Annotated in this window: 49 protein-coding genes (1 of these 49 cut by a window edge); 27 read left to right on the forward strand and 22 right to left on the reverse strand. The window is 69.4% G+C overall.

The features are described from left to right. Nucleotides 1-345: 345 nt before the first annotated feature. Nucleotides 346-1,272 (reverse strand): 16S rRNA (cytidine(1402)-2'-O)-methyltransferase, encoded by a 927-nt coding sequence (gene rsmI / locus AVS7_RS13245; RefSeq protein ID WP_024001546.1) that lies wholly within the window; start codon nt 1,270-1,272, stop codon nt 346-348. Between rsmI and AVS7_RS13250 the strand changes: the two genes are divergently transcribed. The 3 genes from AVS7_RS13250 (at nt 1,272) to AVS7_RS13260 (ending at nt 2,978) form a co-directional block, all read left to right on the forward strand. After that, nucleotides 1,272-1,679 (forward strand): YraN family protein, encoded by a 408-nt coding sequence (locus AVS7_RS13250; RefSeq protein ID WP_020228888.1) that lies wholly within the window; start codon nt 1,272-1,274, stop codon nt 1,677-1,679. The two genes, rsmI and AVS7_RS13250, sit on opposite strands and share 1 nt — an antisense overlap. Before the next feature lie 61 nt (nt 1,680-1,740). Further along, nucleotides 1,741-2,325 carry an SIS domain-containing protein gene (locus AVS7_RS13255; protein ID WP_020228889.1) on the forward strand — a complete coding sequence of 195 codons (585 nt, stop codon included), beginning with the start codon at nt 1,741-1,743 and terminating at the stop codon, nt 2,323-2,325. Further along, nucleotides 2,322-2,978: a BON domain-containing protein gene (locus tag AVS7_RS13260; protein WP_020228890.1), complete on the forward strand. Its 657-nt coding sequence runs from the start codon at nt 2,322-2,324 to the stop codon at nt 2,976-2,978. The genes AVS7_RS13255 and AVS7_RS13260 overlap by 4 nt, the downstream gene beginning before the upstream one ends. A gap of 64 nt (nt 2,979-3,042) precedes the next feature. Here the strand turns inward: AVS7_RS13260 and AVS7_RS13265 are convergent, their stop codons facing one another. From AVS7_RS13265 to AVS7_RS13280, 4 genes are all read right to left on the reverse strand, one after another. Further along, on the reverse strand, nt 3,043-3,972 hold the full coding sequence (locus AVS7_RS13265; protein WP_020228891.1) for an NAD(P)-dependent oxidoreductase: 930 nt from the start codon (nt 3,970-3,972) through the stop codon (nt 3,043-3,045). Nucleotides 3,973-4,048: 76 nt separating this feature from the next. Then, the gene (locus AVS7_RS13270; RefSeq protein WP_020228892.1) at nt 4,049-5,185 is read right to left on the reverse strand and encodes a PilT/PilU family type 4a pilus ATPase; all 1,137 of its coding nucleotides are present in this window, start codon (nt 5,183-5,185) and stop codon (nt 4,049-4,051) included. A 43-nt stretch (nt 5,186-5,228) separates the two neighbouring features. Further along, on the reverse strand, nt 5,229-5,858 hold the full coding sequence (locus AVS7_RS13275; RefSeq protein WP_020228893.1) for a cyclic nucleotide-binding domain-containing protein: 630 nt from the start codon (nt 5,856-5,858) through the stop codon (nt 5,229-5,231). Between the two features lie 79 nt (nt 5,859-5,937). Continuing rightward, a complete protein-coding gene (locus AVS7_RS13280) occupies nt 5,938-6,981 on the reverse strand; it encodes a type IV pilus twitching motility protein PilT (RefSeq protein ID WP_020228894.1) in 1,044 nt (347 codons plus the stop codon). A gap of 41 nt (nt 6,982-7,022) precedes the next feature. Here AVS7_RS13280 and AVS7_RS13285 point away from each other — a divergent pair, with 41 nt between their 5' ends. Continuing rightward, nucleotides 7,023-7,745 carry a YggS family pyridoxal phosphate-dependent enzyme gene (locus AVS7_RS13285; protein ID WP_020228895.1) on the forward strand — a complete coding sequence of 241 codons (723 nt, stop codon included), beginning with the start codon at nt 7,023-7,025 and terminating at the stop codon, nt 7,743-7,745. Between the two features lie 12 nt (nt 7,746-7,757). Here AVS7_RS13285 and ltaE read toward each other — a convergent pair whose 3' ends face one another. Beyond that, complete coding sequence (ltaE, locus tag AVS7_RS13290) at nt 7,758-8,825, reverse strand: low-specificity L-threonine aldolase (protein WP_020228896.1); 1,068 nt, start codon at nt 8,823-8,825, stop codon at nt 7,758-7,760. An 85-nt stretch (nt 8,826-8,910) separates the two neighbouring features. On the opposite strand from ltaE, the gene AVS7_RS13295 reads away from it, so the two are divergent. Continuing rightward, nucleotides 8,911-9,774 carry a LysR substrate-binding domain-containing protein gene (locus AVS7_RS13295; RefSeq protein ID WP_049696924.1) on the forward strand — a complete coding sequence of 288 codons (864 nt, stop codon included), beginning with the start codon at nt 8,911-8,913 and terminating at the stop codon, nt 9,772-9,774. A gap of 54 nt (nt 9,775-9,828) precedes the next feature. On the opposite strand, the gene AVS7_RS13300 is transcribed toward AVS7_RS13295, so the two are convergent. The 3 genes from AVS7_RS13300 to AVS7_RS13310 all read right to left on the reverse strand — a co-directional run bounded on the left by AVS7_RS13300 (nt 9,829) and on the right by AVS7_RS13310 (nt 14,544). Next, nucleotides 9,829-11,214, reverse strand: coding sequence for an efflux transporter outer membrane subunit (locus tag AVS7_RS13300; protein WP_034690920.1), 1,386 nt, complete (start codon nt 11,212-11,214; stop codon nt 9,829-9,831). 89 nt (nt 11,215-11,303) lie between these two features. Then, complete coding sequence (locus AVS7_RS13305; RefSeq protein WP_020228899.1) at nt 11,304-13,319, reverse strand: MacB family efflux pump subunit; 2,016 nt, start codon at nt 13,317-13,319, stop codon at nt 11,304-11,306. Nucleotides 13,320-13,329: 10 nt separating this feature from the next. Next, on the reverse strand, nt 13,330-14,544 hold the full coding sequence (locus tag AVS7_RS13310; RefSeq protein WP_020228900.1) for an efflux RND transporter periplasmic adaptor subunit: 1,215 nt from the start codon (nt 14,542-14,544) through the stop codon (nt 13,330-13,332). A gap of 105 nt (nt 14,545-14,649) precedes the next feature. On the opposite strand from AVS7_RS13310, the gene AVS7_RS13315 reads away from it, so the two are divergent. Beyond that, nucleotides 14,650-15,789, forward strand: coding sequence for an aminotransferase class V-fold PLP-dependent enzyme (locus AVS7_RS13315; protein ID WP_024001549.1), 1,140 nt, complete (start codon nt 14,650-14,652; stop codon nt 15,787-15,789). Between the two features lie 3 nt (nt 15,790-15,792). On the opposite strand, the gene AVS7_RS13320 is transcribed toward AVS7_RS13315, so the two are convergent. Further along, nucleotides 15,793-16,740: an NAD-dependent epimerase/dehydratase family protein gene (locus AVS7_RS13320; protein WP_024001550.1), complete on the reverse strand. Its 948-nt coding sequence runs from the start codon at nt 16,738-16,740 to the stop codon at nt 15,793-15,795. A gap of 76 nt (nt 16,741-16,816) precedes the next feature. Then, complete coding sequence (locus AVS7_RS13325) at nt 16,817-17,245, reverse strand: hypothetical protein (RefSeq protein WP_034690921.1); 429 nt, start codon at nt 17,243-17,245, stop codon at nt 16,817-16,819. A 132-nt stretch (nt 17,246-17,377) separates the two neighbouring features. Between AVS7_RS13325 and AVS7_RS24460 the strand changes: the two genes are divergently transcribed. After that, nucleotides 17,378-17,575 (forward strand): hypothetical protein, encoded by a 198-nt coding sequence (locus AVS7_RS24460; protein ID WP_024001551.1) that lies wholly within the window; start codon nt 17,378-17,380, stop codon nt 17,573-17,575. 74 nt (nt 17,576-17,649) lie between these two features. Next, nucleotides 17,650-18,972, forward strand: a complete 1,323-nt coding sequence (locus AVS7_RS13330; protein WP_020228905.1) for a DUF445 domain-containing protein — start codon at nt 17,650-17,652, stop codon at nt 18,970-18,972. A 46-nt stretch (nt 18,973-19,018) separates the two neighbouring features. On the opposite strand, the gene AVS7_RS13335 is transcribed toward AVS7_RS13330, so the two are convergent. From AVS7_RS13335 to purU, 3 genes are all read right to left on the reverse strand, one after another. Further along, a complete protein-coding gene (locus tag AVS7_RS13335) occupies nt 19,019-20,503 on the reverse strand; it encodes an FAD-linked oxidase C-terminal domain-containing protein (RefSeq protein WP_020228906.1) in 1,485 nt (494 codons plus the stop codon). 141 nt (nt 20,504-20,644) lie between these two features. Continuing rightward, complete coding sequence (locus tag AVS7_RS13340; RefSeq protein ID WP_020228907.1) at nt 20,645-21,541, reverse strand: LysR substrate-binding domain-containing protein; 897 nt, start codon at nt 21,539-21,541, stop codon at nt 20,645-20,647. A gap of 7 nt (nt 21,542-21,548) precedes the next feature. After that, on the reverse strand, nt 21,549-22,406 hold the full coding sequence (gene purU, locus AVS7_RS13345; RefSeq protein ID WP_020228908.1) for a formyltetrahydrofolate deformylase: 858 nt from the start codon (nt 22,404-22,406) through the stop codon (nt 21,549-21,551). Nucleotides 22,407-22,441: 35 nt separating this feature from the next. Between purU and AVS7_RS13350 the strand changes: the two genes are divergently transcribed. Then, nucleotides 22,442-25,108 (forward strand): EAL domain-containing protein, encoded by a 2,667-nt coding sequence (locus AVS7_RS13350; RefSeq protein WP_024001552.1) that lies wholly within the window; start codon nt 22,442-22,444, stop codon nt 25,106-25,108. Here AVS7_RS13350 and AVS7_RS13355 read toward each other — a convergent pair whose 3' ends face one another. Continuing rightward, nucleotides 25,109-25,939 carry a ChaN family lipoprotein gene (locus tag AVS7_RS13355; RefSeq protein ID WP_049696922.1) on the reverse strand — a complete coding sequence of 277 codons (831 nt, stop codon included), beginning with the start codon at nt 25,937-25,939 and terminating at the stop codon, nt 25,109-25,111. It lies immediately after the preceding gene. 263 nt (nt 25,940-26,202) lie between these two features. Here AVS7_RS13355 and AVS7_RS13360 point away from each other — a divergent pair, with 263 nt between their 5' ends. The 16 genes from AVS7_RS13360 to AVS7_RS13435 all read left to right on the forward strand — a co-directional run bounded on the left by AVS7_RS13360 (nt 26,203) and on the right by AVS7_RS13435 (nt 47,726). Beyond that, nucleotides 26,203-28,632, forward strand: coding sequence for an adenosylcobalamin-dependent ribonucleoside-diphosphate reductase (locus tag AVS7_RS13360; RefSeq protein WP_020228911.1), 2,430 nt, complete (start codon nt 26,203-26,205; stop codon nt 28,630-28,632). A gap of 131 nt (nt 28,633-28,763) precedes the next feature. Continuing rightward, complete coding sequence (locus AVS7_RS13365; RefSeq protein WP_020228912.1) at nt 28,764-30,692, forward strand: type IV pili methyl-accepting chemotaxis transducer N-terminal domain-containing protein; 1,929 nt, start codon at nt 28,764-28,766, stop codon at nt 30,690-30,692. Continuing rightward, entirely contained in the window at nt 30,689-31,351 is a 663-nt protein-coding gene (locus AVS7_RS13370) for a response regulator (RefSeq protein ID WP_020228913.1), read from the forward strand. Before AVS7_RS13365 ends, AVS7_RS13370 begins: the two co-directional genes overlap by 4 nt. Before the next feature lie 200 nt (nt 31,352-31,551). Further along, on the forward strand, nt 31,552-32,814 hold the full coding sequence (locus tag AVS7_RS13375) for a nitrate/nitrite transporter (protein WP_034690922.1): 1,263 nt from the start codon (nt 31,552-31,554) through the stop codon (nt 32,812-32,814). 22 nt (nt 32,815-32,836) lie between these two features. After that, nucleotides 32,837-34,282, forward strand: coding sequence for a NarK family nitrate/nitrite MFS transporter (locus AVS7_RS13380; RefSeq protein WP_020228915.1), 1,446 nt, complete (start codon nt 32,837-32,839; stop codon nt 34,280-34,282). A 40-nt stretch (nt 34,283-34,322) separates the two neighbouring features. After that, nucleotides 34,323-38,114, forward strand: coding sequence for a nitrate reductase subunit alpha (locus AVS7_RS13385; protein WP_020228916.1), 3,792 nt, complete (start codon nt 34,323-34,325; stop codon nt 38,112-38,114). Between the two features lie 18 nt (nt 38,115-38,132). After that, the gene (gene narH, locus AVS7_RS13390) at nt 38,133-39,656 is read left to right on the forward strand and encodes a nitrate reductase subunit beta (protein WP_024001553.1); all 1,524 of its coding nucleotides are present in this window, start codon (nt 38,133-38,135) and stop codon (nt 39,654-39,656) included. 11 nt (nt 39,657-39,667) lie between these two features. Next, nucleotides 39,668-40,363, forward strand: a complete 696-nt coding sequence (narJ, locus tag AVS7_RS13395) for a nitrate reductase molybdenum cofactor assembly chaperone (protein ID WP_020228918.1) — start codon at nt 39,668-39,670, stop codon at nt 40,361-40,363. Next, nucleotides 40,360-41,091, forward strand: a complete 732-nt coding sequence (narI, locus tag AVS7_RS13400; protein WP_020228919.1) for a respiratory nitrate reductase subunit gamma — start codon at nt 40,360-40,362, stop codon at nt 41,089-41,091. The genes narJ and narI overlap by 4 nt, the downstream gene beginning before the upstream one ends. A 70-nt stretch (nt 41,092-41,161) precedes the next feature. Beyond that, nucleotides 41,162-41,971 carry a peptidylprolyl isomerase gene (locus AVS7_RS13405; protein ID WP_020228920.1) on the forward strand — a complete coding sequence of 270 codons (810 nt, stop codon included), beginning with the start codon at nt 41,162-41,164 and terminating at the stop codon, nt 41,969-41,971. A gap of 9 nt (nt 41,972-41,980) precedes the next feature. After that, nucleotides 41,981-42,658 (forward strand): carbonic anhydrase, encoded by a 678-nt coding sequence (locus tag AVS7_RS13410; protein ID WP_020228921.1) that lies wholly within the window; start codon nt 41,981-41,983, stop codon nt 42,656-42,658. 1 nt (nt 42,659) lies between these two features. After that, on the forward strand, nt 42,660-43,280 hold the full coding sequence (locus tag AVS7_RS13415; RefSeq protein ID WP_024001555.1) for a nitroreductase family protein: 621 nt from the start codon (nt 42,660-42,662) through the stop codon (nt 43,278-43,280). Nucleotides 43,281-43,293: 13 nt separating this feature from the next. Continuing rightward, complete coding sequence (locus AVS7_RS13420) at nt 43,294-43,731, forward strand: hypothetical protein (RefSeq protein ID WP_020228923.1); 438 nt, start codon at nt 43,294-43,296, stop codon at nt 43,729-43,731. Continuing rightward, complete coding sequence (locus AVS7_RS13425) at nt 43,728-44,279, forward strand: hemerythrin domain-containing protein (RefSeq protein ID WP_020228924.1); 552 nt, start codon at nt 43,728-43,730, stop codon at nt 44,277-44,279. The genes AVS7_RS13420 and AVS7_RS13425 overlap by 4 nt, the downstream gene beginning before the upstream one ends. A 148-nt stretch (nt 44,280-44,427) precedes the next feature. Further along, nucleotides 44,428-46,623, forward strand: coding sequence for a tetratricopeptide repeat protein (locus tag AVS7_RS13430; RefSeq protein ID WP_020228925.1), 2,196 nt, complete (start codon nt 44,428-44,430; stop codon nt 46,621-46,623). A gap of 23 nt (nt 46,624-46,646) precedes the next feature. Further along, complete coding sequence (locus AVS7_RS13435; RefSeq protein WP_020228926.1) at nt 46,647-47,726, forward strand: AbrB family transcriptional regulator; 1,080 nt, start codon at nt 46,647-46,649, stop codon at nt 47,724-47,726. A gap of 4 nt (nt 47,727-47,730) precedes the next feature. Here the strand turns inward: AVS7_RS13435 and AVS7_RS13440 are convergent, their stop codons facing one another. The 3 genes from AVS7_RS13440 to AVS7_RS13450 form a co-directional block, all read right to left on the reverse strand. After that, nucleotides 47,731-48,021, reverse strand: a complete 291-nt coding sequence (locus AVS7_RS13440; protein WP_024001556.1) for a DUF3567 domain-containing protein — start codon at nt 48,019-48,021, stop codon at nt 47,731-47,733. Nucleotides 48,022-48,096: 75 nt separating this feature from the next. Continuing rightward, nucleotides 48,097-49,242 carry a DUF3108 domain-containing protein gene (locus AVS7_RS13445; RefSeq protein ID WP_020228928.1) on the reverse strand — a complete coding sequence of 382 codons (1,146 nt, stop codon included), beginning with the start codon at nt 49,240-49,242 and terminating at the stop codon, nt 48,097-48,099. A gap of 47 nt (nt 49,243-49,289) precedes the next feature. After that, the gene (locus tag AVS7_RS13450) at nt 49,290-50,078 is read right to left on the reverse strand and encodes an IclR family transcriptional regulator (RefSeq protein ID WP_020228929.1); all 789 of its coding nucleotides are present in this window, start codon (nt 50,076-50,078) and stop codon (nt 49,290-49,292) included. Nucleotides 50,079-50,147: 69 nt separating this feature from the next. Here AVS7_RS13450 and AVS7_RS13455 point away from each other — a divergent pair, with 69 nt between their 5' ends. Further along, nucleotides 50,148-51,131 carry a fumarylacetoacetate hydrolase family protein gene (locus tag AVS7_RS13455; protein ID WP_020228930.1) on the forward strand — a complete coding sequence of 328 codons (984 nt, stop codon included), beginning with the start codon at nt 50,148-50,150 and terminating at the stop codon, nt 51,129-51,131. Nucleotides 51,132-51,208: 77 nt separating this feature from the next. Beyond that, nucleotides 51,209-52,177: a tripartite tricarboxylate transporter substrate binding protein gene (locus AVS7_RS13460; protein ID WP_020228931.1), complete on the forward strand. Its 969-nt coding sequence runs from the start codon at nt 51,209-51,211 to the stop codon at nt 52,175-52,177. Nucleotides 52,178-52,184: 7 nt separating this feature from the next. Here AVS7_RS13460 and AVS7_RS13465 read toward each other — a convergent pair whose 3' ends face one another. From AVS7_RS13465 to AVS7_RS13480, 4 genes are all read right to left on the reverse strand, one after another. Next, complete coding sequence (locus tag AVS7_RS13465) at nt 52,185-53,156, reverse strand: tripartite tricarboxylate transporter substrate binding protein (RefSeq protein ID WP_020228932.1); 972 nt, start codon at nt 53,154-53,156, stop codon at nt 52,185-52,187. Nucleotides 53,157-53,296: 140 nt separating this feature from the next. Further along, nucleotides 53,297-54,241 carry a LysR substrate-binding domain-containing protein gene (locus AVS7_RS13470; RefSeq protein WP_020228933.1) on the reverse strand — a complete coding sequence of 315 codons (945 nt, stop codon included), beginning with the start codon at nt 54,239-54,241 and terminating at the stop codon, nt 53,297-53,299. A 57-nt stretch (nt 54,242-54,298) separates the two neighbouring features. Then, nucleotides 54,299-55,522 carry a CaiB/BaiF CoA-transferase family protein gene (locus AVS7_RS13475; RefSeq protein WP_020228934.1) on the reverse strand — a complete coding sequence of 408 codons (1,224 nt, stop codon included), beginning with the start codon at nt 55,520-55,522 and terminating at the stop codon, nt 54,299-54,301. A gap of 28 nt (nt 55,523-55,550) precedes the next feature. Then, a protein-coding gene (locus AVS7_RS13480; RefSeq protein ID WP_049696925.1) for an enoyl-CoA hydratase/isomerase family protein crosses the window boundary here: on the reverse strand, nt 55,551-56,272 show its 3' portion. It continues 79 nt past the right edge of the window; only the last 722 of its 801 coding nucleotides appear in the window; its start codon lies beyond the right edge, outside the window; the stop codon is at nt 55,551-55,553.

Genomic DNA, 56,272 nt, shown 5'->3' on the forward strand with positions numbered 1-56,272 from the left:
CAGGCTCATTTGCTTCATGTCGGCAATGTCTCACATCACGCGGGTGGCGGCAGGGTTGTGCAGACCTTCCCTAATGGTCACTTTCGCCGAAAGTGCAGATGCAAAGAAGTCTTGGAAAACCGGTAAAAATGTGCGAAATCGGCCTTGATTGTTGATGGTTGATCAACCTTCTGCACATCGAAAAATGTTGTAAATCAACATGTTACGTTGATTAAATAACGAATAAAACCAAAAAACACCTAGCCTGTTTATTTGGCTCATAACCGTCGTGGCTTTTTTTTGTCTTGTTCGCTTGCACTTTGGTCGAAGTGCCTGTCCATGGCCCGGGAGCAGGCTTCTTGGCAGCTATTGCGAAGTTGTCTGCTTCAGGGCCAGTGCTTGCTGGTACAGCGCATTCCTGGGCTCTTGGGTGATGTCTGCTGCGAGGCGCACGGCAGTCTTCACGGGCAAGGCCTCCAGCAACAGCCGAAGCACTCGCAGTCCTTCGCCATCCATGGCGGGAGTGGCATGTGCGAGTGGATGCACGATCACCACGAATTCTCCGCGGGCGCGTTGCGCACCTGTCGCCAGCCATGCGGCTAGTGCGTCTGCACGGCACGTAGCGATTTCTTCGTATTGCTTGGTGAGTTCCCGTGCCAGGGTGACTTGGCGTGCACCCAGCGCGGCCAGGTCGGATGCCAGGCTGGCAATGCGATGCGGGGCTTCCAGCAGGACGGCACTCCGTGGTTCGCTGGCCAGCTGTTGCAGGGCGGCGGCGCGCTCGCTGCCTTTGGCGGGCAGGAATCCGGCAAATACGAAACCATTGTCGTGGGAGGCGCCGGCGATGGCTCCGGCAACACTCATGGCGCACGTCACACTGCTGGCGCCCGGAAGCGGAATGCAGCGCATGCCGGCGGCGTGTACTGCTGCCACCAGGCGGGCTCCGGGGTCGCTGATGCCCGGGGTGCCGGCATCGCTTGCATAGGCGATCCTCTCTCCGCGTCCCAGACGTTCAATCACCTTTTGTGCTGCCTGCGCTTCGTTGTGCTGGTGCACGGAGATCAACTGTTCCGGGCTCTTGTCTACGCCGTACGCGCGCAACAGGGCCTGTGTATGGCGGGTGTCCTCGCATGCGATGGCATCTACAAGCTGCAGGACATGCAGTGCCCGCAGAGTGATGTCGGCCAAGTTGCCGATTGGCGTGGCCACGACATACAGTGCTCCCTGCGGATAATGCTGGGATGCTGCCGCTTCACGTGCGGCACTCAGGGCGGAGGAAAAGGAGGCGGACAATGGGTTTCCTCGGCAAAAAAACCAATACGGGCGGTGTGAGGCGCAAAGCGGGCACCACGCTGCAGCGGGGCCAGCACGCAGAGGACGAAGCGCTCGCGTACCTGATCAGCGCCGGCATGCTGCTGGTCGAACGCAATTATCGGACGCCTGGCCGGGGGGGAGGGGAAATTGACCTTGTCATGCGCGAACGGGACGGCACATTGGTCTTCGTCGAGGTGCGCAGCCGTGCGACGGCCGCCTTTGGCGGTGCGGCAGGGAGCGTGGGACGGGTCAAGCAGCAGAGGCTCGTGCGGGCGGCGCAGTACTTTCTGATGCGTTGGTCCTCCCCGCCAGCGTGCCGCTTCGACGTGATCTCCATCGAGGATGGTTCCTTGCAATGGCTGCGCGCCGCTTTCGACGCAGGGTAGTGCCTGTACGCCTACCGTTTGCTACAGAAGGCAGGGTGCCCGCAGGTATCATCCACGGCTCATGCTTGAGCAACGTGTCCAACAGCATTTCATCGACAGTGCCGACCTGAAGTACCAGGCGGCGCAGGTTCTTAGCCAACCGATCGAGGCCGCGGTGCAGGCCATTCTGGCCTGCGTGACCAATGGAGCGAAGGTCCTGGCATGCGGCTGCGGCCTCTCGGCCCCGCAGGCGCAGCAATTCGCCGCCCTGTGCGTATCCGGCTTCGAGCGGGACCGGCCGGAACTGGCCGCCCTGGCACTTACGCACGAGGCGATATGGATGGCAGGCACCGATAGCGCTGCCCTGGCACGGCAGGTCCGCGCCTTGGGCCAGGCGGGTGACCTGCTGCTGGCCATTACCGCCGATGGCAATGAGCCTGCCGTCCTGGATGCCGTGCAGGCTGCCCACGAGCGCGACATGACGGTCGTCGCCCTGTGCGGCCGCGATAGCGGGGGCTTGGCTTCCTTGCTGCACGAAACCGATGTGCAGATCTGCGTGCCGCATGACCGCGCCGCGCGGGTGCGGGAGGTGCACAGCCTGGTATTGCATTGCCTGTGCGATGGGGTGGATGCCCAATTACTTGGAGAACAGGAGATTCCTCTATGACATTCCAGATCGTGCGCACTCCATGCGCGTTGCTGGCCGCGGTGACGTTGGCGGGCGGCTTGGCGGCATGCGCCCCGCTCGTCATCGGGGGCGGCGCCGTCATGGGCACTCTGGTCGCCACCGACCGGCGCACCGCAGGCTCGCAGGTGGAGGACGAGGGGATCGAGTTCCGCACGGCCAGCCGCATCCGCGAGATCCTGGGCGACAACGTGCATGTGAACGTCACGAGCTACAACCGCCAGGTGCTGCTGACGGGCGAAGTGCCGGCCGCCGCCGATGGGCAGAAGGTGGAGCAGATCGCGCTGGGCGTGGAGAACGTGCGCTCGGTGGTCAATGACCTGGGCGTGATGCCCAACTCCACGCTGAGCCAGCGCTCCAACGACACCTTCATCACCGGTAAGGTGCGTGCCAGCCTCGTGGATGCCAAGGACCTGTCTGCCAACGCGTTCAAGGTGGTGACCGAGCGGAACGTGGTCTACCTGATGGGGCGTGTGACCGAGCGCGAGGCCAAGCGGGCGACAGAGATCGCACGGGGCGTGAACGGCGTGCGCAAGGTGGTCCGTGTCTTTGAAACGATTTCCGAGGAAGAGCTCAGCCGGGCAGCCGTGCGGCAGCCGGCGCCCGTCTCCCAGGATCCTGCTGCTCAGCAGTAGCAGAGCGGGCAATAGGCAGGCTGCGCGTGAGCGCGCCTGCCACACCGTGCCCTTGCAATGGAGGTCAGGCCTTCTTGGTCACGAGGCGGGTGATGAGGCTCGAGGTATCCCACCGGTTGCCGCCCGCACGCTGCACGTCGGCGTAGAACTGGTCCACCAGCGCCGTCACCGGCAGGCGGGCGCCGTTGCGCTTGGCTTCGTCGAGCACCAGGCCCAGATCCTTGCGCATCCAGTCCACGGCAAACCCGAAGTCGAAGCGTCCTTCGACCATGGTCTTGCCCCGGTTCTCCATCTGCCAGCTTTGGGCGGCGCCCTTGCTGATCACGTCGAGCACCAGGGGCATGTCAAGGCCGGCGTGCTGGCCGAACGCAATGGCTTCCGACAGGCCCTGCACCAGTCCGGCGATGCAGATCTGGTTCACCATCTTGGCCAGCTGGCCGGCCCCACTGTCGCCGATGCGGGTGAAGGCGCGGGAGAAGGCCAGTGCAGTGGGGCGCACCGCGTCGAAGGCCGGCTGGCTGCCTCCGCACATCACCGTCAACTGTCCGTTTTGGGCGCCGGCCTGCCCGCCGGAGACCGGGGCATCGATGAACTGCAGGCCCAGGGCCTTCGCTGCCGTATCGAGTTCGCGTGCCACGGCGGCGGAGGCCGTGGTGTGGTCCACGAAGATGGCGCCGGGCTGCATGCCGGCAAAGGCGCCGTCGGCGCCCAGCACCACGGAGCGCAGATCGTCGTCGTTGCCCACGCAGCAGAAGACGATGTCCGCGCCCTGCGCCGCCTCGCGAGGCGTGTTCGCGTGCTGCACCTTGCCGGTTTCCGCGAACTCGGCGCACCATGCTTCCGACTTGGCGGCCGTGCGGTTGTAGACGGTCACGGCATGGCCTGCGCGCGCCAGATGGCCTGCCATGGGATAGCCCATGACGCCCAGGCCCAGGAAGGCCACGCGGCGCGCGGGAGCCGGCTCGTAGGTGCGGGGATTGATGCTGCTGGTCATGTCTAGTGGGTCTCCAATAAAAAACGACCCGCCGCTGTGGGCGGGCTGGGGGCTGCAACCGTGCGCCGGCGTACGGTCACACGATGGCGAAGTGTTCGGTGCCGGAGGCGAGATCCGTGGTCTTGGCGCGTTGGCTGCTCAGCTTGATCTGCAGGCGCAGATCGTTCACCGAGTCCGCGTTGCGCAAGGCATCCTCGTAGGTGACCACATTCGCCTCGAACAGATCGAACAGTGCCTGGTCGAAAGTCTGCATGCCGAGGTTGCGGCTCTTCTTCATGATCTCCTTGATCTCGGCCACCTCGCCCTTGAAGATCAGGTCGGCGATCAGCGGCGTGTTGAGCATCACCTCGACCGCTGCGGCCCGGCCCTTGCCGTCCTGCTTGGGAAGGAGGCGCTGCGAGACCATGGCGCGCAGGTTCAGCGACAGGTCCATGAGCAGTTGCGCGCGGCGTTCCTCGGGAAAGAAGTTGATGATCCGGTCCAGCGCCTGGTTGGCACTGTTGGCGTGCAGCGTGGCCAGGCACAGGTGGCCGGTTTCGGCGAAGGCCACGGCGTGCTCCATGGTTTCGCGGTCGCGGATCTCGCCCATCAGGATCACGTCGGGCGCCTGGCGCAGTGTGTTCTTCAACGCGGCTTCCCAGCTGTCGGTATCCAGGCCCACCTCGCGCTGCGTGACGACGCAGTTCTTGTGCGGATGCACGAACTCGATGGGGTCCTCCACCGTGATGATGTGGCCGAACGAGTGCTCGTTGCGCCAGTCCACCATGGCGGCCAGGGAGGTCGACTTGCCCGAGCCTGTGGCGCCGACCAAGATGCACAGGCCGCGCTTGGTCATGGTGATTTCCTTGAGCACCTGCGGCAAGCCCAGGCCATCGATGGTCGGCAGGGTGAGCGGAATGGTCCGCAGCACCATGCCCACGCGGCCTTGCTGGATGAAGGCGTTGACGCGGAAGCGTCCGACGCCAGCGGGCGCGATGGCGAAATTGCATTCCTTGGTGCGCTCGAAATCCGCCACCTGCTTGTCGCTCATGATCGAGCGTGCCAGCGTCAGGGTGTGCGTGGGGGTGAGCGGCTGTGGCGACACCTTGGTGACCTTGCCGTCCACCTTGATGGCCGGAGGGAAGTCCGCCGTGATGAACAGGTCGCTCCCTCCCCGGCTGACCATCAGCTTGAGCAGGTCGTTGATGAATTTACTGGCCTGATCGCGTTCCATCCCTGTACCTCCCGTGGACTCGCCTTGTGTATGGGACCGCTGTTCAGCGTTGATTCTCGCTCAGCCGCGCACTCACCACGCGCAGCCGCAGGGAGAGCTTGCGTGCCAGCAATGCGACCAGGCTGGCGGCCAGCTGGGGGTCCTGGGACATCATCTCGTCCATGGCCTCGGCGCTCAGCACGGCGACTTCGCAGTCGGTGAGCGTGGTGCATGCGGAGAACCGGATGCCGCTGTCGAGCAGCGACATCTCGCCCAGGATGTCGCCGGGGCGGGTCTCGGCCAGCCGCAGCTGCTCGCCCCAGGGCTGCACGCGGTCCACGGCGATGGTGCCGGTGAGCAGCACCACCATGAAGTTGCCGTATTCGTCCTGGCGGATGACGTCGCGGTTGGGTGGAATGGCGGCGAACTCGAAAAAGCGCTCCATGCGTTCCACGGCATCCTGATCCAGGTGCGCCATGTACTTGTCCTTGCCCCACAGCGACTGCAGCAGCTTGCCGCCGCGGCTCTTGGGCAGGCGCTTGGCGCCGACCTCCACCGCGCGCGCTTCCCAGGGCACGAGCAGGGATTCGTCCACGCCCTGGCCGGCGAAGGCCGTGGTGAAGAACACCGAGTCGTGGCTCTCTTCGCTGGGCTTGCGGGCCTTGGTCTTGAGCAGGCTGAGGATGCCTTTCATGGGAATGCTCCGATCGCTGGGCCACTGCGAGGCCAGTGGCTTCTAGGATGACGTGGTGCCCGGCCGCACCCGCAAGCGGCTAGCCGGGGAAGTTCTCCGGAATCTTAGCCTTGCTGCGCGCTTCGGCGGGACTGATGATGTTGCGACGCACCAATTCGGTGAGATTCTGGTCCAGCGTCTGCATGCCCGCGCTGTTGCCCGTCTGGATGGTGGAATACATCTGCGCCACCTTGGCCTCGCGGATCAGGTTGCGGATGGCGCTGGTGCCCAGCATGATCTCGTGCGCCGCCACGCGGCCGGAACCGTCCTTGAGCTTGCACAGCGTCTGCGAGATCACGGCCTGCAGCGACTCCGACAGCATCGCCCGTACCATCTCCTTTTCCTCGGCGGGGAACACGTCGATGATCCGGTCGATGGTCTTGGCGGCGCTCGACGTGTGCAGCGTGCCGAACACCAGGTGGCCCGTCTCGGCCGCCGTCATGGCCAGGCGGATGGTCTCCAGGTCGCGCATTTCGCCGACGAGGATGGCATCCGGGTCTTCGCGCAGCGCGGACTTGAGCGCCGCGGCGAACGACAGCGTCATCGGCCCCACCTCGCGCTGGTTCACCAGGCACTTCTTGGACTCGTGCACGAACTCGATCGGGTCCTCGATGGTGAGGATGTGGCCGTACTCCGTCTCGTTGAGGTGGTTGATCATCGCTGCCAGCGTAGTGGACTTGCCCGAACCCGTCGGGCCGGTCACCAGCACCAGGCCGCGCGGCTTGAGGGACAGGTCGGCGAAGATCTTGGGCGCGTTGAGCTGCTCCAGCGTGAGGATCTTGCTCGGGATGGTCCGGAACACGGCGGCCGCACCGCGGTTCTGGTTGAACGCGTTGACGCGAAAGCGCGCCAGGCCGTCGATCTCGAACGAGAAATCGACTTCCAGGAACTCCTCGTAGGCCTTGCGCTGCGCATCGCTCATGATGTCGTACACCATGGCGTGGACGGTCTTGTGGTCCAGCGCATCCACATTGATGCGGCGTACATCCCCGTGGACCCGGATCATCGGCGGCAGGCCTGCGGAAAGGTGCAGGTCCGACGCCTTGTTTTTCACGCTGAAGGCGAGCAGTTGGGTGATGTCCACGGAAGGTCCCTCGAATCGTTTGGTACGCTTGGGCGGACATTATGACGACGATCGGTAACAACCTCCAGCACGTGCAAAGCCGCATCGCGCGGGCCTGCGCGGCGGCCGGGCGCCCTGCGGATGCCGTGGCGCTGCTGGCCGTTTCCAAGACCTTCGGACCCGAGGCCGTGCGCGATGCGGCGCTCGCCGGCCAATGCGCCTTCGGCGAGAACTACATCCAGGAGGCCGTGGAAAAAATGGCCGTGGTGGCGGACATGCAGCTGCCCCGGCCGCTGCAGTGGCATTGCATCGGCCCCATCCAGAGCAACAAGACGCGGCTGGTGGCCGAGCACTTCGACTGGGCGCACACCGTGGACCGCCTCAAGATCGCGCAGCGCCTGTCGGAGCAGCGCCCCGCGCACCTGCCTCCGCTCATGGTGTGCCTGCAGGTCAACGTGGACGGCGGGCCCACCAAGTCCGGCGTGGCGCCCGGCGAGGCGCTGGCGCTGGCCGAGGCGGTGGCTCGGCTGCCGCGCCTGGTGCTGCGCGGCATCATGAGTATTCCTGATGATGCTCCTGATTTCGAGGCGCAGCGCGCTCTCCACCACAGGGCGGCAGCCGTTTTCGACCAGATCAAGGCCAGCGGCGTGGCCGGGCTGGAACAGTTCGATACGCTGTCCCTTGGCATGACGGGCGACCTGGAGGCCGCCGTGGCCGCGGGCAGCACCCTGGTGCGCGTGGGCAGCGGCATCTTCGGCGCGCGCAGCTACGCGCGCGCCGGCTGAGCGGCGCGCCGCTCAGGCCGGCGCGAAGCGCCGGATGCAGTCCAAGGCCTGCGCCACGTCCTGCGGCCCCACGTCGAGGTGCGTGACCCAGCGCAGGCGCGTGGCGCCGCCGTAGAGGCTGCCGGTCACGCGCACTCCGTGCTGCGCGAGCCAGGCCGTGAAGGCCGGGGCCACATCGGCCTGCACGTCGCAGAACAGGATGTTGGTGTGGGCCGAGGCCACGGCCAGCTTGCCCGCCAGCGCCGGGTGGCTGCGCCCCGCCTCGGCCAGGCCCTGCGCGAGCGTGCGCAGCAGGGCGTGGTCGTCGGCCATGCGCCGCACGTGGTGCTGCAGCGCATGGTGGCCGGCGGCGGCCAGCAGGCCCACCTGGCGCATGCCGCCGCCCAGGATCTTGCGCGTGCGCCGCGCCTGGCGGATGAAGGCCTGCGGGCCCAGCAGCAGCGAGCCCACGGGTGCGCCCAGCCCCTTGGAGAGGCAGACCGACGCGGTGTCGAAATGCGCGCAGATGGCGCGCGCCGCCTCGTACACGTCGCTGCCGTCCGCTTCGGCCTGGGCCGTGGCCGCGTTGAACAGGCGCGCGCCATCCAGGTGCAGTGCCAGGCCGCGCGAGCGCGCGAGCTGCGCAACATCGGCGATGTAGGGCAGCGGCAGGGCCTGGCCGCCCGTGGTGTTCTCCAGCACCACGAGGCGCGAGCGCGCGAAGTGCGGATCGTCGGGCTTGATGGCGGCCGCGATGTCGGCCGGGCGCAGCGTGCCGTCGGGCTGGGTCTCCACCGGCTGGGGCTGGATCGAGCCGAGCACGGCCATGCCGCCGCCTTCCCAGCGGTAGGTGTGCCAGCTCTGGCCCACGATGGCCTCGTCGCCGCGCTGGCAGTGGCCCATGAGCGCGATCAGGTTGGTCTGCGTGCCGGTGGGCGCGAACAGCGCGGCCTCGAAGCCGAGCAACTGCGCGGCATGGTCCTGCAGGGCGTTCACGGACGGATCGTCGCCGAACACGTCGTCGCCCAACGGCGCCTGCAGCATGGCGTGCCGCATGGCGGGCGTGGGCTGGGTGACGGTGTCGCTGCGAAAGTCGGGCATGGTGGCTATCCTCGGGCGGGGTGTCGATGGCCGTGAGTGTGCGTGCAGCCGACGCCGCCGAGGTTGAGAAATGCTGCCGCCATCCATGAGAAACAGGAAACCCACCACTTCACCGCGCCTGCCGCTCGAAGACCTGCGCGTGTTCGACGCCGTGGTGCGCCACGGCGGCATCGGGGCCGCGGCCGACGCGCTGGCGCTGACGCAGGGCGCCGTCAGCAAGCGCATCAGCGCGCTGGAGGCCAAGGCCGGCGTGCGGCTGCTGGAGCGCGGCAGCCGCAAGGCCGCGCCCACGCGCGCGGGCCGGGTGCTGGCGGCCTCCACGGCGCAGGCGCTCGAAGCGCTCGCCACCGCCTGGCAGGCGGTGGCCGTGCCGGCCGCCGATGCGGGAGCGCACCGGCTGGCCGTGTCGTGCGAACGCTCGCTGGCGCTGCGCTGGCTCATTCCCCGGCTGGGCAGCTTCCAGGCGCGGCACCCGGAAGTGGTGGTGCACGTCCAGGCGGGCGGCGGCCCGGTGGACTTCGGCGCCGAAGGTGCGGACGTGGCCATCCGCCGCGACGACTTCGCCCCGGTCCGCGCGGTGCAGACGGCGCCGCTGGTGCCCGAACCCATGGCCCTTGTGCTGGCGCCCGCGCTGCTGCCGGCCTGGCAGCAGGCGCCGCGCACCGTGCGGCGCCTGCACAGCGCCACGCGACCCGATGCCTGGGCCCAGTGGGTATTGGCCTGCCCGCAGGCGGACGGCGTGGCGGGCCGGGCGGCTGCGCCCTCGCAGATGTTCGAGCACTGGTTCCTGGCCATCCAGGCCGCCGAATCGGGCCTGGGCGCGCTCGTGGCCCCCGTGCCGCTGGTGGCCGATGCGCTGGCGCAGGGGCGGCTCGTCGCGCCGCACGGCAGCGTGGCCGGGCAGGGTGCCTACGTGCTGCTGTGGCCGCGCGGCAGGCGCTCGGTGTAACGCGACCGTTTCATGGCGTGGCTGCGCGGGCAGGTGCCACCCGCGCAATGATGCTCAGGCGCCGCCCAGGGCCTGGTACAGCGTGGCGTGGTTGACCAGGCGGTTCAGCCGGTTCTCGGCCAGTGCCGTCTCGGCGGAGCGGCGCTTTTCCTGGGCGTCGAGCCAGGGCTTGAGCGCCACGGCGCCCGCGCGGTAGCGCACCTCGTAGAGGCGCTCGGCCCTGCGCGCGTCGGCCAGCGACTGTTCGAGCTGCGCAGCCTGCTCGGCGTACTGCCGGCGGGCCGACAGCGCGTTGTCCACGTCGGTCAGGGCCTGGTAGAGCGTCTGGCGGAAGGTGACCACTGCGCGCTCGTAGTCGGCCTGCGCGATGGCGGTGCTGATGCGCATCTCCGTCTGGTTGAGGAACGGCAGCACCAGCCCCGCGCCCAGCGTGGCCACGGGATTGGCCAGCACGCTGCCGAGCGCGCTGCTGGCGCCGCCGAGCGCTCCGGTGAGCGAGAGCTGGGGGTAGTACGACAGGCGCGTCGCGTCGCCGCTGGCCAGCGTGCCGCGCAGCCGCAGCTCGGCCGCGCGCAGGTCGGGGCGGCGCGCCAGCAGCTCGGCCGGCAGGCCGGCGGTCACGTCGGGCAGCGACGCGGCGGGCAGGGTTTGCGGCGCGCTCCATCCCGGGGCGGCGGGTCCGGTGGCCGAGCCGTCGAACAACAGCACGAGCGCGTTCGAGGTTTCCACGTACTGCTGCTGCAAATTGGCCAGGGCGGCGCGCTGGCTCGCCAGGCTCTGGCGCGACTCGGCCAGTTCCAGTGACGAGACCGCGCCCGCGTCGTATTGCGTCTGCACCAGCGCGAGCGTGCGCTCGGCATAGCCGATGCTCTCGGTGGCCGCCGCCAGGCGCTGGTTGTAGTAGGCGAGCTGCCAGTACAGCGTGGCCGTGGTGCCCGCCAGGGCCTGGGCCGTGGCCTCGCGGTCCTCTGCCGTGGCCTGGGCTTCCCAGCGCGCGGCGTCGAGCGATGCGCCCAGGCGGTTCCACAGGTCCAGCTCGTAGCTCACGCCCAGCGAGGCGCTGTTCGAGCGCGTGGTGCCGCCGCCGTCCAGCGGCCGCCCCGCGCTCGTGCTGAGGTTCGCGTTGACGCTGGGGCGGTGCTCCGTGAGCCGGGCCTGCAGCTGCGCGCGCCGCACCTGGATGGTGGCCGCGGCCAGGTTGTTGTTGCGCGTCAGCGCGGCTTCGACCAGGCTGTCGAGCACCGGGTCGTTGAAGGCCTTCCACCAGTGGCCGGTGGCGGCCTGCGCATCGCGTGCGCCGGCCTGTGCCTGCGGGGCGTTCGGCCATTGGGCGGGCACCGCCACGGCGGGCGCCTCGTAGGGCGTGCGCAGCGTGGAGCAGCCGGCGAGCGCCAGGGCCAGCGCCAGCATGGCGGGGCGAAGGAGTGCGGTCTGTGTCATGGGAAGCCCTGGGTTTTCGTCCGAAAAATACAAGCCAAATCGGCCTCTAGCGCTTATCTGGAAAGCGCAAGCAGCTATTGAAAAGAGAGCTACTCACGCGCCAGCGCCTGGACCGGGTCGAGCCGTGCGGCGCTGCGCGCCGGCAGGAAGCCGAAGACCACGCCGATCAGCGAGGCGCACGCGAAGGCCGCGGCCATGGAGCTGGTCGAGTACGCCATCTGGAACTCGCTGCTGGCGCGCGCGAACACCGCGCCGAACGCGAGCGCGGCCAGGATGCCGAGCACGCCGCCGATCAGGCACACCAGCACGGCCTCGATCAGGAACTGCTGCTGGATGTCGCTCTGGCGCGCCCCCACGGCCATGCGCACGCCGATCTCGCGCGTGCGCTCGGTCACGCTGACCAGCATGATGTTCATCACGCCGATGCCGCCCACCACCAGCGAGATCACGGCGATGGAGGAGATCAGCAGCGTCATGGTGCGCGTGGTGGCCTCGATCGTCTGGCGGATGCTGTCGGTGTTGAGCACGTAGAAGTCCTTGCGCCCGTGGCGTCGCTCCAGCAGCTGGTTGATGCCCTGCTCGGCGGCCTCGGTGGGCGCGTCGTCGCGCACGCGCACCGTGATGCTGCGCAGGTAGTTCTGGTTGACGACGCGGCTCATGGCCGTGGTGTAGGGCACGAAGACGTTGAGCGCCTCGCTGTTGCCGAAGGCCGAGTCGCTTTTGGCCGCCACGCCGATCACGCGCACCGGCACGCTGCCCAGCAGCACGACCTCGCCCACGGGGTTGGGCGTGTTGGGGAACAGCGTCTTGCGCGTGTTGTCGTCGATCACGGCCACCTGGTCGCGGCGCGCGACGTTGTCGGCGTCGAAGGCGTTGCCCTGGGCGATCTTCACGCCCTTGACGCGGAAGTACTGCTCGCCTGCGCCCATCACCGTGGCCGAGGCCTCGACGTTGCGGTAGCGGGCCGTCACGCTGCTGGACAGCGTGGGCGTGACGCTGTCCACGTAGCCCTGGCGCGCGAGCGCGTCGGCATCGGCGGGCACCAGGGTGCGCACGGCGGCCGCGCGCCGGTCACCGAAGCCCGAGCCCGAGAAGATCTCGATGGTGTTGGTGCCGATGGCGCTGATGTTCTTGAGCACCTGCTGGCGCGAGCCCTCGCCCAGCGCCACCACGGCCACCACCGAGGCGATGCCGATGATGATGCCCAGCATGGTCAGGAAGGTGCGCAGGCGGTGCGCGTTCATGGCCAGCAGCGCCATCTGGAAGGCTTCGATGAAGCGGTCGCGCAGCGCCCCTAGCCCGTCGCGCGGCGCGGGCGCGGCGGGGCGGGCGCCGGCCGCGGGGCCGGTTGGGGTGCGCGCGGCGGCGCGCGCCGTGGGGTGGTCGCCGATGATGCAGCCGTCGCGGATCTCGATGATCCGCTCGGCATGCTCGGCCACGGCCATGTCGTGCGTCACGATGATGATGGTGTGGCCTTCGGCGTGCAGCTCCTGGAGGATCTTCATCACCTCCTCGCCGCTCGCGGTGTCGAGTGCGCCCGTGGGCTCGTCGGCCAGGATCACGCTGCCGCCGTTTATGAGCGCCCGCGCGATGGACACGCGCTGCTGCTGCCCGCCCGAGAGCTGGCCGGGACGGTGGCCCATGCGGTCCTGCAGGCCCAGCCGCGCCAGCAGGGCTGCGGCGCGCTCGTGGCGCTGCGGGCCGGGCACGCCGGCGTACACGGCCGGCACCTCCACGTTGCCGCGCGCCGTCAGGTCGCCCAGCAGGTGGTAGCGCTGGAATATGAAGCCGAAGTGGCCCCGGCGCAGCGCGGCCAGCTCGTCGGCATCCAGCGAGTGCGTCTCGCGCCCGCCCACGCGGTAGCTGCCGGCGGTGGGCTGGTCCAGGCAGCCCAGGATGTTCATGAGCGTGGACTTGCCCGAGCCCGACTGCCCGACGATGGCCACCATCTCGCCCGCGCGGATGTCCAGGTCGATGTCCTTGAGCACGGCGATGGTGCCTTCGCCGGCCGGGAATTCGCGGCGCAGACCGCGCAGCTCGAGCAGCGCGGGGCCCGTGCCGCCTGCAGCGCCGCCCACGGTGGAGGAGGGGAATTCCTGCTTCATCGCGGCGGCCTCACAGGCGCATCGGCGGGCGACGCATGTTGCCCTGCTGCGGCGCTCCGCCGGCGGCGGCTTCGCCCAGCACGACCTTGTCGCCCTCGGCCAGGCCCTCGGTCACCTCGGCGCTCACGTTGTTGTTGATGCCCACGCGGATCTGGCGCTGCTGGGGCTGGCCGTCCTCGCCCAGCACGCGCACGGCGTAGCGGCCGTCCTTGCCGCGGCGGCCGAGCGCCGACGAGGGGGTGACGATCGCGTCCTTGGCCTGCGCGCGCACGATGGTCACCTGCGCCGTCATCGAGATGCGCAGCTTGTTGTCCGGGTTGGGCACGTCGAACAGGCCGTTGTAGTAGATGGCCGTGGTGGTGCTGGTGCTCGTGCTGGAGGACGATGCGCCCGTGCTCTCGGTGAGGATGGCGTCGGTCGCGGGCTCGATGGTGCGCAGCTTGGCGTGGTAGCGCTCGTCGGGCTGGCCCAGGATCGTGAAGTACACGGGCAGGCCGGGCTGCACCTTCACCACGTCGGCCTCGGAGATCTGGGTCTTCACCGTCACCGTGTCGAGCTGCGCCACCTTGATGATGGTGGGGGTGGTCTGGTTGGCGTTCACCGTCTGGCCCTGCTGCACCACCAATGCCACGACGATGCCGTCGATGGGCGAGACGATCTTCGTGTAGCCCAGGTTCACCTTGGCCGTGTCGGCCGTGATCTCGGCCTGCTTGATCTGGGCGCGCAGCGCGGCGATGTTGGCGCGCGTGGTGGCGAGCTTGGCCTCGGCGGCCTCGAAGTCGGCGCGCGAGCCCGCCTCGTTGTCGAACAGGTGTTTCTGGCGCTTGTAGGCCAGCTCGGCCTCGATCAGCGAGGCCTGCTGCGCGGCGAGCTGGGCGCGCACGTTCTCCAGCGCGGCCTCGGCGTTGCGCACGGTGTTCTGCTGCGTGGTCGAGTCGATCTCGGCCACGGGCTCGCCCTTCTTCACGCGCTGGCCCAGCTCCACGAACAGGGTCTTGACCTGGCCCGACACCTGCGCGCCCACGCTCACCTGCTTGAAGGCCTGCACGGTGCCCGTGGCCAGCACCGAATCCTCCAGGTCGCCGCGCGTGGCGGTGGCGGTCACGAAGCGCGGGGCGGGCGGGGCGCTGAAGAACAGCAGCTTGGCGCCCACGGCCAGGGCCGCGAGCACGATCAGGGCGAGGACGATGCGCCAGGGGGTGAAGAGCTTGCGGGAGATCGGCATGGCCGCGAGTGTGCCAAGGCCGCCCGGGGCCGCTTGTGGCGCTTGCGTAAAGTTGGGTAAACCGGCGTGCTAAGCTGGCCCGATTTCCGACGGAGAACCTGCCCCATGCCCGGACTCTTGCCCGATGTCGACCCCGATGGCCTGCTCGAATTCTCGGTGGTCTACACCGACCGTGCGCTCAACCACATGTCCAAGCGCTTCACGGGCGTGATGCAGGACATCCTGGCCACGCTCAAGGAGGTCTACCACGCGCACACGGCCGTGCTCGTGCCCGGCAGCGGCACCTTCGGCATGGAGGCCGTGGCGCGCCAGTTCGCCAACCGGCAGAAGGTGCTCATCGTGCGCAACGGCTGGTTCAGCTACCGCTGGAGCCAGATCTTCGACGCCGATGCGGGCCTGGGCGGCGGCGCCGTGGTGTGCAAGGCGCGCAGGCAGGGCGACGGCCCGCAGGCACCCTGGGCGCCGTGCCCGGCTGACGAGGTGGCCGCAGCCATCCGCGCCGAGGCGCCGAAGGTGGTCTTCGCGCCGCACGTGGAGACGGCCAGCGGCATCCTGCTGACCGACGACTACATCCGCACCGTAAGCGCCGCCGCGCACGAGGTGGGCGCGCTCTTCGTGCTCGACTGCGTGGCCTCGGGCGCCATGTGGGTGGACATGGAGAAGACCGGCGTGGACGTGCTGATCTCGGCGCCGCAGAAGGGCTGGAGCAGCTCGCCCTGCTGTGCCATGGTGATGCTCAGCGAGCGCGCGCGCCAGGCCATCGACGGCACGCAAAGCTCCAGCTTCTCGTGCGACCTCAAGAAATGGATGCAGATCGCGGAAGGCTACGAGAAGGGCCAGCACGCCTACCACACCACCATGCCCACCGACGCGCTGGTGCGCCTGCGCGACGTGATGCTGGAGACGCGCGCCTACGGCTTCGCCAAGGTGCGCGAGGAGCAGATCGCCCTGGGCGCCAAGGTGCGTGCGCTGCTCGAGTCGCGCGGCTTCCCCAGCGTGGCGGCCGAGGGCTGGAAGGCGCCCGGCGTGGTCGTGAGCTATACCACCGACCCTGGCATCCAGAGCGGCAAGAAGTTCCTGGAGGTGGGCCTGCAGACCGCCTCGGGCGTGCCGCTGCAGTGCGACGAAGGGCCGGACTTCCAGACCTTCCGCATCGGCCTCTTCGGCCTGGAGAAGTGGCACAACGTGGACCGCACCGTGGGCCAGCTCGCCGCCGCGCTCGACAAGGTGGCGCCGCGCGGCTGACGCTCATGGGGTCGCGCCCTCCTGCCGGATCAGGTCCAGCCCCTGCCGGTAGGTGGTCACCTCGAAGCCGGGAAACCGGCGCTTGAACTTCGCGGAGTCGAAGAGGTTGTCCTGCCCGTAGCGGGGCAGCAGTTCCCGGATCTCGCGCACCTGCTTCGAGAACAGCCCGGCGGCGGCCAGGGTCCACTTGCCGATGACCGTATAGGGCGCCTCCCGGCCGAACACCTCGCAGGCCATGGCGACGAACTCGCGGTACGTCGGCCGATCGTCGCAGCAGGGCAGGTGCCAGGTCTGCCCGAACGCATCGGGCGCATTGCCCAGGGCCGCCAGCGCGCGGCTCGCATCGGGCGTCCAGATGAGCGTGCGCCGCGTGTCGTCGCGCACGGGCACGCGGGGCTTCTCGCCGGCCTGGAGCTGCTCGATGACCAGTGCATTGGTGAAGCTCTGCGTCTTGCCGGGGCCGTAGAACTCGGGGGCCCGGCCGATAAGCACGGGAATCTCCCCGCGCGCCATCTCCTCGAGCACCATGGTGGCCATCGCCGCGCGCACCTTGCCCTTGCGTCCCACGGGCGCGAAGGGCGTCGCCTCTGTCTGCAGCCGGCTGTCCTGCGGGTACATGTAGGTGTTGTCGAAGTAGGCGAAGCGGGCGCCCGCCGCGCGGCAGGCGTCCAGGGCGTTCTTCAGCATCGTGGGGAACTGCGCTTCCCACAGCGCGGTGTCCGGCGGCAGGCCGGCCGTGAAGTAGACGACGCTGCTGCCTTGCACCGCCTCCAGGGTCTGCCGCGCATCCAGCAGGTTGGCGGATACCAGGTGGTCGTCGCCGTTCACCGGGCGGGGATTGCGGCTGACGAGCCGCAGGCGGTCCGTGTGACGGCGCCGCAGCGCGCGCGCCAGTTCCGTGGCGATCTGGCCGTTGGCCCCCAATACCGTCTGTACTCCGTTCGCGTCCATAGTGTGGCGTTGTGTGGCTGACGGCGGGCAGATTAACCTTGAAGCCCACTGCAATGCCAAACCCGGCGCCCGCCGTTCAGCGGGCTTCGCGTGCGGCGGCTTCGGCCTGCTCGGCCTCGTGCGCTCGGGCAATGGCCAGGATCACGTCGCGCGCCAGGCGGCGCTTGGGCACGGGCAGACGCAGGTAGATGTCGAACAGCTCCCGATCCTGGTAGCCCACGCCCGTGTGCCATTGGGGCTGGCGTTCGCGCACGGCATGCTTGTCCGTGCTGCCGTAGACCAGCGCCTGCACGGGCACGCCCAGCCAGTCGGCCAGCGTCGCGAGCTTGCGATGGTCGGGCAGGGTCTCGCCCAGCAGCCAGCGGCGTACGCCGTGCAAGGTCATGGGCTTGCCCCAGTGGCGGGTGTTGAACTCGCGCTCCAGCACGGCAGGCTTGGGCTCGTAGCCCGCTGCCACCATCGCCGCACGTAACCTCTGCGCAAACTGTGTCTTTGCATCCTGCATGCAGTCACACTAGGAAGGCCGCCACGTGTAGGCGTTATTCAATGGGATAGTTACGTAAAATGATTGCGCTTCGGTTACAACAAAGAGAGGCAGCATGGCCGGCCCTCGTTGCCGGCAGTTGCAGGAGTTTTCATGAGCCTTCCTTCCCAGCCCAAGAATCCACCCCTTCCTCCGCCGTGTGCGATCGCGGACACCCAGCGGCCCGCAGCCCTGCCGCAGGTGCCGCCGTTGACGCGCGCCCAACTCGACGCCATGCAGGCCAACGTGCGGCGCCTGCGCGAGTTGCGCGACTCGCCCCGGCCCGCCGGCGACGCGAAGCCGCCGGGCTGAACACGGGCTTTCTTCCGACGCGGCGCCGCCATGGGGCGTGATAGCGTGGGGCCTCCGAAGTACCCGCCTTGCCAATGATCCCTTCCCTTGGCTCGACCGAGAGCGCCACCCTCGCCCGCCAGGCGGACCTGGCCCGGGCCCGGCGGCTGGCCCTGGGCCTGCTGCTGCTGTTCGCCGCCCTCTTCATCGCCAGCACCATTGCGCCGCGCAGCCTGTGGTCCGACGCCATCAAGGCCGTGGCCGAGGCCGCGATGGTCGGCGCGCTGGCCGACTGGTTCGCCGTGTCGGCGCTGTTCCGGCGCGTGCCGCTGCCGCTGGTGCAGCGGCACACGGACATCATCGCGCGCAACAAGGACCGCATCGGCGGCAACCTCGCGGCCTTCGTGCGCGACGAGTTCCTGGATGCGCCCGCGCTCGTCTCCATGATTCGCCGCCACAACCCGGCCGGCATGCTGGCGCAGTGGCTCAGCGCGCCGGCCAACGCCGGCCTGCTGGGGCGGCAGGTGGCGCGCCTGGGACTGATGGCGCTGGAGACGGCGGAGGACGCCAAGATCCAGGCTTTCCTCGCGCAGTCGGCGCGCGCGCTGGTGGCGCGGCTGGACCTGTCGCGCTCCATGTCCGCGGCGATCTCGGCGCTCACCCATGAAGGGCGCCACCAGGCGCTGCTGGACGACGTGCTGGCGCGCGTGGGCGGCATGGTGCGCACGCCGCAGGCGCGCGCCTTCGTCGCCGACACGCTGGTGCAGTGGATCCGGCGCGAGCATCCGCTCAAGCAGAAGGTGCTGCCCACCGACTGGCTCTCGGGCAAGGGCGCGGCGGCCATCACCCATGCGGTGGACACGCTGCTCAAGGCCGTGGCCGAGGACCCGCAGCACGAGCTGCGCGAGGCGCTGGACGGCGCGCTGCAGCGCCTGGCGGCCCGTCTGCAGGACGACCCCGAATGGACGCGGCGCGGCGAGGAGCTGCGCGACTACCTGCAGAACGACGAAGTGCTGGGCCGCTACGTGAGCGGCCTCTGGGCGGACCTGCGCGGCAAGCTGCGCGCCGACCTGGACAACCCCGACTCCGTGGTCGCGCGCCGCGCGGCGGAGCTGGGCCAGTGGCTGGGCATGTCGCTCGCGGGCGATGCGGCGCTGCGCATCCGCCTGAACGTGCAGCTGGAGCTGTGGGTGGCCACGCTGGCGCCCGACGTGGCGCAGTCCGTGGCCACGCACATCAGCGACACGGTGCGCCGCTGGGACGCGCGCGAGCTCTCGCGCCTGGTGGAGCTGCACATCGGCCGCGACCTGCAGTACATCCGCATCAACGGCACGCTGGTGGGCGGGCTGATCGGGCTGGTGCTGTTCTCGGTGTCGCACGCGGGCGCGCTGTGGAACGCGCTGCGCACTATGAATTGAATAGCTGCCAGCGCTTAATGGATAAGCGCTAGAGGCCGATTGGGCTTTAGAAGCGTGGCAGGTCCGGGTGGCTGATCTGCCCGCCGCGCACCAGCATCTTTCCGTATTCGGCGCAGCGGTTGAGCGTGGGAATCACCTTGCCGGGGTTGAGCAGACCGGCCGGGTCGAACGCGTGCTTCAGGGCGATCATCTGCGCGTTCTCCTCGGTGGTGAACTGGGTGCACATGCTGTTGAGCTTCTCCACGCCCACGCCGTGCTCGCCCGTCACCGTGCCGCCCATCCGCACGCTGGTCTCCAGGATGTCGGCGCCGAAGAGTTCGCAGCGGTGCAACTCGTCGGGGTCGTTGGCATCGAACAGGATCAGCGGGTGCAGGTTGCCGTCGCCCGCGTGGAACACGTTGCAGCAGCGCAGGCGGTACTTCTTCTCCATCTCCTGGATGGCGAGCAGGATGTCGGCCAGGCGCTTGCGCGGGATGGTGGAGTCCATGCACATGTAGTCGGGGCTGATGCGGCCGCTGGCGGGGAAGGCGTTCTTGCGGCCGCTCCAGAAGCGCATGCGCTCCTCCTCGCTCTCGCTCACGCTGATGGCGGTGGCGCCCGCGCCGCGCAGCACCTCGCTCATGCGGGCGATTTCCTCCTCCACCTCCTCGGGCGTGCCGTCGGATTCGCACAGCAGGATGGCCTCGGCCGTCAGGTCGTAGCCGGCCTTCACGAAGTCCTCGACGGCGGCGGTCATGGGCTTGTCCATCATCTCCAGCCCGGCGGGGATGATGCCGGCGGCGATCACGGCGGCCACCGCGTCGCCGGCTTTGCGCACGTCGTCGAAGCTGGCCATGATGCAGCGCGCGAGCTGCGGCTTGGGCACCAGCTTGACGGTGACTTCCAGCGCCACGGCCAGCATGCCCTCGCTGCCGATCACGGCGGCCAGCAGGTCGTAGCCGGGCGCGTCCAGCGCCTCGCTGCCGAAGGTGACGGGCTCGCCCTCCATGGTGAAGCCGCGCACGCGCAGCACGTTGTGCACCGTCAGGCCGTATTTCAGGCAGTGCACGCCGCCGGAGTTCTCGGCCACGTTGCCGCCGATGGTGCAGGCGATCTGGCTGCTGGGGTCGGGCGCGTAGTAGAGGCCGTGGGGCGCGGCCGCCTCGCTGATGGCGAGGTTGCGCACGCCGCACTGCACGCGCGCGGTGCGGCTCACGGGGTCGACCGAGAGGATGCGATTGAATTTGGCCAGCGACAGCGTCACGCCCATCGCATGCGGCATGGCCCCGCCCGACAGGCCCGTGCCCGCGCCGCGCGCGACCACGGGCACCTGCAGGCGGTGGCAGGCCTTGAGCACGGCCTGTACCTCCTCCTCGGTCTCCGGCAGGCAGACGACCAGCGGGCGCTGGCGGTAGGCGGTGAGGCCGTCGCACTCGTAGGGCGTGGTGTCCTCGCTCTGCCAGAGCAGCGCGTGCTGCGGCACGCAGGCCGAGAGGGCCTGCACGACTTCGGACTGGCGCTGGGCGCGCTCGGTGGGTGTGGGGCTGGACATCCCGCCACTGTAGGCGATGGCGGGCGCGGGGGCTTTGAGTTTTCTTGCAGGCGGCCGTGAAGCAGGTTGTGCGAATGCTTCACTATTGATAGCTGCTTGCGCTTTCCAGATAAGCGCTGGATGCCGATTCGGCTTGTATTCTCAGGCCATGGAGCGGCGCAGCCACTCGGCGAACGCGGCGCACTCCCAGCGGTCCATGGTGCCGGTGCGCCAGCACAGGTAGTGCGCGTGCGGGCTGGGCGCCTCGGTGTCGAACAGGCGCACCAGCGTGCCCTGGTCCAGCCAGGGCGCTCCGAGCTTGAGGCGCACCAGCGCCACGCCCATGCCGGCGGCGGCCGCGTCGCACATCAGGCCGATGTCGTTGAACTGCGAGCCCTCGGCGGGCGCGGGCCAGTCCAGGCCGCAGGCGTCGAACCAGCTGCGCCAGGGCTCCAGCGGGCTGCGCAGCAGGGGCACGTCCTGCAGGTCCTCCGGGCGCTCGAAGGGGCCGTGCTCGCGCACGAAGCCGGGCGAGGCCAGGGGCGTGACCACGTCGCGCGCGATCTCCACGTGCTCCATGTCGGCGTAGTGGCCAGGGCCGAAGCGCACCACGAGGTCGGCGTCCTCGGCCACCACGTCCAGCAGCGGGATGGAGACCTGCAGGGCCAGGTCGATCTCGGGGTAGGCTTCGGTGAACTGGCGCAGCCGCGGGATGAGGATGGCGCGCGCGAACGTGGGGGTGACGGCGATCTTCAGCCGCCGCTTGCCCGGCGCGCCGGCCGCGCCGGGGAAGCGCTGCAGCGCGGTGAGGCCCTCGCGCACGTGGGCCAGGTAGGCGCTGCCGTCGGTGGTGAGGGAGAAGTCCGCGCGGCCGAACAGGCGCGTGCCCAGGATCTGCTCGAGCTGCTTGACGCGGTGGCTCACGGCGCTGGGCGTGACGCACAGCTCGTCGGCCGTCTGCGTCACGCTGCGCAGGCGCGCCAGCGCCTCGAAGGTCAGCAGGCACTGGATGGGCGGGATGCGCCGCAGTCCAGCCATGTCCAGTGCGGGCGGGGCCATGGTGCGCTCAGCGGAAGACGACGGTCTTGTGGCCGTTGAGCAGCACGCGGTGCTCGCTGTGCCATTTCACGGCGCGGGCCAGCACCAGGCTTTCGGTGTCGCGGCCGCGGGCGGTGAGGTCTTCGACGGTGTCGGTATGGTCCGCCCTTGTAACATCTTGTTCGATAATCGGACCTTCGTCGAGGTCGGCCGTGACGTAGTGCGCGGTGGCGCCGATCAGCTTCACGCCGCGGTCGTGGGCCTGGTAGTAGGGCTTGGCGCCCTTGAAGCTGGGCAGGAAGCTGTGGTGGATGTTGATCGCGCGGCCGGCCAGCTTGGTGCACAGGTCGTTCGACAGCACCTGCATGTAGCGCGCCAGCACCACCAGCTCCGCCCCCTCGCTTTGGATGATCTCGTATTGCCGGGCCTCGGCCTGGGCCTTGGTGGCGGCCGTGACGGGGATGTGGTGGAACGGAATGTTGTAGCTGGCCGCGAGCTGGTAGAAATCGCGGTGGTTGCTGACGATGGCGCGGATGTCGATGGGCAGCAGGCCGCTTTTCCAGCGGAACAGCAGGTCGTTGAGGCAGTGGCCCTCGCGGCTGACCATCAGCACGGTCTTCATGGCCTCGCTGGCCGCGTGCAGGCTGCAGCGCATGGCGTGCGTCTCGGCGAAGGCGGCCAAGGCGCCCTTGAGGGCCTCGCCGTCGGCACCGGAGGCGCCGGCCAGCGCGAACTGCACGCGCATGAAGAACAGGCCCGTGCCGTGGTCGTTGTACTGGGCGGCTTCCTCGATGTTGCCGCCATGCTCCAGCAGAAAGCCCGTGACGGCGTGCACCAGCCCGAGCCGGTCGGGGCAGGACAGAGTCAGGATGTAAGAATGGGTCATATGCCGCGATTGTCGCAGCCCGGGGTGAGGTATTGATGGAGGAAACAAGCACAGGCAAGGCATCGAGGATCACGCCCGGCTGGGGCATGGTCCTCTACCTGGCCCTGGGCGTGGCCTGGGTGTTCGTGGGCGACGCGCTGCTCGCCGCCTTCGCCGACGACCCGCGCAGCCTCACGCGCTACCAGACCTGGAAAGGCTGGGCCTACGTGCTGTTCACCGGCCTGCTGGCCTGGTGGCTGCTGCGGCGCATGCACAGCGCCGACCGCCGGCGCGGGGCGCTGGAGCGCGACGTGGGGCGCATTGGGCGCTATGCGTCCGCCGGCGTCGCACGCGTGGCCCTGGACGGGCGCGTGCTCTGGGCCGACGAGCGCCTGTGCGGCTGGCTGGGCATGTCGCGGCAGGAGGCGGGCCGGCATGTGTTCTCCGCGCTGGTGCCGCCCTCCGACATGGGCTGGGCCATGGCCCAGCTGGAGCGACTGCGCAGCGGCCAGATCGACCACTACCAGGACAAGCGCCTGTGCCGCCCGGCGGACGGCCGCCCCGCCGTGCCCGTGCTGTGCACCGTGAGCCATGTGCCCGCCGCGGACGGCGAACCCGAGCAGTTGGTGTGCGTGCTGCAGGACATCGGCGAGGCCGAGGCCGCCCGCGCGGCGCTGGAGCGCAGCGAGACGCGCCTGCGCCTGGCGCTGGACGGTAGCGGCAGCGGCATGTGGGACTGGGACATGGCGCAGTCCCAGGCCACGTATTCGCAAGGGGTGGTGCGCATGCTGCGCTACGACGGCGAGCGGCTGGGCGCCAGCGTCAACCTGCTGGAGCGCCTGCACCCCGAGGATACGGTGCGTGTGCGCCAGTCGGTCCTGCGGACGCTCTGTGCGGACCGTCCGTTCCAGGAAACGGCGCGCCTGCAGTGCTTCGACGGCACCTACCGCTGGTTTCATGCGCGGGGCATGCGCCACATGGGCGCCGACGGGCGGCCCGAGCGCTTCTCGGGCATCCTGACCGACCTCACGGCCGAGCGCCAGGCGCAGCAGCGCCAGCGGCTGGCGGCCACCGTGGTGGACAACACCATCGAGGGCGTGGTGGTCACCGATGCGCACAGCCGCATCCTCTCGGTCAACGCGGCGTTCACGCGCCTCATGGGCTACACCGAGGCCGAGCTGCTGGGCAAGACGCCGCGCGTCTTCAAGTCCGGGCGCCACGACCGCGCGTTCTACGAGGCCCTGTGGGAAAGCCTGCGCGGCACCGGCCACTGGCGCGGCGAGATCTGGAACCGGCGCAAGAACGGCGAGATCTTCCCCGAGCGCATGTCGCTGTCGGCCGTGCACGACGCGGTGGGCCAGGTCACGCACTACGTGTGCATGTTCAGCGACATCTCCGAGGAGAAGGCGCAGCGCGAGCGGCTGGAGTTCCTCGCCCACTGCGACCCGCTCACGGGCATCGCCAACCGCGCCCACTTCGGCGAGCTGCTGGCCGAGGCCGTGCGGGAGGCCGGCGACCGCGGCGAGCGCCTGGCCGTGCTGCAGCTCAACCTGGACCGCTTCAAGGACGTGAACGGCAGCTACGGCCACGCCGTGGGCGACGAGGTGCTCAAGCACATCGCGCGGCAGATGCAGGAGGCCCTGCGCCCCGGCGACCTGCTGGGGCGCATGGCGGGCGACGAGCTGGCCGTGCTCGCGCGCGCGCTGCAGCGGCCCGAGGACGCGGGCGCCTACGCGCGCGAACTCATCGCCGCCGTGGCGCGGCCCTGGCGCTCGCCCGAGGGGCTGGCCGTGGTGGCCAGCGCCAGCGTGGGCATCTGCCTGTTCCCCGACCACATGCGCACCGCGCAGACGCTGCAGCAAGGCGCGCACGCGGCCGTCTACGGCGCCAAGGCCCTGGGGCGCGGCGCATGGTGCTTCTTCGACGAGGGCATGACCCAGGCCGCCCACGAGCGGCTGGCGATGGAGGCGCGGCTGCGCATGGCGCTGCGCGAGCCGGGGCAGCTGCAGGTGTACTACCAGCCGCAGGTGGACATCGCCAGCGGCCGCATCGTCGGTGCGGAGGCGCTGGTGCGCTGGTTCGAGCCCGGCAGCGGCCGGGCCGTCTCGCCGGCGCAGTTCATCCCCGTGGCGGAAAGCTCGGGCCTCATCGGCCCGCTGGGCGAATGGGTGCTGGCCCAGGTCTGCCTGCAGGGCCGGCAGTGGCGCGCCGAAGGGCTGCCGCCGCTGACGCTGGCGGTGAACATCTCGCAGCACCAGTTCCACCTGACGGACCTGAGCGGCAGCGTGGCCGCCGCACTGGAAGTCTCCGGCTACCCGCCGCAGGCGCTGGAGCTGGAGATCACCGAATCGGCGCTGGCCGCCCGCCCGGAGGAGGCGCGGCAGGTGCTGCAGCGCCTGCGCGCGCAGGGCCTGCGCATCGCGGTGGACGACTTCGGCACTGGTTACTCGTCGCTGGCGCACCTCAAGCGCTTTCCCATCGACGTGCTCAAGATCGACCAGGGCTTCATCCGCGACATCCCGCGCAGCGCTGACGACATGGCCATCAGCGCGGCCATCATCGCCATGGGCCGCAGCCTGGGGCTGTCGGTGCTGGCCGAAGGGGTGGAGACGGCCGAGCAGCTTGCCTTCCTGCGCGAGCGGGGGTGCGACGCGTTCCAGGGCTACCTGTGCAGCCGTCCCCTGCCGCCGCAGGAATTCGCGGCGCTGCTGCGGGCGCGCTAGCTACCGAGCGCCGGGCCAGCGCGCGCGCAGCTCGACACAGTGGTCGCGCGGCGGCAGCGCCGGCGTGAGGTGGATGTGGTCTGCTTCCAATTCGATAGCTGGCTGCGCTTTCCCCGCCTGCGCTATCGCCACTTTTTGCTTCATATCCGGCGGCAGCCAGGTCGGCACGCCCAGGCTGCGCTGCACGTGGCCGAGGCCCGCCACCAGCACCACCGTGTGCCCCGGCTGGCGCGCCTCGCGCAGGGCCTGGGCCATGCTGGCGTCGCGCGCCAACTGGATGCGGGCCATGGGCGCCAGCCGGTCCTCGGGCAGCAGTCCGCAGTGGCCCTCGGCGATGGCCGTGCGCTGGCGCTGCCATGCGGGCGGGGGCAAGTGCGTGTCGTAGCGCGTGTCCTGCATGGCCTCGCGCATGCGCGCACGCGGCAGGTTGCCGCCGCGCACCGGCACGCCGGCGGCGACGGCGGCCATCACCACGGGGCCGTACTGCGCCCAGGGCCAGGCCGCATCGTTCCAGTGCAGTGCGGCGCGCACCTCGGATTCGGCGGCGCCGGCCGGCAGGCCGTCGGTGCGGGTGCCCAGCTCCGCCATCTCCAGCACCAGCGCGGCCAGGCGGCCTTGTCCGGCCAGCCGGCGCACGGTGTCTTCCTGCCAGCGCTGGTGCTCGGACGCATCGTGCTGCTCGCCCAGCAGCAGCACGTCGGGCTGCGGCCAGCGGGCAAGCTGCGCCGGCCAATCCTGCGGCGCGGGCGGGGCGCTGGCGCAGCCCAGCAGGAGCAGCGCCGCGAGGCAGGCGGCAAGCCGCAGCGCCCGGGGAAGGGGAGACAGGAGCATGCCCGCATGGTAGGGCACGGGCCGTGCGCGGTGGCTTGCGCAGGGTCATGGCCAGGGTGCAACCGGATGTAAATGCGGGCTTTCGCGGGCTGGGCCGCGCGCGGCCGGAAGGGGCTGCTACAACAAATGTAGGAGCGGAGGCGGACAGTCCACAAGGTCTTGATGGCGATCCAGCCGCAGGCCCTCCGGGCGGTGTACAAACCCGGGTTTGCGCCGCCGCTCGCGGCGCCCCCGACACCCCTTTCCCCCCGGAGCCTTCCGCCATGCAACGTGAAACCACCGACCTTGCGCCCAGCCTGCCCGCGCAGCCCATCAGCCTGGATGTGCTGCGGGAGAAATACTTCAAGAATGGCGAGAGCGACGTGGACGACCTGTTCGGGCGCGTGGCGCGCGCGCTCGCCTCGGTGGAACGCGAGGAACTGCGCGAGGCCATGGAGGCGCGCTTCCTCGACAACCTGCGCTCGGGCGCGATCGGCGCCGGCCGCATCATGAGCGCGGCGGGCACCGACATCCAGGCCACGCTCATCAACTGCTTCGTGCAGCCCGTGGGCGACTGCATCCAGGGCGTGGACGACGCCGGCTATCCCGGCATCTACGAGGCCCTGCGCGAGGCCGCCGAAACCATGCGCCGCGGCGGCGGCGTGGGCTACGACTTCTCTCGTATCCGTCCGCGCGGCGCGCTGGTCAAGGGCACGGCGTCGATGGCTTCGGGGCCGTGCAGCTACATCAACGTGTTCGACCAGTCGTGCTCCACGGTGGAGAGCGCCGGCGCGCGCCGCGGCGCGCAGATGGGCGTGCTGCGCATCGACCACCCCGACGTGCTGGACTTCATCACCGCCAAGCGCACGCCCGGCCGCTGGAACAACTTCAACGTCTCCGTGGGGGTGCCCGACGCCTTCATGGAGGCGGTGGAGCAGGACCGCGACTGGGAGCTGGTGCACACGGCGGCCCCCGGAGCCGAGCTGCTCAAAGATGGGGCGCGCCAGCGCGCCGACGGCCAATGGGTGTACCGCACGGTGCGCGCGCGCGACCTGTGGGACACGATCATGAAGTCCGCCTACGACTTCGCCGAGCCCGGCATCCTGTTCCTGGACCAGATCAACACCGACAACAACCTGCACTACACCGAGAACATCCAGGCCACCAACCCCTGCGGAGAGCAGCCGCTGCCGCCCTACGGCTGCTGCGACCTGGGCCCCATCATCCTCACGCGCTTCGTGCGCAACCCGTTCGGCCTGCACGGGGCGGCGGCGTTCGACTTCGAGGCGTTCGAACAGGCCGTCGCCACCCAGGTGCGCGCGCTGGACAACGTGCTGGACGTGACCTTCTGGCCGCTGACACAGCAGCAGGCCGAGTCCGCCGCCAAGCGCCGCATCGGCGTGGGCTTCACCGGCATGGGCAACACCCTGGCCATGCTGTGCAGGCGTTACGACCGCCAGGAAGGGCGCGACATGGCCGTGCAGATCGCCGAGCGCATGCGCAATGCGGCCTACCGCGCTTCCGTCGAGCTGGCCAAGGAAAAGGGGCGCTTCCCCAAGTTCGACGCCGACGGCTACCTCGCCAAGGGCACCTTCGCCAGCCGCCTTCCCGAGGACATCCAGAAGGCCATCCGCAAGCACGGCATCCGCAACAGCCACCTGCTGTCCATCGCACCCACGGGCACGGTCAGCCTGGCCTTCGCCGACAACGCCTCCAACGGCATCGAGCCGCCGTTCTCGTGGACCTACACGCGCCGCAAGCGCGAGGCCGACGGCAGCAAGAGCGAGTACGTGGTGGAAGACTACGCTTGGCGCCTGTACAAGACCCTCGGCGGCGACGTGAACCGGCTGCCCGAGTATTTCGTGAACGCCATGGACATGGCGGCCGCCGACCACGTGGCCATGATGGAGGCCGTACAGCCCTACGTGGACACGGCCATCTCCAAGACCGTGAATGTGCCCGAGGACTACCCCTACGGCGACTTCAAGAACCTGTACCTGCAGGCCTGGCACTCGGGCCTCAAGGGCCTGGCCACCTACCGCCCCAACAGCATTCTGGGCGCTGTGCTGGAAGTGCCTGCCGCCGCGCCGGCCCCGGCACCGGAGCCCACGGCTGCAGCACCCGCTTTCGACCCCATGCGCACCATGATCGAGAGCCGCCCCAAGGGCGGCCTGTCGGCCGTGGCCGAGAAGCTGGAATACTGGACGCAGGAAGGCCACAAGACCCTCTACCTCATCGTCTCCTTCCTGCCCGTGCCGGACGGCCGGGGCGGCACGGTGGACCGCGCCATCGAGTTCTTCATGCCCGTGGGCCAGAGTGGCGAGTCGCAGCAGTGGATCACCTCCAGCATGCGCCTGCTGTCGCTGGCCGCGCGCGGCGGCTTCCTGGAGCGGGCGCTGTCCGACATGCGCAAGGTCGCCTGGGACCGCGGCCCCGTGCGCTTGGGGCAGCATGAACGCGCCGACGGCGCGCGCGTACCGCTGTGGCACGACTCCGAGGTGGCCGCCATCGCCTATGCCGTGCAGAACATCCTGGCCAGCCGCGCCCAGGCGCCCCAGCAGCAGGTGCTGCCGCTGGACGAGCCCGACATGCCTGCCGGCATGCCGCCCGCCATGGCCGGCAAGAAGTGCCACGAATGCGGCGCCCATGCCGTGATCCGCAAGGATGGCTGCGACTACTGCACCCAGTGCGGTGCATTGGGTAGCTGCGGTTGATGCTTCTGAAAAGATAGCTGGTCGCGCTTGACCAGAAAGGGCTGCGGGCGAATTTCATTCAAATCGTCCTGCCCCTCGTGCCGCTTGATGCAGGTCAAGGTGGGCGAGCCGTACCTGCCTACACTGCCCCCATGCGCAAGAAGCCCACGCTGTCCACCAAGCTGCTGGCCATGGGCACGGTCTTCCTGCTCGTGGCCCTGGCTTCCATCGGCTTCACGCTGTGGGTGACCTGGCAGCTCGAAGGCGGCGCGGCCGCCGTGAACGAGGCGGGCCGCCTGCGCATGAACATGCTGCGCATGGTGCTGGCGCAGCAGAACGAGTCGCCCGAAGAGGTGGCTCGGCTGGCGCAGCGCTTCGATGCCAGCCTGGAGCTGCTGCGCACGGGCGACCCGGCGCGGCCGCTGTTCGTGCCCTGGAGCGATGCCACGCACGAACGCTATGAGCACATCACCCGGCAATGGCGCGCGCTGCAGGAGGTCTGGAAGACCTCCCACCCGCCGGGCGGCACCGAGGCTGTGGCCCTGGGCGATGCCTTCGTGCACCAGCTCGACGGCTTCGTCGAGGCCATCGAGATCCAGATCGTGCGCTGGACCGCCGCACTGCACCTGTTCCAGCTTTTCATGGTGGCGCTGGCCATCGGCGCTGCCGTGGCCTTCATGGCGCTGAGCTACCTGCTGGTGCTCAACCCCGTGACGCGGCTGCAGCAGGCACTGGCCAGCGTGCGGCGCGGTGCGCTGGACACGCGCCTGGCCGTGGAGACGGACGACGAGTTCGGCCAGCTCGCGGCGGGCTTCAACCTCATGGCCCATGCGCTGCAGGCTTCGCACGAGGACCTGGAGCGCAAGGTGCGCGAGAAGACCGCCAGCATCGAGGTGCAGAACCAGCGCCTGTCAGCGCTCTACGCGGTGAGCGCCCTGGGCGCCGAGGCCGGCAGCCTGGAGGTGCTGACCCAGGGCTTCGTGCAGCAGATCCGCCGCGTGGCCGGCTGCGACGCGGCCGCCGTGCGCTGGTCCGACGAGGCCAATGAGCGCTACGTGCTGCTGGCCTCCGACGGGCTGCCGCGCTCCCTGGCCGAGGAGGAGCATTGCCTGCTCACCGGCACCTGCGAATGCGGGCAGGTGCGGGCCGATGCGCGCATGCGCGTGATCCCCATTGCTCCTGCGTCGGACGTGCAGCTGCCGCACTGCCGCGAGGCCGGCTTCGAGACCGTGGTGAGCATCCCCGTGCAGCTGCAGCAGCGCCTGCTGGGCGAAGTGACGCTGTTCTACCGCACGCCGCTCGCGCTGTCGGACGGCATGCGCGAGCTGCTGTCCACCATGGCGCGCCACCTGGCCAGCTCCATGGAGAGCCTGCGCGCCACGGCGCTGGAGCGCGAGGCCGCCGTGGCCGAGGAGCGCGGACTGATCGCGCGCGAGCTGCACGACTCCATCGCCCAGTCGCTGGCCTTCCTCAAGATCCAGACGCAGCTGCTGCGCGACGCCGTCGCCAAGGACAACGCCGTAGCGCGCGACCGCAGCATCGACGAGCTGGACGTGGGCGTGCGCGAGTGCTACGCCGACGTGCGCGAGCTGCTGGTGCACTTCCGCACCCGTACCAAAGACGAGGACATCGAAGACGCGCTGCGCGCCACGCTCTCCAAGTTCGAGCACCAGACGGGCGTGGCCACGTCGCTCGCCATGGCGGGCCAGGGCCTGCCGCTGGCGCCGGACGTGCAGGTGCAGGTGCTGCACATCGTGCAGGAAGCGCTGTCCAACGTGCGCAAGCACGCCGGCGCGCGCCGCGTGGAGCTGCGCGTGCAGCGCCACCCGCGCTGGCGCTTCGAGGTGCACGACGACGGCCGGGGCTTCCGCCCGCAGGACGTGCCGCCCGATTCGCTGCACGTGGGCCTGGGCATCATGCGCGAGCGCGCGCAGCGCATCGGCGCCGCGCTGCGGCTGGACTCCGCCCCGGACGGCGCGGGCACCAGCGTGATCGTGGAGCTGCCTCCCATGCGCCGCGAGGAGGACCATGAAGGCACCCACGGCGAAGCGCTTCCCCTTTCCCTTGCCACCACGCCATGACCTCCTGTATTTCCGTCTTCCTGATCGACGACCACACCCTGCTGCGCCGCGGCCTGGTGGCCCTGCTGTCGCAGCAGCCGGACCTGCGCGTGGTGGGCGAGGCCGGCGACGCCGGCGAGGCGCTGCGCCAGCTGCCGGTGCTGCGGCCCGACGTGATCCTGCTGGACAACCACCTGCCCGGCGTGCTCGGCGTGGACGCCATCGCCGGCCTGCGCGAGGCCTCGCAGGGCAGCCGCGTGATCATGCTCACCGTGAGCGAGGACGGACAGGACCTCGCCGCCGCGCTGCGCAACGGCGCACAGGGCTACCTGCTCAAGACCATCGACGGAGACCTGCTCGCCCAGGGCATCCGCCGCGCCGCGCGCGGCGAGCCCGTGGTCAGCCCCGAGATGATGGGCAAGCTGGTCGCCGCCTTCCAGTCGCAGGGCGTGCCCGAGCCCGAGGCGCAGCCACTGCCGGACGGTCCCGCCTCGCCCCTGTCGCCGCGCGAGGAGGACGTGCTGCGCGAGATTGCGCGCGGCGCGAGCAACAAGGAAATCGCGCGCACGCTCGACATCGCCGAGACCACGGTCAAGATCCACGTGCAGCACATCCTGCGCAAGCTCGGCCTGAGCTCGCGCGTGCAGGCGGCGGTGTACGCCTCGGACCGCCTGCGCTGACGAACTCTCTTTTTGATAGCTGCCAGCGCTTGATGGACGGGCGCTGAGGCCCCTTTTCGCTTGAAATCTGCAGGGGCGGCATAGTTCTTTCGGACGATGGCGCCATCGTCCTTTTGCCGTGCCGTGGGCCTTCCACAGACGGATGGGCAAGGCGCGGGCCCTGGGTTACCATGGCAAGGCATTCGCAAGAGAGGACTTCCATGCCTTCCCCGTCACCCCACGCAGCAGAAGACCCGCGCCACACCCGTCAGGCCTGGTCGGTGCTCATCGTGAGCACGCTGGCTTTCACCGTCTGTTTCATGGTCTGGATGATGTTCGGCGTCATCGGCATCCCGATCAAGAAGATGCTGAACCTGAACGCCACCGAGTTCGGCCTGCTCACCGCCATGCCCGTGCTCACCGGCTCGCTGGTGCGCGTGCCGCTGGGCATCTGGACCGACAAGTACGGCGGCCGCATCGTCATGGCCGTGCTGCTGGCCCTCACCGTGCCCGCCATCTGGGTCATGGGCTACGCCACGCAGTACTGGCACTTTCTCGTCATCGGCCTGTTCGTGGGGCTGGCCGGGGGCGCGTTCTCGGTCGGCACGCCCTACGTGGCGCGCTGGTTCCCCAAGAACCGCCAGGGCACGGCCATGGGCGTGTACGGCGCGGGCAACTCGGGCGCGGCGGTGAACAAGTTCGTCGCCCCGGTGATCCTGGTGGCCTTCGGCTGGCAGGCCGTGCCGCATGTTTATGCGGCCATCATGCTGGGCACGCTGGTGGTGTTCTGGGTGTTCTCGTACAGCGACCCCTCGCACCTGGTGCCGAGCAACGTCAAGTTCACCGACCAGCTCAAGGCGCTGAAGGACCCCAGGGTGCTCAAGTACTGCCAGTACTACAGCATCGTGTTCGGCGGCTATGTGGCGCTGGCGTTGTGGATGGTGCAGTACTACGTGGGCGAGTACGGCCTGGACATCCGCGTGGCTGCGCTGCTGGCCGCGTGCTTTTCGTTGCCCGGTGGCGTGCTGCGCGCCATCGGTGGCGTGCTGTCGGACAAGTACGGCGCGCACAGCGTGACCTGGTGGGTTCTGTGGGTAAGCTGGATCTGCCTGTTCCTGCTGTCGTACCCGCAGACCGACTTCACCGTTCTCACCGTCGATGGCCCCAAGGTGTTCCACATCGGCCTGAACGTCTATGTGTTCACCGCGCTGATGGCCGTGCTCGGCGTGGCCTGGGCCTTTGGCAAGGCCAGCGTGTTCAAGTACATCAGCGACGACTACCCCGGCAACATCGGCACGATCAGCGGCATCGTGGGGCTGGCCGGCGGCATGGGCGGCTTCATCCTGCCGATCATGTTCGGCGCGCTGATGGACTGGACGGGCGTGCGCTCCAGCGCCTTCATGCTCATGTACGGCGTGGTCTGGGTCTCGCTGATCTGGATGTATTTCACAGAAGTGCGCCGCACCGACGTGATGGATCACTGAAACCTTCTGAAAGGTGCCTTCCATGTCAACCCCCGCCGTATCGCACGCCGGCGCCCGCCAGGGCCGCCTGCTCACGCTCTGGACGCCTGAGGACAAACAGTTCTGGGAGCGTGAGGGCGAGGCTGTCGCCAAGCTCAACCTGTGGATCTCGGTGCCCGCGCTGTTCCTGGCCTTCGCCATCTGGCAGGTCTGGAGCGTGGTCGCCGTGAACCTGCCCGCCCTGGGCTTCAAGTACTCGACCAACCAGTTGTTCTGGCTGGCCGCGGCACCCGCGCTCTCGGGCGCCACGCTGCGCATCTTCTACTCGTTCATGGTGCCGGTGTTCGGTGGGCGGCGCTGGACGGCGCTGTCCACCGCGTCGCTGCTGATACCGGCCATCGGCATCGGCATGGCGGTACAGGACAACACCACCAGTTACCCCACCATGCTGATCCTGGCGCTGCTGTGCGGGCTCGGTGGCGGCAACTTCAGCTCCAGCATGGCCAACATCAGCTTCTTCTTTCCGAAGGAACGCAAGGGCTCGGCGCTGGGCGTGAATGCGGGCCTGGGCAACCTGGGCGTGTCGGTGGTGCAGTTCCTGAGTCCGCTGGTCATCACGGCCGGCATCTTCGGCATCTTCGGCGGCGAGGCGCAGACCATCGTGAAGAACGGCGAGCACACGCAGGTGTGGGCGCAGAACGCGGCCTTCATCTGGGTGCCGTGGATCGCCATCGCGTCGATCGCTGCCTGGTTCGGCATGCACGACATCGCCGACGCCAAGGCCAGCTTCGCGGCGCAGGCCGCCATCTTCAAGCGCAAGCACAACTGGCTGATGTGCGTGCTGTACCTGGGGACCTTCGGCTCGTTCATCGGTTTCGCGGCAGGCTTCCCGCTGCTCATCAAGAGCCAGTTCCCTGACGTCAACCCACTGGCCTATGCCTGGCTCGGTCCGCTGGTGGGCGCGGTGATCCGTCCCTTCGGCGGCTGGCTGTCCGACAAGGTGGGCGGCGGCGTGGTGACGTTCTGGAACTTCATCGTCATGGCGCTGGCTGTGCTCGGCGTGCTGTATTTCCTGCCCAAGGGTGCGGGTGGCTACGCACTGCCGTTCGGCCCGCAGGAAGGCAGCTTTGGCGGCTTCTTCGTCATGTTCCTGATGCTGTTTCTTACCACCGGCATTGGCAACGGTTCGACCTTCCGCATGATCCCCGTGATTTTTCTCACGCAGAAGCTCAACGAGCTGCGCGGCAACGACGACGCCGCCAAGGCCCAGGCCATCAAGGACGGCAACACCGAGGGCGCCGCCGCCGTCGGCTTTGCCGGCGCGCTGGGGGCGTACGGCGGTTTCTTCATTCCCAAGAGCTATGGCAGCTCGATCGCGGCAACGGGCGGGCCCGAGTTCGCGCTGTGGATGTTTGCGGTTTTCTACACCCTGTGCATCGTCATCACCTGGTGGTACTACGCGCGCAAGAACGCGGAAATGCCTTGCTGATACGTCCCTGACCCCGACAACGATTTCAAGGAGCCCCACGATGAGTCATTTTCTCGACCGTCTCTCTTACTTCGCGCAGCCGCGTGAAACCTTCTCGGATGGCCACGGCCAGACCAACGGCGAAGACCGTACCTGGGAAGATGCCTACCGCGACCGCTGGGCGCACGACAAGATCGTGCGCTCCACCCACGGCGTGAACTGCACGGGCTCTTGCTCGTGGAAGATTTACGTCAAGGGCGGCATCGTCACCTGGGAAACCCAGCAGACCGATTACCCGCGCACGCGCGCTGACCTGCCCAACCACGAGCCGCGCGGCTGCGCGCGTGGTGCGTCGTACTCGTGGTACCTCTACAGCGCCAACCGCGTGAAATACCCCATGGTGCGTGGGCGCCTGCTCAAGCACTGGCGCGCGGCGCTGACCGTGGCCAAGAGTCCGGTCGATGCCTGGGCCGCCATCGTCGAGAACGACAGTGCGCGGCGTGAGTGGCAGAAGCAGCGCGGCCTGGGCGGCTTCGTGCGCAGCACCTGGGACGAAGTCAACCAGATGATCGCTGCGGCGAACGTCTACACCATCAAAAAGCATGGCCCGGATCGCATCATCGGCTTCTCGCCGATTCCGGCGATGTCGATGATTTCCTACGCCGCAGGCTCGCGCTACCTGAGCCTGATTGGCGGCGTGTGCTTGAGCTTCTACGACTGGTACTGCGACTTGCCGCCGTCCAGTCCGCAGGTGTGGGGCGAGCAGACCGACGTGCCGGAGAGCGCCGACTGGTACAACTCCAACTTCATCATCGCCTGGGGCTCGAACGTGCCGCAGACGCGCACGCCCGACGCCCACTTCTTCACCGAGGTGCGCTACAAGGGCGCCAAGGTCGTGGCCGTCACACCCGACTACTCCGAGGTGGCCAAGCTGGCCGACCTGTGGATGCACCCCAAGCAGGGCACCGATGCCGCCGTGGCCATGGCCATGGGGCATGTGATCCTCAAGGAGTTCTACTTCGACAAGCGCTCGGCGTACTTTGACGACTACGCGCGCCGCTACACCGATCTGCCGCTGCTCGTGGTGCTGGAGCAAAAGACGCTGCCCGACGGGCGCACGGTCATGGTGCCGGGCCGCTACGTGCGCGCCAGCGACTTCGAGGGCCACCTGGGCCAGACCAACCACCCCGACTGGAAGACCGTGGCCTACGGCTCCGACGGCCAGGTGGCGCTGCCTAACGGCTCGATCGGCTTCCGCTGGGGCAAGGACGGGCGTGACGACCAGGGGCTGTGGAACCTCGAATCGAAGGAAGCACGCACGGGCAATGACGTGCAACTCAAGCTCTCGGTGCTCGAAGACGGTGCGCAGGCGCATGACGTGGCCGACGTCGCCTTCCCGTACTTTGGCGGCATCGCCACGCCCAACTTCAATGCCAACGAGCAGGGCGGCGACGTGGTGGTGCGCCGCGTGCCCGTCACCCACCTTGACCTGCGCGGCGAAGGCGTGCAGGGCCGCGTGGCCGTGGCCACGGTGTTCGACTTGCAGGCAGCGCAGTACGGCATCCACCGCGGCCTGCCGGGCGAGGGCGCTTACGAGGGCTATGACGCCAACGCGCCCTATACCCCGGCATGGCAGGAGCGCATTACCGGCGTGCCGCGCGACCAGGTGATCGCCATCGCGCGCCAGTTCGCCGACAACGCCGACAAGACGCATGGCAAGTCCATGGTCATCATCGGCGCGGCCATGAACCACTGGTACCACTGCGACATGAACTACCGCGGCATCATCAACATGCTGATGATGTGTGGCTGCATCGGCCAGAGCGGTGGCGGCTGGTCGCACTACGTGGGCCAGGAAAAGCTGCGTCCGCAAACCGGCTGGACGGCGCTGGCCTTTGCGCTGGACTGGATCCGCCCGCCGCGCCAGCAGAACTCCACCAGCTTCTTCTATGCCCACACCGACCAGTGGCGCTACGAAAAACTGGGTGTGGAAGAAGTGCTCTCGCCCCTGGCCGACCGCCAGGCCTACCAGGGCGCGATGATCGACTTCAACGTGCGCTCCGAACGCATGGGCTGGCTGCCCAGTGCGCCGCAGCTGCAGACCAACCCGCTGCAAGTGGTCAAGGACGCGCAAAAGCGCGGCATGGACCCCAAGGACTACGTGGTGCAGTCGCTCGAAGACGGCTCGCTCACCATGAGCTGTGAGGACCCCGACCACCCTGCCAACTGGCCGCGCAACATGTTCGTGTGGCGCTCCAACATCCTGGGCAGTTCGGGCAAGGGGCACGAGTACTTCCTCAAGCACCTGCTGGGCACCACCCACGGCGTGCAGGGCAAGGACCTGGGTCCGCAGGATGCCAAGCCCGAAGAAGTGCAGTGGCACGCCCAGGCGCCCGAAGGCAAGCTGGATCTGTTGGTCACGCTCGATTTCCGCATGAGCACCACCTGCCTGTATTCGGACATCGTGTTGCCCACGGCCACCTGGTACGAGAAGAACGACCTCAACACCAGCGACATGCACCCGTTCATCCACCCGCTGTCGGCGGCCGTCGATCCGGCGTGGCAGGCCAGGAGCGACTGGGAGATCTACAAGGGCTTCGCCAAGGCGTTCAGCGAGGTCTGCGTGGGCCACCTGGGCGTGGAAAAGGAGGTGGTGCTCACGCCCATCATGCACGACACGCCCGCCGAGCTGGCCCAGCCCTACGGCGTGCGCGAGTGGAAGAAGGGCGAGTGCGAGCTGGTGCCCGGCAAGACCGCGCCGCAGATCGCGGTGGTCGAGCGCGACTACCCCAACACCTACAAGCGCTTCACGGCCCTGGGGCCGCTGATGGACAAAATCGGCAACGGCGGCAAGGGCATTGCCTGGAACACCGAAACCGAGGTGGCGCAGCTGGGCGACCTCAACGGCCGCGTGCGTGAGGAAGGCGCCACGCAGGGCCGCCCGAAGATCGTGAGCGACATCGACGCCACCGAGGTGGTGATGATGCTCGCCCCCGAAACCAACGGCCACGTGGCCTGCAAGGCCTGGGAGGCGCTGGGCAAGCAGACCGGGCGCGAGCACGTGCACCTGGCGCTGCACCGCGAGGACGAGAAGATCCGCTTCCGCGACATCCAGGCGCAGCCGCGCAAGATCATCAGCTCGCCCACCTGGAGCGGGCTGGAGAGCGAGAAGGTCAGCTACAACGCGGGCTACACCAACGTGCACGAGCTGATCCCATGGCGCACCCTCACGGGCCGCCAGCAGTTCTACCAGGACCACCCCTGGATGCGCGACTTCGGCGAGGGCTTCGTGAGCTACCGCCCGCCCGTGCACCTCAAGACGCTGCATGAAGTGGAAGGCGTCAAGCCCAACGGCAATCCCGAGATCGCGCTGAACTTCATCACGCCGCACCAGAAGTGGGGCATCCACAGCACGTACAGCGACAACCTGCACATGCTCACGCTCAACCGGGGCGGGCCGGTGATCTGGCTCAGCGAGGACGACGCCAGGCGCGGCGGCATCGTGGACAACGACTGGGTCGAGCTGTTCAACGCCAACGGCGCCATCGCCGCGCGCGCGGTGGTGAGCCAGCGCGTGAACCCCGGCATGGTCATGATGTACCACGCGCAGGAAAAGATCATCAACACGCCCGGCTCGGAGATCACGGGCACGCGCGGCGGCATCCACAACTCGGTCACGCGCATCGTGCTCAAGCCCACGCACATGATCGGCGGCTACGCGCAGTACAGCTACGGCTTCAACTACTACGGAACCATCGGCACCAACCGCGACGAGTTCGTGCTGGTGCGCAAGATGCGCCGCGTCGACTGGCTCGACGAGGACGCCCAGGCCGCGGCCCCCGCCCACGCCTGAAGAAGAAGGAGAACCACGATGAGAATACGCGCACAAATCGGCATGGTGCTGAACCTGGACAAGTGCATCGGCTGCCACACCTGCTCGGTCACCTGCAAGAACGTGTGGACCAGCCGCCCCGGCATGGAGTACGCCTGGTTCAACAACGTCGAGACCAAGCCCGGCATCGGCTACCCCAAGGAGTGGGAGAACCAGGACAAGTGGAACGGCGGCTGGACGCGCCTGGCCGACGGCTCCATCGCCCCACGCCAGGGCGGCAAGTGGAAGCTGCTCATGCGCATCTTCGCCAACCCCAACCTGCCGCAGATCGACGACTACTACGAGCCCTTCACCTTCGACTACGACCACCTGCAGTCGGCGCCGGAGTCCAAGGCCGCGCCCACCGCGCGCCCGCGCAGCCTGATCACGGGCCAGCGCATGGAGAAGATCGAGTGGGGCCCGAACTGGGAGGAAATCCTCGGCGGCGAGTTCGCCAAGCGCAGCATCGACGTGAACTTCGAGGAGGTGCAGAAGGACATCTACGGCCAGTTCGAGAACACCTTCATGATGTACCTGCCGCGCCTGTGCGAGCACTGCCTGAACCCGGCGTGCGTGGCCTCGTGCCCCAGCGGCTCGATCTACAAGCGCGAGGAGGACGGCATCGTCCTCATCGACCAGGACAAGTGCCGCGGCTGGCGCATGTGCGTCTCCGGCTGCCCGTACAAGAAGATCTATTACAACTGGCAGACCGGCAAGGCCGAGAAGTGCATCTTCTGCTACCCGCGCATCGAGGCCGGCCAGCCCACCGTGTGCTCCGAAACCTGCGTGGGCCGCATCCGGTATCTGGGCGTGCTGCTCTACGACGCCGACCGCATCGAGGAAGCCGCCAGCGTGGAGCGCGACCGCGACCTGTACGAGGCGCAGCTCGGCATCTTCCTGGACCCCAACGACCCCGATGTGATCCGCCAGGCGCGCATCGACGGCATCCCCGACGCGTGGATGGAGGCCGCCCGCCACAGCCCCGTCTACAAGATGGCCGTGGAGTGGAAGGTGGCGCTGCCGCTGCACCCCGAGTACCGCACGCTGCCCATGGTCTGGTACGTGCCGCCGCTCTCGCCCATCACCTCCGCTGCCAACGCGGGGCACATCGGCGTGAACGGCGAGATCCCGGACGTGTCGCAGCTGCGCATCCCCGTGCAGTACCTGGCCAACCTGCTCACCGCCGGCGACACCGGCCCCGTGGTGCGCGCGCTCGAGCGCATGCTGGCCATGCGCGCCTACCAGCGCGACAAGCACGTGGAGCAGCGCCAGAACCTCGCCGTGCTGCAGCAGGCGGGCCTGACGCTGCACGAGGTGGAGGACATGTACCACGTGATGGCGATCGCCAACTACGAGGACCGCTTCGTGATCCCCTCCTCGCACCGCGAATACGCCGAGAACGCCTTCGACGTGCGCGGCGGCTGCGGTTTCTCGTTCGGCAACGGCTGCTCCGACGGCTCCACCGACGCGAGCATGTTCGGCGGCAAGAAGCCCCGCACCATTCCCATCAAGGCCGTGGTCTGAGGAGCGCGCACATGTTCAAGAACGCACCCGAATCCCTGCGCCTGACGCTGCGCGCCCTCGCGCGCCTCGTGGGCTACCCCGATGCCGAACTGCGCGCGCAGATGCCCGACCTGATCGACGCGCTGCGCCTGGAGCAGACCCTGCCCGCCGCCCGCGTGCGCGAGCTGGAGGTCCTGTGCCGCCAGGTCTGCGCACTGGAGCCCTACGAGGCCGAGGCGCGCTACGTGGACACCTTCGACCGCGGCCGCCAGACCTCGCTGCACCTGTTCGAGCACGTGCACGGCGACTCGCGCGACCGCGGCCCCGCGCTCATCGACCTGCAGCAGACCTACGAGCGCGCCGGCCTGTTCTTCGACGCGCCGGAGCTGCCCGACCACCTGGCCGTGGTGCTGGAGTTTGCCTCCACGCAGCCGCCGGCCATCGCGCAGGAATTCCTCGGCGAGATGGCCCACATCCTCAACGCGCTGTTCACGGCGCTGCTGGAGCGCGGCAACCCCTACGCCAGCGTGATCGCGGCCGTGCTGGAAGCCGCCGGCCAGCGTGCGCAGGCCGTGCCCCTCGCGCCCGAGCCGGGCCTGGACGACACCTGGGCCGAGCCCGCCGCCTTCGATGGCTGCAGCACGCGCGGCCAGAACCGCCCCGGCGAGGCGCAGCCCCTGCATTTCGTCCGCAACGCGGGCAACCACCACCAAGGAGCATCGGTATGACCGCCTGGATCGACACCCTGCTGTTCGGCATCTACCCCTACATCTGCCTGGCCGTGTTCTTCATCGGCAGCTGGGCGCGCTTCGACCGCGACCAGTACACGTGGAAGAGCGATTCGTCCCAGCTGCTGCGCACCGGCAGCCTGCGCTGGGGCAGCAACCTGTTCCACGTCGGCGTGCTGTTCCTGTTCTTCGGCCACACCGTGGGCATGCTCACGCCGCACTTCCTGTACGAGCACTTCATGAGCGCGGGCCACAAGCAGCTCATGGCCATGGTGAGCGGCGGCATCGCGGGCCTGCTGGCCTTCGCCGGCGTCACGCTGCTGCTGCACCGGCGCCTGTCGGACGCGCGCATCCGCGCCACCTCCAAGACCAGCGACATCCTGCTGCTGTGGATCCTGTGGGTGCAGCTCGCGCTGGGCCTGGCCACCATTCCGCTGTCGGCGCAGCACCTGGATGGCTCCATGATGATGCGCCTGGCCGAATGGGCACAGCGCATCGTCACTTTCCGCACCGGCGCGGTGGAGATGCTCGCCGGCGCGGGCTGGGTGTTCAAGGCCCACATGTTCCTGGGCATGACGGTGTTCCTCATCTTCCCGTTCACGCGCCTGGTGCACGTGTGGAGCGGCTTCGGCACGCTGGGCTATATCGCGCGGCCCTACCAGCTTGTGCGTGCGCGGCGCCTCAACCTGCCGCCCGGCCAGAACCAGCCCAGCAACCAGCGCATCTGATTTGATAGCTGCCAGCGCTTGTCCCATAAGGTTTTGAGCGTAATTTGGATTAGAAGGAATGGAGAACGCCATGGAAACCACCTCTTGCGGATCGGGCGCCTGCGGCTGCGCCGGCAGCGCGCCGCCCGCCAGCGTGAACGGCGTGCCGCTGCATGCGCAGGGCGAGCACCTGCCGCCCGAAGCCCTGCGCCAGCGCGCCTGCACCGAGCTGCTGCGCCAGCAGGCCCAGCGCGAGGGACTGCTGGCCGCAGGCGATGCGCCGGGCCTGGACGGTGCCACCAGCGCCGAGGCGGCGCAGGCCATCGAACGCCTGCTCGACCGGGCGCTGCAGGTGCCCGAACCGTCGGAAGAAGCCTGCCGCCGCTACCACGCCGCCCACCCCGCGCTGCACGGCCAGGGTGAGCGCGCGCGGCTGCGCCATGTGCTGTTCGCCGTCACGCCCGGCGTGGACGTGCAGCGCCTGCGCCAGCGCGCCGAGGCGCTGCTGATCGAGCTGCGCTGCGCCGACGACGGCGGCGTGCGCTTCGCCGAGGCCGCGCGGCAGTGGTCCAACTGCCCCAGCGCCGCCCAGGGCGGGGAACTCGGCTGGCTCACGCGCGCCGACTGTGCGCCCGAATTCGCGCGCGAGGTCTTCGGCGCGCAGGAGGTCGGCGTGCTCGCGCGCCTCGTGCACAGCCGCTTCGGCCTGCACGTGGTCGAGGTCTGCGCGCGCGAGGCTGGCCGCCCTGCCGCCTTCGAGGAAGTGCGTGCCAGCGTGGCCCTGGTGCTGCGCCAGCAGGCCTGGGTGAACGCGCTGCGCCAATACCTGCAGTTGCTCGCGGGCGCGGCCGAACTCCACGGCGTGCAGCTCGATGCGGCCGAGACGCCGCTGGTCCAGTAGGGGGCGTGCATGCCCGACGACGAGCTGCTGCAGCGGCTGCGCCGCTTCCAGCAGGACGCCTTCCCCCAGTACCGCGCGCAGTTCCAGGCGTTGGTGGACGAGGGACAGCACCCCACCACGCTGTTCATCGGCTGCTCCGACTCGCGCCTGGTGCCCTACCTGCTCACGGGCGCGGAGCCGGGCGAGCTGTTCCTGGTGCGCAACGTGGGCGCCTTCGTGCCGCCCTACGACGGCTCCTACGGCCACCACGGCACCGCGGCGGCCATCGAGTTCGCCGTGCTGAGCCTGCACGTGCGCCGCATCGTGGTCTGTGGCCACAGCCACTGTGGGGCCATCAAGGCGCTGTATGGTGAGGTCTCGCCCGAGGCGCAGAACCTCCAGCGCTGGCTGGACCTGGGCCGCGAGGCGGTGCTGCCGGTGCAGCCCGGCCCCGAGGCGCTGCGCCGCACCGAGCAGCGCGCCGTGGTGCTGCAGCTCGAACGGCTGATGGACTACCCCATGGTGCGCCGCAAGGTGGAAGAGGGCCTCATCACGCTGCACGGCTGGCATTACGTGATTGAGGACGGGGAGGTGCATGTGTTCGACGTCCAGAGTGGCGGCTTCGTCGCGGCCTCGCAGGCGAGCAGCAGCGGCACCGGCCCGTATCCGCCCTATGTGGAGCATGACGGGCAAGTATTGATCGATTGACATGACCGGACCCCTGCCTTCCCCCGTTGCATTGGCCGCGCTGCTGCAGGCGCGCGAGACCGTGCTGCCCAAGCGCCTCGGCGCGCCGGGGCCCGACGCCGCGCAGCTGCACGCCCTGCTGGCCGCGGCGGGCCACGCGCCGGACCATGGCCGCCTGCTGCCCTGGCGCTTCGTGCTGGTGCCGCAGGAGGCGCGCGCCGCGCTGGGCGAGGCATTCGCACAGGCGCTGCTGGAGCGCGACGCGCAGGCCACGCCCGAGCAGCAGGCCCAGGCGCGCGAAAAGGCCGAGCGCGCGCCCGTGCTGTTGCTGGCGGTGGTGCGCGAAGGGGGCGATCCGGCGGAGATCGACGCCCGCGAGCGCACCGCCTCCGCCGGCTGCGCGCTGCAGAACCTGCTGCTCGCGGCCACCGCGCAGGGCTTCGGCTCGGCGCTCACCAGCGGCAAGGCGCTGCAGTCGCACGCGCTGCGCACGCTGTTCGGCCTGGCGGCCGACGAGCGTGCGCTGTGCTTCGTGAGCGTGGGCACGGTGCTGTCGCGCAAACCCGCGCGCGGGCGTCCGCGCCCCGCGCAATACACCGGCATCCTGGTGCCGGGGCAGGGCGTGCAGCCCTGGACTGATTGACAAGGAGACCGCCATGAAGAGGGAAATCAACAACTTCGACGATCTGCTGCGCATCGCCCGCACGCGGCGCGAGCGCCAGCGCCTGCTGTTCGTCTTCGTGGGCACGGAGCTGCCCGTGGGCGCCACGCCCGCGCAGCGCGCGCATTTCATGCAGGGCGAGGGCGGGGCGCTGGTGCCGCTGATGTGCGTGGACAAGCTCCCCAGCGAGGTGGCATCGTTCGACGCGCTGCTGCGCGAATCGCAGCAGTTCGAGCAGCCCGGCCAGCCCTGGAGCCTGGTGTTCACCGCCGCGCTCACCGGCACGCCCGCGCGCGCGCCGTCCGACGAGGACGCCGAGCGGCTGCTGCGCCGCATGGTGGAGGCGGTGAAGACCGGCGCGCTGGGCGCCTACCTGCCCTTCAACCGCGAGGGCATGCCCGTGCGGCTGGGCGACCGGAGGATGGCCGCATGACCTCGCGCGTGTCCCTGCCCGGCCTGCACACGCCGGGCGCAGGGTTCGACCAGCCCTTCGAGATGCTGGACGCCTGCCACGACCGCGTGCGCCGCTCGCTCGATCTGCTGCAGCGCCTGCGCGCCTACCTGCAGGACAAGGGCTGCGACGACTCCGCACGCCAGGCCGCGCGCGACGTGCTGCGCTACTTCGACATCGCGGCGCCGCTGCACCACGAGGACGAGGAACTGCACGTCTTCCCCGCGCTGCTGGCCTCCCACGCCGAAGGGCACGTGGCCGACCTCGTGCACCAGATGCAGCGCGACCACGTGCGCATGGCCGCCTGCTGGGCCGAGGCGCGCCAGCCCCTGGAGCAGCTCGCGCAGGGTGCATTGCAATCCTTCACGCCCGAACACGAGGCCGCGCTGGAGCGTTTCGCCGGGTGCTACGCCGACCACCTGCGCCATGAGGACGACAGCCTCTACCCCGCCGCGCGCGCCGTGCTCGACGCGCAGGCGCAGCAGTCCATGGGCCGGGAAATGGCCGCGCGGCGTGGTGCAGTGCGCTGATGCTCCTGAAAATATAGCTGTCTGCGATTGCTGGGCAAGCGCTGGGGGCCAATTTCTGCTCAGGTCCTGCATGCGCCGAGGGTTCGGCTAGACTGGTCCGTCCCACACCCTACGCGGCTTGGCGCACCCATTGCGCATTGCAATCACCGTGACAAACAACAGCAAACCCTATTTCGGCCAGAACTTCGGAGCGGCCCGGCCCGGCGCCCTCAGCGGCTTCCAATATGCGCTGCGCATGCCGGCCGCTCCGCAGCCGGCGGCACTGCCCGGCGATGCCCAGGGCTGCAACGCCCAGGGCAACCAATGGATGCATGCCGGCCGCGCAGCGGATGCCGTGCGCGCCTACGACCGGGCCATCGCTCTGCAGCCGGATTACCTAGACCCCCATTTCAACCGCGGCAACGCTCTCCTGGGCCTGCAGCGTAACGAAGAGGCGCTGGCCTCGTTCGAGCAAGCAATCGTCCTGTCGCCCCGGTTGGCGCTGGCCCACTACAACCGAGGCGCGGTGCTGGAAGCCCTGGGCCGGGCGCAAGACGCGGCGGACAGCTACCGCACCGTGCTGGAAATAGAGCCGGGCCACGTGCAGGCGCGCTTTAACCTCGGCTGCATTCATCTGGCCCTAAAGCAATACGCCGAGGCGCTGGCCTGCATGGACGAGGTGATCGCCTATGCGCCGCAGGTGGCGCGGGCGCACAGCAACCGGGGCGTTGCGCTTTTGCGGATCGGGCGATCGAGGGAGGCCATCGCCGCCTGCGACCAAGCCCTGGCACTGCAGCCGCAATGTGCCGAGACCCTGAACAACCGGGGCACGGCCTACTTGCAGTTGAAGAACCACAAGCAAGCCTACGCCGACCTTAGCGAGTCGATCCGCCTCAAGCCGGAGCAGGCGCAGACGCGGCAATTGATGGCCACGCTGCTCAAGGACTACAAGCAGTATGGCGCGATGCAGCAGCAGTTGGAGAAGGCGTACCAGTTGGCGCCGGATTTGCCGCTGCTGTTGGGGGAGTTGCTCCACGCCAAGATGCTGGTCAGTGACTGGCATCGTATGCAGGAGGGCGTTGCGCGGCTTGGGCAGGCCATCGTTGAACGGCGGCCGGCGGCGATGCCTTTCCATGTGCTCGGGATGCTGGACTCTCCGGGCCTGCATCTGCAGGCTGCGCGCAATCTGGCGGAGTCGGACTATGCGGCGCAGCCTGTCCTCGGCCCCCTGCCCGCGCGCGCGCCGGGCGGCAAGATCCGCGTTGGCTATTACTCGGCGGATTTCCACGCCCACGCCACTGCGTATCTGATGGCAGAGCTGTTCGAGCGGCACGACCGCGAGCGTTTCGAATGGTTCGCCTTCTCGTTCGGGCCGGATTCGCAGGATCCCATGCGCCACCGCCTGCAAGCTGGGTTCGACCACTTCCTGGACGTGCGCGAGCGTAGCGGCGAGGAAATTGCCCGCTTGTCGCGTGACTTGGGCATCGACATCGCTGTCGACCTCAAGGGGTTCACCCAGGACATGCGTTTCGAAATCTTCTCGTTCCGTTGCGCGCCCGTTCAGGTCAGCTGGCTGGGCTACCCCGGCACCACAGGAGCTGACTACATGGACTACGTCATCGCCGACAAGGTGGTGCTGCCGCCAGAGGGGCAAGCCTATTTCACCGAAAAAGCGGTCTACTTGCCCCACAGCTACCAGGTCAACGACGGCCAGCGCCGCATCTCCGGGCGTGTCTTTACCCGCGAGGAGGTGGGCCTGCCCGCGAACGGATTCGTCTTCTGCTGCTTCAACAACAACTACAAGATCCTGCCGCCCACGTTCGATGGCTGGATGCGCATCCTGCACGCAGTCGAGGGCAGCGTGCTCTGGCTGCTGGAGGACAACCCTGCCGCCGCCGCCAACCTGCGCCGCGAGGCTCAGGCGCGTGGCATCGCGCCCGAGCGACTGGTGTTCGCCCCGCGCATGGAGCTGGACGAACACCTGGCGCGCCACCGCCTGGCGGGGCTGTTCCTGGACACTCTGCCCTACAACGCGCATACCACCGCCAGCGATGCGCTGTGGGCAGGGTTGCCGGTATTGACTTGCAGAGGCCAGTCCTTCGCCAGCCGGGTTGCCGCGAGCCTGTTGCATGCCGTGGGCCTGCCCGAACTCGTGACCGGGACGCAGGCCGATTTCGAGGCCCGGGCCATCGCGCTGGCCCGTGATGCAGCGCAGCTCCAGGGACTGCGCGACAAACTGCACGCCCACCTGCCGGGCGCGCCGCTGTTCGACGCCGCGCTGCAGGCGCGCCACATCGAGGCCGCTTACGCCGCCATGCACGAGCGGGCGCTCCAGGGGCTGCCGCCGGAGGTGATCGAAGTCTGACGCACGCGGCGGACTCGCCCACCATGCCCCTGTCCCTTGCCTACGCGTCGCGCGTCGCGTTCACCCTGGCCGCCGCGCTGGCCGCCGCGCTGCTGTGCCTGCAGTTGGACACGCCCCTGCCCTGGATGCTCGGCCCGCTGCTGGGCACGGCCCTGCTGTCGATGCTGGGCGCGCCGACCGACAGCGCTGCGCCGCTGCGCAATGCGGGGCAGTGGACGCTGGGTGCGATCCTGGGCCTGTATTTCACGCCAGAGGTCACGGCGCTGGTCGCCGGCCTCTGGTGGGCCGTGGCGCTGGCCATCGGCTGGGCGCTGCTGCTGGGCTGGGCCTTCGGCGCGTGGCTGCACCGCATGCATGCGCCGCTGATGCCCGACGTGCCGGCGCCCGCGATGCGCGCCACGACCTACTTCGCAGGAGCCATCGGCGCCGCGTCGGAGATGGCGTTGCTGGCCGAGCGCCAGCATGCGCGCACCGACCTCGTGGCCGCCAGCCACAGCCTGCGGCTGGTGATCGTCACCGTCAGCATCCCCTTCGCGCTGCAGTGGAGCGGCCTGCACGGCGTGGACCTGCTGGCGCCGCCGCCGCGCATGGTGCAGCCGGAGGGACTGGCGCTGCTGGCCGCGCTCACCGGCGCGGGCGCGCTGCTTATGCTGCGCCTGGGGCGCGCCAATCCGTGGTTCATCGGCCCTCTGCTGGTGACCATGGCGCTCACCATGGCCAGCGTCACGCTGACGGCCATTCCCCAGCCGCTGGTGAATGCGGCGCAGCTGGTGATCGGCGTGAGCCTGGGGGTGCGTTTCCGGCGTGCCTTCCTGCGCACGGCGCCGCGCTGGCTGGCGTCGGTGGCCGTGGGCACGGTGGGGCTGATGCTGGTGTGCGCGCTGTTTGCCTGGGTGCTGGCGCGCGCCACGGGGCTGCACTGGGTGACGCTGGTGCTGGCCACGTCGCCGGGCGGCATCGCGGAGATGTCCATCACCGCCAAGGTGCTTCAGCTCGGCGTGCCGGTGGTCACGGCGTTCCAGGTCTGCCGGCTGGTGGTGGTGCTGCTGGTGGTGGCGCCGATGTACCGCTGGGTGTATGGGGCGGCGGAAGCGCCGTCCTGACCCGTCAGTGGACGACCACGGGGTTCTGGGCCAGGCCCACGTAGCCGTCCAGCGTATCCTCCACCTCTTCCTGGGTGGGGGCGTCGCGCTGCCAGGCCAGGATCTGCTGCTGGAACATCTCGGCCCAGGAGCCGTCCAGGTAGACCTCCTTGCCCGAGCGCTTGTCCACGATCTCGAAGCCGTGGCGCACGAGCTGCGGGGCGGCGGGGAGCGCGTCGTCGGCGACGCCGCTGCGGTCGGCGTCCGGCAGCATGTGGACCACCACGAAGGAGTCGGAGTCGTAGAGCATGTGCATGGCGTTCCCCTGTAGATAAGGGTCAGATGACGGCGGGTGGCGGGAGTTCAAGGGCGTCCCAGTATTCCACGGAAATCAGGGGGCCTCGTGGCCGCTCAGCGACAGCTCGGCGAAGTCGCCGTTGCCCTGGGTCAGTCGGATGCGCACGGGCAGGTAGCCGAGCTGGCTGCCCAGCCACAGCTCGGCCTTCTGGTCGCGGTCGTGACGGGGCAGGCGTTGCAGCTTCAGCGCGGGCGTGGGACCGGCGGGCAGGTCCAGCGTCTCGGGGCCTTCCACGGTGAAGGTCCAGCGGTCGGCATAGCGTGCGCCCACGGTGGTCAGCGTGATGCGCGTGCCCGTGGGGTAGCGGTCGGGCGCGGCGGCCAGCATGGCGCCGAGCTGGATGAACACGCTCAGGCGGTCCTGCGCGCCCTCGCCGATGGTGGCGCGCGGAGTATTGGCGCTGAAGATGACCTCGTGCGTGTCGAAGTTGAAGTGCGCGGCCTGTTCGCTGCGCGCCTTGTCGCCGAAGCGCTCGGGCTGCAGCCCCTGCGCCGTGATGCGTCCCACGCTGCTTTGCGAGCGCGCCCCGAGCAGGAAGGCGCGGACCTGCTGGCGCGCCTCGTAGCGCGCGCCGTCCTGGCGCCAGACGAGTTCGGCGCTGGCGTTGTAGTGGAATTTCTTGACCTCGCCGCGCACGTCGAAGGACAGCCGCGTGGAGGGCGGCAGGCGCACGGGCGGGGGCTCGCTGCTCGGAGCCGCGCCCGTGGCGCCGGGCGGCTGGATGTCCACGCCGGCGCTCTCGGCAGGCGCTGCGGCCGGGGTGGATGCGGCGGCTTGCGGCGGGGCGGGAGGCGGCTCGGCGGAGGCTGCCGGCGCAGGCGGCTCGGGGGGCGGAGCCTCGGCCGCGGGCACGTCCTCTGCCGTCTCCGTGGGCGATACGGGCGTGGGGTCTGCGGGCGCTGCGGCCTCCTCTGGTGCCGGCACGGGCGCCGGTTCAGGCGCCGGCGGTGGCGGCGGCTTGGGTTTGCGCACCGGCCGGGGGCGCGGTGCGGCGGGCGGCGGCGGAGGTGGCGCGGGGATGGCCTCCGGTGGCGGGGGCGGCGGCTCGACCATGCGCGTGTGGAAGGCCATGCGCCGGGGCTGCCCCTCGCCCGTGGCGCCCAGCGGCAGGCCCACCAGCACCAGCCAGTGCAGGGCCAGCACCAGGGCGGTGAGCAGAAGCAGAGCGCGGCGCGGCATGGGTTAGGGCTTGTGAATGCCGTGAAAGGGGATCGCGTTCATGGCATTCACAAGCCCTGGCCCGGCGGGGTGTGGCCCAGGTCGCGTGAGAGCTGTTCGGCGGCGGCGCGCAGCGGCTGCTCGATGGCGCCGCCCCATTGCGGGTCGAAGGTGGCGGCCGGGCCCAGCGTGGTGATGCCCAGCGCCAAGTGGCCGTCGGCGTCGAACACGGGGGCGCAGAAGGCCACGATGCCCGGCAGCACCGTGTCCACCACGCGGGCGCAGCGGCGTTCGCGCACCTCGCGCAGCAGGGCCTCGATGGCGGCAGCGTCCCGGGGCAGGTGCGGGTGGCGGGGTGCCAATGCCAGCTCCTCCTCCAGCAGCGCAGCGGTGTTCTCGCGCGGCAGCCAGGCGGCGAAGCAGCGGCCCGTGGCCGAGCCGAGCAGCGGCATCACGTCGCCCAGGCGCAGGTTGACGGTGACGGCGCGGGGCGCCTCTTCCCAGTGCACGATGGTCGGCCCCCGGTTGCCCCACACGGCCAGGGCCAGCGTGTGGCCGATCTGCTCCATGAGCGCGGGCATGCGCTCGCGCGCCAGGCGCACGGCATCCAGGCGCGAGAGCGAAGCGAGCCCTAACTTGAGCGCAGCAGGCCCCAGGTCATAGCGCGCGGTGCGCGCATCCTGTGCGACCAGGCCCAGGCGCTGGAAGCTCACCAGGTAGCGGTGCGCCTTGGCGGCGCTCATGCCGGCTTCGGATGCGAGGTCCTTGAGCATGAGCGCGCCGGGCGCGCGCGCCAGGGCGTCGAGCAGTGCGAAGCCTACTTCCACCGACTGGATGCCGACGCGCTCTTTGTTCATCTATCCTAGAATTTGCCGTTCTGTTTAGTTAAATCAATTTACCAAACCGAAATTAGGTGTTGGAAAACCATGAAACTCGCCACCTACAAAGACGGATCGCGCGATGGCCAGCTTGTCGTGGTCTCGCGCGATCTGAGTACGGCCCATTATGCGACCGGCATCGCGAGCCGCCTGCAGCAGGTGCTGGACGACTGGAACTTCCTCTCGCCCCAGCTGCAGGACCTGTACGACCAGCTCAACGCGGGCCGCGCGCGCCATCCGTTCCCCTTCGATCCGCAGCAGTGCATGGCGCCGCTGCCGCGGGCCTACCAGTGGGCCGACGGCTCGGCCTACATCAACCACGTCGAACTGGTGCGAAAAGCGCGCAACGCGGAGGTTCCCGCCAGCTTCTACACCGACCCGCTCATGTACCAGGGCGGCAGCGACGACTTCCTGGGCCCGTGTGACGACGTGGTGGTGCCCAGCGAATCCATGGGCATCGATTTCGAGGCCGAGATCGCCGTGGTCACCGGCGACGTGAAGATGGGCACGGGCCCCGAGCAGGCGCTCGACGGCATCCGTCTCGTGATGCTGGCCAACGACGTGTCCCTGCGCAACCTGATCCCGGCCGAGCTGGCCAAGGGCTTCGGCTTCTTCCAGTCCAAGCCCGCCACGGCGTTCAGCCCGGTGGCCGTGACGCTGGACGAACTGGGCGATGCCTGGGACGGCGGGCGCGTGCACCTCACGCTGCAGTCCACCTGGGACGGCCGCCGGGTCGGCATGTGCGATGCGGGACCGGAGATGACCTTCCACTTCGGCCAGCTCATCGCCCACATCTGCAAGACGCGCAACGTGCGCGCGGGCTCCATCGTCGGCAGCGGCACGGTGAGCAACAAGGACTGGGCCAAGGGCTACTCGTGCATCGCCGAGAAGCGCTGCATCGAGACCATCCAGGACGGGCAGCCCGGCACGGAATTCATGAAGTATGGCGACACCATCCGCATCGAGATGAAGAACAAGGCCGGCCAGAGCCTGTTCGGCGCCATCGAGCAAAGCATCGCCGCGCCCCGGTGAGTTCGGAGCCAAATCGGCCCCTGGCGCTTGTACAGCAAGCGCAAACAGCTATGCAAAAAAGAGCAAAGGAGACAACGATGGAACGCAGACACCTCCTGGCCGCCCTTGCGGCCGCCGCCGCGGCACCGTGGGTGCGCGCTGAAGGCGCTTACCCGGCGCAGCCGATTCGCTGGGTCGTGCCCTATCCGGCGGGCGGCGGCACCGACGTGCTCGCGCGCACCGTGGCCGAGGCCATGCGCACCGGCCTGGGCCAGCAGATCGTGGTGGACAACCGGCCCGGCGCTTCCACCAACATCGGCGCGCAGATCGTCGCCACCGCCAGGCCGGACGGCTACACCGTCATGTCCGCCGACAACGCGCTGCTGGCCTACAACGAGCACCTGTTCCGCAAGCTGCCCTTCAGCCCCGAGCGCGACTTCACCTACGTGGGCGGCCTCTCGCGCTTCCCGCTGGCGCTGGTGGTGCACCCGGCCTTCGAGGCGCAGACGTTCAAGGATTTCCTGGCCTACGTGCGCGCCCATCCCGGCAAGGTCAACTACGCTTCGCCCGGTAACGGCTCGCCGCACCACCTGGCGATGGAGCTGTTCAAGCACCGCACCAGGACCTTCCTTACCCACATCCCCTACCGCGGCGCCGCGCCCGCGCTGCAGGACGTGATGGGCGGGCAGGTGCCCTGCATGTTCCTGGACCTGGCCGCGGGCCTGCCCGTGATCCAGTCGGGCAAGGTGCGGGCGCTGGCCATCGGCGCGGCCCGGCGCGTGGCCGGCCTGCCCGACGTGCCCACGCTGGCCGAGGTGGGCGTGGCCGATGCGGAGGTCTACGCCTTCCAGGGCGTGCTGGCGCCCGCAGGCCTGCCACCAGCCGTCACCGCGCGGCTGAATGAGGAGATCAACCAGGCCCTGGCCGCCCCGGCCGTGGCCCAGCGCATGCGCGACTTCGGCATGGAAGCCCTGCCGGGCACGCCCGAGCAGTTCCACGCGATGGCCCGTGCCGAGGCCCGGCGCTGGGGCCCGGTCATCGAGGCCACGGGCGTGAAGCTGGACTGAGCGCGCGTCACTCCGGGTGGATGTTCTGCTCGCGCACCACCTGGGTGAACTGCCGGATCTCGCGCGCCACCAGCGCGTCCAGCGCCTCGGGCGGCGCGCCTGCGATGCGTCCGGCCTGCGACTCCATGCGCGTCTTCGTGGCCGGGTCCTGCAGCGCGGCCACCGTGGCCGCGTGCAGCTTGCGCACGACGGCGTCGGGCGCGGCGCGCGGCACGAAGGTGCCGATCCAGGTGTCGGACTCGTAGCCCGGAACCGACTCCGCGATGGTGCCCACGTCCGGCAGCAGCGGCGAGCGTTCGGCGGACGTGACGGCGATGGCCTTGAGCTTGCCGCTGCGGATGTGGGGCAGGGCGGCGCTCAGCGTGCCGATCATGGCCGGCACCTGGTTGCCCACCACGTCGCTGATGGCCGGGCCCGCGCCGCGGTAGGGCACGTGCTCCAGCGGCAGCTTGGCCATGGACTGCAGCAGGCCGCCCGCCAGGTGCCCCGGCGAACCGATGCCGCCCGAGGCGTATTGCCGGTACTGCGCATCGCGCCGCACCAGCTCGAGCCACTGCGCCAGGTTGCCCGCGGGCACGGACGGGTGCACCGCGACGACCTGCGGCAGCGCGCCTATGAGCGTGACGCCGCGCAGGTCGCGCTCGGTGTTGAAGGGCAGCGAGGGGTAGAGCGCCTGGTTGATGCTGTGCGAGGACACCGCGAACAGCACGGTGTAGCCATCGGCCGGCGACTTGGCCACGTAGTCGGTGGCGATGGTGCCGCCCGCGCCCGCCTTGTTCTCCACGATGACGGTCTGGCCCAGCGCCTGGCCGAGCCGGGCGTTGAGCGAGCGCGCGATGGTGTCGGAGCCTCCGCCGGGGGCGAAGGTCACGACCAGGCGCACGGGCTGGCGCGCAGGGTAGTCCTGCTGCGCGGTCGCGGCGGAGCAGAAGGCCGCGAGGGCGGCGGTGCAAAGGGCTGTGGCCCAGGCATGTCTCATGTGCTTGTCTCCTTGTCGTTGGGGCTGCCGGGCGCGGTGCGCGGGGCTGGCCGGCAAGGGCAATGTAGGCAGGGGCGGGCGCGCTGACCAGTACGGAATCCTGCTACCGGTATAGCGGCGCGCAATGGCTGGCGCGGCTTTCAGGACCGCTGCGGGGCGGGCGGCAGGCGCGCGCCGTCCCACTGGCGCGTCTGCACGAGCTGGGCCGCCACGTCGCGCACGACCGCGCGCACGCAGGCGCTGGCGGGCGACAGCGGGTTGAGCCGCGAGTGCGCGAGCGATGCGCAGCGCACCAGGCGCGGCTCTATCACCGTCTGCCGCAGCCACTGCGAGGCCGCATGCCAGGCCAGCGCGGAGTGCGGCACGATGGTGCCCGCGCCGCCTTGCGCCACCATCGACAGCACGGTCTGGATGGAGCTGGCCTCGCCCTTGATGAGCGGGGCCACGCCCGCTTCGGCAAACGCGCCGTCCACGATGCGGCGCAGCGTGGTGGCGTGCGTGGTGAGCATGAGCGGCACCTGCGCCAGCGCGGGCAGCGCGACGCTGCGGCCACAGCGCAGCAGCGCGGCCTTGCGTGGCTGCACGAAATACAGGTATTCGTCCACCAGCGGCACGCACTCGATGCCGGGCATGGCCGCGTCGTCCACCAGCACGCTCAAGTCCACGCGCTCGTTGAGCAATTGCGCAGCCAGGTAGGCGCTGGGGCTTTCGTGGATCTCCAGCGACACCTGCGGAAAGCGCTCCTCCAGCGCCGCGATGAGCGGGCCCACGAGCACCATGGCGATGCTCGAAGGCAGTCCGAGCTTGACCCGGCCGTTGATCTCGCTGGCGGTGGCGCGCACCACGTTGCGTGTCTCGGCCGCGAGCTTGAGGATGTGCTGCGCGTGGCGGTACAGCGCCAGGCCCGCGTCGGTGGGCGTGACGCCCTTCACGCTGCGCTGCAGGAGCTGCACGCCCAGCTCGTCCTCGAGCTGCGTCATCTGCTGGCTGAGCGCCGGCTGCACGATGTGCACCAGCGCCGCCGCGCGCGACAGCGAGCCGCTATCGACGATGGCGACGAAGTAGCGAAGCTGGCGCAGTTCCATGGGCGGTGTGCAAGGCAGGCATGTCGCTGCCGATGGTAGGGCCTGCCGCGGCCGCGGTCATTCTCCAGGGCCGTGACGGTGCTGGGCCACCACGCCGCTGGCGAGCCAGCCGTCGATCGCCGAGCGCGCGTAGCCCATGTCCTGCAGCACCTGCACCGTGTGCTGGCCGTACAGCGGCGGCGGCAGGCGCATGCTGCCCTCGCGCAGCCCGTCCATGCGCACGGGGTTGCCCACCTGGCACAGGGCGCCGAGTTCGGGGTGTTCGATGGTTTCCACCATCCGGCAGTGCTGCACCTGCGGGTCGGCGAACACGTCGTCCAGCCGGTTGATGGGGCCGGCGGGGATGCCCTGCGCCACCATGGCCTGCGTCCATTCGGCGCGCGGGCGCAGGCGCAGGCGCTCTTCCAGCAGCGCCTTGAGCTCCATGCGGTGCTGGATGCGCGCGGCGTTGTTGAGAAAGCGCGCATCCCCCGCCAGGTGCTCCAGACCCAGCAGCCGCGCCAGCTTGAGCCACTGCTCCTGCGTGGCGCTGCCGATGTTGAGCGGGCCGTCCTGCGCCTCGAACACGCCGTAGGGCGCGATCACCGGGTGCACGTTGCCCACCGGCGCGGGCACGTCGCCCAGCGACAGGTAGCGTTGCCCCTGCACGCTGAGCAGCGCGACCAGGCTGGCCAGCAGCGAGGTCTCCACCTTCTGGCCCTGGCCCGTGGCCTGGCGCCGGATCACCGCGCCGAGGATGCCGATGGCCGTCCACATGCCCGAGGTCAGGTCGCCGATGGCCACGCCCACGCGCTGAGGCCCCGACTGCGGCGTGCCGGTGAAGCTCATGAAGCCCGAGAAGCCCTGCGCGATCTGGTCGAACCCGGGCCACTGCCCGCGCGGCCCGTCGCTGCCGAAGCCGGTGATGCTGCCCCAGATGAGGCCGGGATTGCGCGCCTGCAGATCCTCCTGCGCCATGCCCATCTCGGCCATCACGCCGGCGCGGAAGTTCTCCACGAGGATGTCCGCACGCAGCGCCATGTCGCGCACGATGCCCAGACCCTCGGGGTGGCGGAAGTTCACCGCCACGCTCTTCTTGTTGCGGTTGCCCGAGAGGTAGTACACGCTGGTGTCCCCCGCGAAGGGGCCCCACTGGCGCACCATGTCGCCGTGCGGTGCGGGCTCCACCTTGATGACCTCGGCGCCGAGGTCGCCCAGGATCATGGAGCAGAAGGGGCCCGAGAGCGCGCGCGACAGGTCGAGCACGCGCAGGCCGGCGAGAGGCAGGGACGAGGGCGTCATGGCGGAATGGCGTGGGAAGTGATGCGGGTCAGCGTCCGGCGAACACCGGCGTGGTCTTGTCGAGGAAGGCGCGGATGCCGGTGCGGTAGTCCTGCGTGTCGGCGAAGGCGTAGCTGGCCAGGCGCTCCGCGTGCGTCACGGGCGAGGGGTCGCGCGCCAGGCGGCGCAGCTGCCGCTTGTGCTCGCGCGCGGCCAGCGGCGCGCCGGCGGCGATGCGCTGCGCGGCGGCCATCGCCTCGGCCTCGGCATGGGCGTCGTCCACCACGCGCGTGAGCAGGCCCTTGGCCAGCGCCTCGGGCGCGTCCAGCATGCGGCCTTCGTAGAGCAGTTCGGCCGCCACGGCGGCACCGGCCAGGCGCACGAGCGCCTGCGTCTCGCCCAGCGCCAGCGAGAAGCCCAGGGTGTTGACGGGAATGCCCAGGCGCGCGCTCCGGCCCGCGATGCGCAGGTCGCAGACCGCGGCGATCTCCAGCCCGCCCCCGGCGCAGGCACCCTGGATCAGCGCCACCACCGGCACCGGGCAGCCGTGGAGGGCGGTGAGTGCGCCCAGCACCGTATCCTCATGGAAGGCCGTGACCTGCGCGCGCGTGCTGCGCACCTGCGCAAACTCTCCGATGTCGGCTCCTGCCGCGAAGCCCTCGGCGCCGTGCCCGCGCACGACGACGCAGCGCAGCGCGGTGTCGTCCGACAGGCGCTCGAATGCGGTGCGCAGCGCGTTCCACATGGCCACCGTCAATGCGTTGCGCTTGC

The sequence above is a fragment of the Acidovorax sp. MR-S7 genome, assembly GCF_000400995.2.
Classification (GTDB): Bacteria; Pseudomonadota; Gammaproteobacteria; order Burkholderiales; family Burkholderiaceae_C; genus MR-S7.

Bases quoted from the DNA above. Each gene is read 5' to 3' on its own strand.
- AVS7_RS13250 (WP_020228888.1), top strand. From the start codon at position 1,272: ATGGGTTTCCTCGGCAAAAAAACCAATACGGGCGGTGTGAGGCGCAAA.
- AVS7_RS13255 (WP_020228889.1), top strand. From the start codon at position 1,741: ATGCTTGAGCAACGTGTCCAACAGCATTTCATCGACAGTGCCGACCTG.
- AVS7_RS13260 (WP_020228890.1), top strand. From the start codon at position 2,322: ATGACATTCCAGATCGTGCGCACTCCATGCGCGTTGCTGGCCGCGGTG.
- AVS7_RS13265 (WP_020228891.1), bottom strand. From the start codon at position 3,972: ATGACCAGCAGCATCAATCCCCGCACCTACGAGCCGGCTCCCGCGCGC.
- AVS7_RS13270 (WP_020228892.1), bottom strand. From the start codon at position 5,185: ATGGAACGCGATCAGGCCAGTAAATTCATCAACGACCTGCTCAAGCTG.
- AVS7_RS13275 (WP_020228893.1), bottom strand. From the start codon at position 5,858: ATGAAAGGCATCCTCAGCCTGCTCAAGACCAAGGCCCGCAAGCCCAGC.
- AVS7_RS13285 (WP_020228895.1), top strand. From the start codon at position 7,023: ATGACGACGATCGGTAACAACCTCCAGCACGTGCAAAGCCGCATCGCG.
- ltaE (WP_020228896.1), bottom strand. From the start codon at position 8,825: ATGCCCGACTTTCGCAGCGACACCGTCACCCAGCCCACGCCCGCCATG.
- AVS7_RS13295 (WP_049696924.1), top strand. From the start codon at position 8,911: ATGAGAAACAGGAAACCCACCACTTCACCGCGCCTGCCGCTCGAAGAC.
- AVS7_RS13300 (WP_034690920.1), bottom strand. From the start codon at position 11,214: ATGACACAGACCGCACTCCTTCGCCCCGCCATGCTGGCGCTGGCCCTG.
- AVS7_RS13305 (WP_020228899.1), bottom strand. From the start codon at position 13,319: ATGAAGCAGGAATTCCCCTCCTCCACCGTGGGCGGCGCTGCAGGCGGC.
- AVS7_RS13310 (WP_020228900.1), bottom strand. From the start codon at position 14,544: ATGCCGATCTCCCGCAAGCTCTTCACCCCCTGGCGCATCGTCCTCGCC.
- AVS7_RS13315 (WP_024001549.1), top strand. From the start codon at position 14,650: ATGCCCGGACTCTTGCCCGATGTCGACCCCGATGGCCTGCTCGAATTC.
- AVS7_RS13320 (WP_024001550.1), bottom strand. From the start codon at position 16,740: ATGGACGCGAACGGAGTACAGACGGTATTGGGGGCCAACGGCCAGATC.
- AVS7_RS13325 (WP_034690921.1), bottom strand. From the start codon at position 17,245: ATGCAGGATGCAAAGACACAGTTTGCGCAGAGGTTACGTGCGGCGATG.
- AVS7_RS24460 (WP_024001551.1), top strand. From the start codon at position 17,378: ATGAGCCTTCCTTCCCAGCCCAAGAATCCACCCCTTCCTCCGCCGTGT.
- AVS7_RS13330 (WP_020228905.1), top strand. From the start codon at position 17,650: ATGATCCCTTCCCTTGGCTCGACCGAGAGCGCCACCCTCGCCCGCCAG.
- AVS7_RS13335 (WP_020228906.1), bottom strand. From the start codon at position 20,503: ATGTCCAGCCCCACACCCACCGAGCGCGCCCAGCGCCAGTCCGAAGTC.
- AVS7_RS13340 (WP_020228907.1), bottom strand. From the start codon at position 21,541: ATGGCCCCGCCCGCACTGGACATGGCTGGACTGCGGCGCATCCCGCCC.
- purU (WP_020228908.1), bottom strand. From the start codon at position 22,406: ATGACCCATTCTTACATCCTGACTCTGTCCTGCCCCGACCGGCTCGGG.
- AVS7_RS13350 (WP_024001552.1), top strand. From the start codon at position 22,442: ATGGAGGAAACAAGCACAGGCAAGGCATCGAGGATCACGCCCGGCTGG.
- AVS7_RS13355 (WP_049696922.1), bottom strand. From the start codon at position 25,939: ATGCTCCTGTCTCCCCTTCCCCGGGCGCTGCGGCTTGCCGCCTGCCTC.
- AVS7_RS13360 (WP_020228911.1), top strand. From the start codon at position 26,203: ATGCAACGTGAAACCACCGACCTTGCGCCCAGCCTGCCCGCGCAGCCC.
- AVS7_RS13365 (WP_020228912.1), top strand. From the start codon at position 28,764: ATGCGCAAGAAGCCCACGCTGTCCACCAAGCTGCTGGCCATGGGCACG.
- AVS7_RS13370 (WP_020228913.1), top strand. From the start codon at position 30,689: ATGACCTCCTGTATTTCCGTCTTCCTGATCGACGACCACACCCTGCTG.
- AVS7_RS13375 (WP_034690922.1), top strand. From the start codon at position 31,552: ATGCCTTCCCCGTCACCCCACGCAGCAGAAGACCCGCGCCACACCCGT.
- AVS7_RS13380 (WP_020228915.1), top strand. From the start codon at position 32,837: ATGTCAACCCCCGCCGTATCGCACGCCGGCGCCCGCCAGGGCCGCCTG.
- AVS7_RS13385 (WP_020228916.1), top strand. From the start codon at position 34,323: ATGAGTCATTTTCTCGACCGTCTCTCTTACTTCGCGCAGCCGCGTGAA.
- narH (WP_024001553.1), top strand. From the start codon at position 38,133: ATGAGAATACGCGCACAAATCGGCATGGTGCTGAACCTGGACAAGTGC.
- narJ (WP_020228918.1), top strand. From the start codon at position 39,668: ATGTTCAAGAACGCACCCGAATCCCTGCGCCTGACGCTGCGCGCCCTC.
- narI (WP_020228919.1), top strand. From the start codon at position 40,360: ATGACCGCCTGGATCGACACCCTGCTGTTCGGCATCTACCCCTACATC.
- AVS7_RS13405 (WP_020228920.1), top strand. From the start codon at position 41,162: ATGGAAACCACCTCTTGCGGATCGGGCGCCTGCGGCTGCGCCGGCAGC.
- AVS7_RS13410 (WP_020228921.1), top strand. From the start codon at position 41,981: ATGCCCGACGACGAGCTGCTGCAGCGGCTGCGCCGCTTCCAGCAGGAC.
- AVS7_RS13415 (WP_024001555.1), top strand. From the start codon at position 42,660: ATGACCGGACCCCTGCCTTCCCCCGTTGCATTGGCCGCGCTGCTGCAG.
- AVS7_RS13420 (WP_020228923.1), top strand. From the start codon at position 43,294: ATGAAGAGGGAAATCAACAACTTCGACGATCTGCTGCGCATCGCCCGC.
- AVS7_RS13425 (WP_020228924.1), top strand. From the start codon at position 43,728: ATGACCTCGCGCGTGTCCCTGCCCGGCCTGCACACGCCGGGCGCAGGG.
- AVS7_RS13435 (WP_020228926.1), top strand. From the start codon at position 46,647: ATGCCCCTGTCCCTTGCCTACGCGTCGCGCGTCGCGTTCACCCTGGCC.
- AVS7_RS13440 (WP_024001556.1), bottom strand. From the start codon at position 48,021: ATGCACATGCTCTACGACTCCGACTCCTTCGTGGTGGTCCACATGCTG.
- AVS7_RS13445 (WP_020228928.1), bottom strand. From the start codon at position 49,242: ATGCCGCGCCGCGCTCTGCTTCTGCTCACCGCCCTGGTGCTGGCCCTG.
- AVS7_RS13450 (WP_020228929.1), bottom strand. From the start codon at position 50,078: ATGAACAAAGAGCGCGTCGGCATCCAGTCGGTGGAAGTAGGCTTCGCA.
- AVS7_RS13455 (WP_020228930.1), top strand. From the start codon at position 50,148: ATGAAACTCGCCACCTACAAAGACGGATCGCGCGATGGCCAGCTTGTC.
- AVS7_RS13460 (WP_020228931.1), top strand. From the start codon at position 51,209: ATGGAACGCAGACACCTCCTGGCCGCCCTTGCGGCCGCCGCCGCGGCA.
- AVS7_RS13465 (WP_020228932.1), bottom strand. From the start codon at position 53,156: ATGAGACATGCCTGGGCCACAGCCCTTTGCACCGCCGCCCTCGCGGCC.
- AVS7_RS13470 (WP_020228933.1), bottom strand. From the start codon at position 54,241: ATGGAACTGCGCCAGCTTCGCTACTTCGTCGCCATCGTCGATAGCGGC.
- AVS7_RS13475 (WP_020228934.1), bottom strand. From the start codon at position 55,522: ATGACGCCCTCGTCCCTGCCTCTCGCCGGCCTGCGCGTGCTCGACCTG.